The sequence below is a fragment of the Ihubacter massiliensis genome (assembly GCF_024125305.1).
In the GTDB taxonomy this organism is placed as follows: domain Bacteria; phylum Bacillota; class Clostridia; order Peptostreptococcales; family Anaerovoracaceae; genus Hominibacterium; species Hominibacterium faecale.
Genome location: NZ_JAMXVH010000001.1, coordinates 3,914,106 through 3,971,776 on the forward strand (window position 1 = coordinate 3,914,106; position 57,671 = coordinate 3,971,776).

Annotated in this window: 50 protein-coding genes and 1 tRNA gene (2 of these 51 cut by a window edge); 40 read left to right on the forward strand and 11 right to left on the reverse strand. The window is 47.5% G+C overall.

The genetic code is table 11. The features are described 5' to 3' along the window. The 5 genes from sppA to NIA71_RS17885 all read left to right on the forward strand — a co-directional run. Window positions 1-951, forward strand: the 3' portion of a protein-coding gene (gene sppA / locus NIA71_RS17865; protein ID WP_253021122.1) for a signal peptide peptidase SppA. Its footprint begins 303 nt before the window's first position; 951 of the gene's 1,254 nt are visible here — the last part of the coding sequence; its start codon lies off the left edge, out of view; the stop codon is at window positions 949-951. A 136-nt stretch (window positions 952-1,087) separates the two neighbouring features. Beyond that, entirely contained in the window at window positions 1,088-1,762 is a 675-nt protein-coding gene (locus NIA71_RS17870; RefSeq protein ID WP_253021123.1) for a response regulator transcription factor, read from the forward strand. Next, window positions 1,755-2,777, forward strand: a complete 1,023-nt coding sequence (locus NIA71_RS17875) for a sensor histidine kinase (protein WP_253021124.1) — start codon at window positions 1,755-1,757, stop codon at window positions 2,775-2,777. Before NIA71_RS17870 ends, NIA71_RS17875 begins: the two co-directional genes overlap by 8 nt. Window positions 2,778-2,865: 88 nt before the next feature. Beyond that, complete coding sequence (locus tag NIA71_RS17880) at window positions 2,866-3,534, forward strand: ABC transporter ATP-binding protein (protein WP_148395528.1); 669 nt, start codon at window positions 2,866-2,868, stop codon at window positions 3,532-3,534. Between the two features lie 9 nt (window positions 3,535-3,543). Further along, window positions 3,544-5,934: an FtsX-like permease family protein gene (locus tag NIA71_RS17885; protein WP_253021125.1), complete on the forward strand. Its 2,391-nt coding sequence runs from the start codon at window positions 3,544-3,546 to the stop codon at window positions 5,932-5,934. A gap of 152 nt (window positions 5,935-6,086) precedes the next feature. Here NIA71_RS17885 and NIA71_RS17890 read toward each other — a convergent pair whose 3' ends face one another. Beyond that, complete coding sequence (locus NIA71_RS17890) at window positions 6,087-6,575, reverse strand: DUF2284 domain-containing protein (RefSeq protein ID WP_253021126.1); 489 nt, start codon at window positions 6,573-6,575, stop codon at window positions 6,087-6,089. Window positions 6,576-6,728: 153 nt separating this feature from the next. On the opposite strand from NIA71_RS17890, the gene NIA71_RS17895 reads away from it, so the two are divergent. Further along, a tRNA-Arg gene (locus NIA71_RS17895) sits at window positions 6,729-6,804 on the forward strand. A gap of 107 nt (window positions 6,805-6,911) precedes the next feature. On the opposite strand, the gene NIA71_RS17900 is transcribed toward NIA71_RS17895, so the two are convergent. Continuing rightward, window positions 6,912-7,268, reverse strand: a complete 357-nt coding sequence (locus NIA71_RS17900) for a helix-turn-helix domain-containing protein (protein ID WP_227754797.1) — start codon at window positions 7,266-7,268, stop codon at window positions 6,912-6,914. Between the two features lie 219 nt (window positions 7,269-7,487). Here NIA71_RS17900 and NIA71_RS17905 point away from each other — a divergent pair, with 219 nt between their 5' ends. The 13 genes from NIA71_RS17905 to NIA71_RS17965 all read left to right on the forward strand — a co-directional run bounded on the left by NIA71_RS17905 (window position 7,488) and on the right by NIA71_RS17965 (window position 21,657). Next, window positions 7,488-8,336 (forward strand): tyrosine-type recombinase/integrase, encoded by an 849-nt coding sequence (locus NIA71_RS17905; protein WP_148395531.1) that lies wholly within the window; start codon window positions 7,488-7,490, stop codon window positions 8,334-8,336. 534 nt (window positions 8,337-8,870) lie between these two features. Next, window positions 8,871-9,560, forward strand: a complete 690-nt coding sequence (locus tag NIA71_RS17910; RefSeq protein WP_227754796.1) for a signal peptidase I — start codon at window positions 8,871-8,873, stop codon at window positions 9,558-9,560. Between the two features lie 174 nt (window positions 9,561-9,734). Further along, window positions 9,735-10,625 (forward strand): hypothetical protein, encoded by an 891-nt coding sequence (locus NIA71_RS17915; protein ID WP_253021127.1) that lies wholly within the window; start codon window positions 9,735-9,737, stop codon window positions 10,623-10,625. A 158-nt stretch (window positions 10,626-10,783) separates the two neighbouring features. Then, window positions 10,784-11,746 (forward strand): hypothetical protein, encoded by a 963-nt coding sequence (locus NIA71_RS17920; protein WP_253021128.1) that lies wholly within the window; start codon window positions 10,784-10,786, stop codon window positions 11,744-11,746. Between the two features lie 55 nt (window positions 11,747-11,801). Next, a complete protein-coding gene (locus NIA71_RS17925) occupies window positions 11,802-12,299 on the forward strand; it encodes a signal peptidase I (RefSeq protein WP_227754793.1) in 498 nt (165 codons plus the stop codon). A gap of 18 nt (window positions 12,300-12,317) precedes the next feature. Beyond that, complete coding sequence (locus tag NIA71_RS17930) at window positions 12,318-12,887, forward strand: hypothetical protein (protein WP_148395536.1); 570 nt, start codon at window positions 12,318-12,320, stop codon at window positions 12,885-12,887. A 13-nt stretch (window positions 12,888-12,900) separates the two neighbouring features. Beyond that, window positions 12,901-13,656: a hypothetical protein gene (locus NIA71_RS17935; protein ID WP_253021129.1), complete on the forward strand. Its 756-nt coding sequence runs from the start codon at window positions 12,901-12,903 to the stop codon at window positions 13,654-13,656. Between the two features lie 27 nt (window positions 13,657-13,683). Further along, on the forward strand, window positions 13,684-19,020 hold the full coding sequence (locus tag NIA71_RS17940; RefSeq protein ID WP_253021130.1) for a hypothetical protein: 5,337 nt from the start codon (window positions 13,684-13,686) through the stop codon (window positions 19,018-19,020). 69 nt (window positions 19,021-19,089) lie between these two features. After that, window positions 19,090-19,773 (forward strand): tRNA (N6-threonylcarbamoyladenosine(37)-N6)-methyltransferase TrmO, encoded by a 684-nt coding sequence (tsaA, locus tag NIA71_RS17945; protein WP_253021332.1) that lies wholly within the window; start codon window positions 19,090-19,092, stop codon window positions 19,771-19,773. Between the two features lie 389 nt (window positions 19,774-20,162). Further along, window positions 20,163-20,528: a DUF2089 domain-containing protein gene (locus NIA71_RS17950; protein ID WP_148395540.1), complete on the forward strand. Its 366-nt coding sequence runs from the start codon at window positions 20,163-20,165 to the stop codon at window positions 20,526-20,528. Window positions 20,529-20,549: 21 nt separating this feature from the next. Beyond that, window positions 20,550-20,936 carry an SHOCT-like domain-containing protein gene (locus NIA71_RS17955; RefSeq protein WP_253021131.1) on the forward strand — a complete coding sequence of 129 codons (387 nt, stop codon included), beginning with the start codon at window positions 20,550-20,552 and terminating at the stop codon, window positions 20,934-20,936. Window positions 20,937-20,948: 12 nt separating this feature from the next. Beyond that, a complete protein-coding gene (locus tag NIA71_RS17960; RefSeq protein WP_253021132.1) occupies window positions 20,949-21,209 on the forward strand; it encodes a hypothetical protein in 261 nt (86 codons plus the stop codon). Window positions 21,210-21,351: 142 nt separating this feature from the next. Then, window positions 21,352-21,657, forward strand: a complete 306-nt coding sequence (locus NIA71_RS17965) for a hypothetical protein (protein ID WP_148395543.1) — start codon at window positions 21,352-21,354, stop codon at window positions 21,655-21,657. Window positions 21,658-21,719: 62 nt separating this feature from the next. On the opposite strand, the gene NIA71_RS17970 is transcribed toward NIA71_RS17965, so the two are convergent. Further along, a complete protein-coding gene (locus NIA71_RS17970) occupies window positions 21,720-22,592 on the reverse strand; it encodes a YitT family protein (RefSeq protein WP_227754789.1) in 873 nt (290 codons plus the stop codon). 114 nt (window positions 22,593-22,706) lie between these two features. Between NIA71_RS17970 and NIA71_RS17975 the strand changes: the two genes are divergently transcribed. The 3 genes from NIA71_RS17975 to NIA71_RS17985 all read left to right on the forward strand — a co-directional run bounded on the left by NIA71_RS17975 (window position 22,707) and on the right by NIA71_RS17985 (window position 25,613). Beyond that, a complete protein-coding gene (locus NIA71_RS17975) occupies window positions 22,707-23,168 on the forward strand; it encodes a hypothetical protein (RefSeq protein WP_253021133.1) in 462 nt (153 codons plus the stop codon). Window positions 23,169-23,235: 67 nt separating this feature from the next. Next, window positions 23,236-24,714 carry a YfcC family protein gene (locus tag NIA71_RS17980; protein ID WP_148395547.1) on the forward strand — a complete coding sequence of 493 codons (1,479 nt, stop codon included), beginning with the start codon at window positions 23,236-23,238 and terminating at the stop codon, window positions 24,712-24,714. Window positions 24,715-24,725: 11 nt separating this feature from the next. Then, window positions 24,726-25,613 carry a DUF2971 domain-containing protein gene (locus NIA71_RS17985; protein WP_148395548.1) on the forward strand — a complete coding sequence of 296 codons (888 nt, stop codon included), beginning with the start codon at window positions 24,726-24,728 and terminating at the stop codon, window positions 25,611-25,613. 600 nt (window positions 25,614-26,213) lie between these two features. Here NIA71_RS17985 and NIA71_RS17990 read toward each other — a convergent pair. The 4 genes from NIA71_RS17990 to NIA71_RS18005 form a co-directional block, all read right to left on the reverse strand. Next, entirely contained in the window at window positions 26,214-29,375 is a 3,162-nt protein-coding gene (locus tag NIA71_RS17990) for an FtsX-like permease family protein (RefSeq protein WP_253021134.1), read from the reverse strand. A gap of 4 nt (window positions 29,376-29,379) precedes the next feature. Then, a complete protein-coding gene (locus NIA71_RS17995) occupies window positions 29,380-30,081 on the reverse strand; it encodes an ABC transporter ATP-binding protein (RefSeq protein WP_148395550.1) in 702 nt (233 codons plus the stop codon). Then, window positions 30,078-30,509, reverse strand: a complete 432-nt coding sequence (locus tag NIA71_RS18000; protein WP_253021135.1) for a MarR family winged helix-turn-helix transcriptional regulator — start codon at window positions 30,507-30,509, stop codon at window positions 30,078-30,080. The genes NIA71_RS17995 and NIA71_RS18000 overlap by 4 nt, the downstream gene beginning before the upstream one ends. Before the next feature lie 108 nt (window positions 30,510-30,617). Then, window positions 30,618-31,244 carry a superoxide dismutase gene (locus tag NIA71_RS18005; RefSeq protein WP_148395552.1) on the reverse strand — a complete coding sequence of 209 codons (627 nt, stop codon included), beginning with the start codon at window positions 31,242-31,244 and terminating at the stop codon, window positions 30,618-30,620. Between the two features lie 184 nt (window positions 31,245-31,428). Between NIA71_RS18005 and NIA71_RS18010 the strand changes: the two genes are divergently transcribed. The 6 genes from NIA71_RS18010 to NIA71_RS18035 all read left to right on the forward strand — a co-directional run bounded on the left by NIA71_RS18010 (window position 31,429) and on the right by NIA71_RS18035 (window position 37,580). Then, window positions 31,429-31,731, forward strand: a complete 303-nt coding sequence (locus NIA71_RS18010; RefSeq protein WP_148395553.1) for a LysO family transporter — start codon at window positions 31,429-31,431, stop codon at window positions 31,729-31,731. Continuing rightward, window positions 31,724-32,320, forward strand: a complete 597-nt coding sequence (locus tag NIA71_RS18015) for a lysine exporter LysO family protein (RefSeq protein WP_148395554.1) — start codon at window positions 31,724-31,726, stop codon at window positions 32,318-32,320. Before NIA71_RS18010 ends, NIA71_RS18015 begins: the two co-directional genes overlap by 8 nt. Before the next feature lie 27 nt (window positions 32,321-32,347). Then, entirely contained in the window at window positions 32,348-33,190 is an 843-nt protein-coding gene (locus tag NIA71_RS18020; RefSeq protein WP_148395555.1) for an AAA family ATPase, read from the forward strand. 1 nt (window position 33,191) lies between these two features. Then, a complete protein-coding gene (locus NIA71_RS18025) occupies window positions 33,192-34,385 on the forward strand; it encodes a vWA domain-containing protein (protein ID WP_253021136.1) in 1,194 nt (397 codons plus the stop codon). Between the two features lie 176 nt (window positions 34,386-34,561). After that, entirely contained in the window at window positions 34,562-35,929 is a 1,368-nt protein-coding gene (locus NIA71_RS18030; RefSeq protein ID WP_253021137.1) for an APC family permease, read from the forward strand. Window positions 35,930-35,954: 25 nt separating this feature from the next. Further along, complete coding sequence (locus tag NIA71_RS18035) at window positions 35,955-37,580, forward strand: amidohydrolase (RefSeq protein WP_253021138.1); 1,626 nt, start codon at window positions 35,955-35,957, stop codon at window positions 37,578-37,580. A gap of 378 nt (window positions 37,581-37,958) precedes the next feature. On the opposite strand, the gene NIA71_RS18040 is transcribed toward NIA71_RS18035, so the two are convergent. The 4 genes from NIA71_RS18040 to ptcA form a co-directional block, all read right to left on the reverse strand. Beyond that, window positions 37,959-39,311: an aminotransferase class III-fold pyridoxal phosphate-dependent enzyme gene (locus NIA71_RS18040; RefSeq protein ID WP_148395559.1), complete on the reverse strand. Its 1,353-nt coding sequence runs from the start codon at window positions 39,309-39,311 to the stop codon at window positions 37,959-37,961. A 617-nt stretch (window positions 39,312-39,928) separates the two neighbouring features. Beyond that, window positions 39,929-40,876 (reverse strand): carbamate kinase, encoded by a 948-nt coding sequence (arcC, locus tag NIA71_RS18045; RefSeq protein ID WP_253021139.1) that lies wholly within the window; start codon window positions 40,874-40,876, stop codon window positions 39,929-39,931. 12 nt (window positions 40,877-40,888) lie between these two features. Further along, window positions 40,889-41,998 carry an agmatine deiminase gene (gene aguA / locus NIA71_RS18050; protein WP_148395561.1) on the reverse strand — a complete coding sequence of 370 codons (1,110 nt, stop codon included), beginning with the start codon at window positions 41,996-41,998 and terminating at the stop codon, window positions 40,889-40,891. A gap of 31 nt (window positions 41,999-42,029) precedes the next feature. After that, window positions 42,030-43,055 carry a putrescine carbamoyltransferase gene (ptcA, locus tag NIA71_RS18055; RefSeq protein ID WP_148395562.1) on the reverse strand — a complete coding sequence of 342 codons (1,026 nt, stop codon included), beginning with the start codon at window positions 43,053-43,055 and terminating at the stop codon, window positions 42,030-42,032. Between the two features lie 314 nt (window positions 43,056-43,369). Here ptcA and NIA71_RS18060 point away from each other — a divergent pair, with 314 nt between their 5' ends. From NIA71_RS18060 to NIA71_RS18115, 12 genes are all read left to right on the forward strand, one after another. Continuing rightward, entirely contained in the window at window positions 43,370-44,176 is an 807-nt protein-coding gene (locus tag NIA71_RS18060) for a response regulator transcription factor (protein ID WP_148395563.1), read from the forward strand. Between the two features lie 159 nt (window positions 44,177-44,335). Beyond that, a complete protein-coding gene (locus NIA71_RS18065) occupies window positions 44,336-45,142 on the forward strand; it encodes a carbon-nitrogen hydrolase family protein (RefSeq protein WP_253021140.1) in 807 nt (268 codons plus the stop codon). Between the two features lie 20 nt (window positions 45,143-45,162). Beyond that, window positions 45,163-46,572, forward strand: coding sequence for a sigma-54 interaction domain-containing protein (locus tag NIA71_RS18070; RefSeq protein WP_253021141.1), 1,410 nt, complete (start codon window positions 45,163-45,165; stop codon window positions 46,570-46,572). Between the two features lie 278 nt (window positions 46,573-46,850). After that, a complete protein-coding gene (locus NIA71_RS18075) occupies window positions 46,851-47,072 on the forward strand; it encodes a hypothetical protein (RefSeq protein ID WP_148395566.1) in 222 nt (73 codons plus the stop codon). Window positions 47,073-47,096: 24 nt separating this feature from the next. Then, window positions 47,097-48,500 (forward strand): purine-cytosine permease family protein, encoded by a 1,404-nt coding sequence (locus NIA71_RS18080; protein ID WP_148395567.1) that lies wholly within the window; start codon window positions 47,097-47,099, stop codon window positions 48,498-48,500. Between the two features lie 25 nt (window positions 48,501-48,525). Further along, window positions 48,526-49,686: an iron-containing alcohol dehydrogenase gene (locus NIA71_RS18085; RefSeq protein WP_148395568.1), complete on the forward strand. Its 1,161-nt coding sequence runs from the start codon at window positions 48,526-48,528 to the stop codon at window positions 49,684-49,686. A 218-nt stretch (window positions 49,687-49,904) separates the two neighbouring features. Continuing rightward, window positions 49,905-51,293 carry a sigma-54 interaction domain-containing protein gene (locus NIA71_RS18090; RefSeq protein WP_253021142.1) on the forward strand — a complete coding sequence of 463 codons (1,389 nt, stop codon included), beginning with the start codon at window positions 49,905-49,907 and terminating at the stop codon, window positions 51,291-51,293. Window positions 51,294-51,723: 430 nt separating this feature from the next. Beyond that, window positions 51,724-52,227 (forward strand): ECF transporter S component, encoded by a 504-nt coding sequence (locus NIA71_RS18095; protein WP_148395570.1) that lies wholly within the window; start codon window positions 51,724-51,726, stop codon window positions 52,225-52,227. A 13-nt stretch (window positions 52,228-52,240) separates the two neighbouring features. Beyond that, a complete protein-coding gene (locus NIA71_RS18100; RefSeq protein WP_227754777.1) occupies window positions 52,241-53,371 on the forward strand; it encodes a pyridoxal-phosphate-dependent aminotransferase family protein in 1,131 nt (376 codons plus the stop codon). A gap of 319 nt (window positions 53,372-53,690) precedes the next feature. Further along, entirely contained in the window at window positions 53,691-54,263 is a 573-nt protein-coding gene (locus NIA71_RS18105) for a sensor histidine kinase (RefSeq protein ID WP_227754776.1), read from the forward strand. Window positions 54,264-54,341: 78 nt separating this feature from the next. Further along, a complete protein-coding gene (locus NIA71_RS18110) occupies window positions 54,342-55,022 on the forward strand; it encodes an AraC family transcriptional regulator (RefSeq protein WP_253021143.1) in 681 nt (226 codons plus the stop codon). A 289-nt stretch (window positions 55,023-55,311) separates the two neighbouring features. Further along, window positions 55,312-57,671: the 5' portion of a CehA/McbA family metallohydrolase gene (locus tag NIA71_RS18115; protein ID WP_253021144.1), read on the forward strand. 895 nt of this gene lie beyond the right edge of the window; only the first 2,360 of its 3,255 coding nucleotides appear in the window; its start codon is at window positions 55,312-55,314; its stop codon lies off the right edge, out of view.

Sequence of the window (57,671 nt, forward strand, 5' to 3'; positions counted from 1 at the left end):
CCGCTGATCATCTTTGGCTGTATTCTGCTGGCCATGGTCCTTTTGGGCGTGTCCTGCAGCCGGATGGAGCGAAATTCCGACAGCCAGTACGCCAAGATCAGCGATGACCATATCAGCGTGCTGCATATTAACGGAACTATCAGCGGCGAAAGCAGCGATTCACTGTACAGTGAGAACACCTATAATCATCAGTGGGTTCTCAATCGGCTGGACGACGCAATCGGCAATCCCAACAATAAAGGGCTGATTCTTTATGTCAATACGCCGGGCGGTGGAGTTTACGAAACGGATGAGATTTATCTCAAAGTAAAAGAATATCAACAGACAGGAAGGCCAGTTTATTCAGCAATGGGGTCCATGGCGGCTTCCGGAGGCTACTATCTTTCCGCGCCTGCAGACAAGATTATTGCCAACCGCAACTGTTGGACCGGCTCTATCGGTGTGACCATCGGCACACTTTTCGACGTTTCTGAGTTTTTGCAGAAATATGGGATCAAAACGGTAACCATCACATCGGGAAAAAACAAGGCCATGGGAAGTTCGGTCGATCCAATGACAAAGGAACAAAAAGAAATTTTTCAATCTCTGGTTGACGAAGCTTATGAGCAGTTTGTAGGAATTGTTGCCGAGGGAAGGCATATGGACGTAAGTCAGGTGAAAAAACTGGCTGACGGCAGAATTTACACGGCAAAACAGGCGTTGTCCAACGGGCTCATTGATCAGATCGGAACGCTGGATGAAGCTGTTTCCGACATAAAGAACCAGTATGGCCTTGAAGAATGTGAAGTTTACAATATGAAATACGAAAACACAAGTCTGCTGGGCGGGCTTTTGGGACAGATAAAGGAGCTGAACAAAGGCGGAAGCAAGGGCGATGTGGCAGCATTACTGGAGCTGATGAGCGATCAGGGCGAGGTGCCCATCAGCTATATGTCGGAGCTTCGCAAATAAGGTGATTGGTCTGACGGGGGCGCGGCGCAAGCGGCCCCCGTTTTTAGAAGCGTGCCTGGCCGGGAGTCTTGTGCAAATAGCCAGGGGTTCTGGCGGGGTATGGATGAACGTTACCACAACCACGGAGGAAAAAACTATGAACCGAATTTTAATAATCGAGGATGATCCCACTCTCAATGAAGGAATTGCCATGACCCTGGAGGGACCGGACGTTCATCTGCAGCGGGCGGAAACCCTCAAACAAGCCAGAGAAATCATAAAGGCGCAGCTGCCGGATTTGATTCTCCTGGATGTGAACCTGCCCGACGGCAATGGATTTGAATTTTGTAAAGAACTCAGGCGGCAGACGGACCTGCCGATTATTTTTCTCACGGCCAACGATATGGAGCTGGACATCGTCCGCGGACTGGAGCTGGGCGGAGATGATTATATTACCAAGCCTTTCAGCCTGATGATCCTGCGGGCCAGGGTCAACTCCGTGCTGCGGCGCCGAGGAGATAAGCAGACTGCGGAGCAGAGTGCTCTTTTCCGCAGCGGCGGCCTGAATTTGGATTTTTACAATATGAATTTTTCAAGAGACGGACAACCGGTCATCCTCAGCAGGACGGAACAAAAATTGCTCAAGCTGCTGGTGGTCAACCAGGGACAGGTTTTATCCAAAGAACTGCTTTTGGATCGGGTATGGGGGACCGAATATGTGGACGACCATGCGCTGACGGTGACCATAAAGCGGCTGCGGGACAAGCTGGGCACCAGGCAGATCAAAAGCATCTATGGGATCGGATACAGATGGGAGAAAGAAGATGAATGAACAAAGGCAAATCAGTAATAAATGGTTTTATAAGGTTTATGGAATTTATGGCGCTGTTTTCATTTTAATCTGCGCAGGGCTCACAGCAGTTTGTTTCCTGGACATCTACATTCGGTTTATCGTACCCGCCGCTCTGGCGCTCCTGGCCTTGACGGCGGTTTTGTTTGTGCTGCATCTCAAACAAGGTGTGCTGTTGATTTTTGATCAATGCAATGAACTTCTGGATCAGGCGATTGCCGGCAGCCCGCTGCCCATGGTCAATGAAGAAACCGAACTTGCGGCCTTTGCGGTTAAGCTGGCAAGATTTGTGGCTATGCGGGATAAAGCCTTCCAAGATGCTAAAGTACAGAAAAACCAAATTGAAACGCTGCTGGCGGATATTTCCCATCAAACGAAAACACCCATCGCCAACATTCTCCTTTATAGCCAGCTGATTGCGGAAAGATCCCTTGAAAACCGAGAGCTGATTGAAAAGCTGGCCAGTCAGTCAGAAAAACTGCAGTTTTTAATCCGCAGGCTGGTGGAAATGTCCCGATTGGAAAACGGCATTATACGATGTGACGTCAGGGAGGGGCAGCTGCGCGATTTTCTCCTTCAGGTTATCGGCGACTATTATGATAAGGCGCAAGGGAAAAATCAGGAGATTCTGCTGGAATGTCCCCAGGATGCCGCCGCTGTTTTTGACAGCAAGTGGCTCAGGGAAGCGGTGGGAAATATTGTTGATAACGGGATTAAGTATACTCCCATTGGAGGCAACATCAAGCTTTCGGTAACCATCTACGAAATGTTTGCAAGGATTGATATTTCCGATACGGGACGGGGTATCACGGAAGAGGACATTCCTAAGATCTTTGAAAGATTCTACCGGGGCGCGGACGCCGCCGCTGACGAAGGTCTGGGCCTGGGACTCTATCTTGCCCGGGAAATGATAAGCGCCCAGAGGGGATATATAAAAGTGAGCTCTGAGCCGGAAAAAGGCAGCTGCTTCAGCGTTTTTATTCCGGCCTTTGCCTGAAAAATATCAAAACTGTTACTTTTCCGAGAGAGTCTGGTTACTATTATCCATTAGACTATAGCCATAATAAACGAGGAGGGGCATAAAGATGTCTGTATTAAAAACAGTAAACTTAAAAAAATATTATGGCAAGGGAGCAAGCCTTGTAAAAGCGCTGGACGGCGTGAATCTGGAAGTGAAGCAGGGAGAATTTGTAGCCATCGTGGGAACATCCGGAAGCGGCAAGAGTACGCTGCTGCACATGATGGGCGGACTGGATCGGGCCACGGAAGGGAAGGTATACATCAATGATCACGATATTTTTTCCATGAAAGATGATGAACTGACTATTTTCAGAAGAAGGAATATCGGGTTTGTGTTTCAGAACTATAACCTGGTGCCGATTTTAAATGTATATGAAAACATTGTGCTGCCCATGGAACTGGATGGACACAGAGCTGAGCGGGGATATGTGGACCATATCATACACATTCTGGGCCTGACGGAAAAAAAGACCCAGATGCCCAATCAGCTTTCCGGCGGACAGCAGCAGAGAGTGGCGATCGCGCGGGCCCTGGCGACAAAGCCGGCGATCATCCTCGCCGATGAGCCGACGGGAAACCTGGACAGTGCCACAAGCCAGGATGTGATCAGTCTGCTCAAGACCACCAGCCGCGAGTTCGAACAGACCATGGTGATGATTACCCATAATGAAGAAATCGCCCAGACGGCTGACCGCATCGTTCGCATTGAAGACGGAAAGATCGTCAGAAGGTAGGTGGCTGGCATGTATGAGACGCAAAATAAAAAGGTGATCAACCGCCTGGCTAAATCCGACCTGAAATCGAAAAAGATGGGAAATCTCTTCACCATGATTACCATCGTTATCGCCGCCAGCTTGCTGCTGGTAATGGGCTTGTTTCCCGGAACCGTAAAACTGGATCTGCAGCGCCAGCTGGAATACGCCCAGGATGTCATGTACATGGGTGTAACCAAAGATCAGATCAAAAATCTGCAAAAGGACGACCGGTTTTCCTATATGACCTATGATAAGATGGGCGAACGCATGGAAATGGATGACTATATTATTTTCCATGTGTATTTTGACGGCGCTTCAACGAAAATCAAAACAACAGAACTCACAGAAGGAAAACTGCCGGAAAAAAAGAACGAGGTTTTAGTATCGAAAGGCTACATGAAAAAAATTGGAAAGAAGGCCGAAGTGGGGACAAAGATTGAGGTGCCGCTCCTTTCCGGTAAAACAGAAGTGTGTGTTGTTTCAGGCTTTACCAAAGACGTAAAGAATACAAATATTTATCAGATCCGCCATTCCAGGGCTTATGCGGAAAAGGGGAGTACCTTAAAGGATGTAAACTACGACGTGCTGGCAAAGGTGGCAGGCGCCAAGTCCATGACCCAGGATCAATTTTTAAACGTGATTCGGGATGCGGCAAAGAAGGCGGCGATTCCCAGAAGCCAGGTGAATGAAAATAACCATTTTGTTGGTACCCTGCCAGCCGGTAAGTTCGATCCGGAAATGGTGACCATTGCCATTGTGGGAATCATTATCCTGGCAGCCGGAATTATGGTTATCTACAGTATCTTCTATATCTCCGTAACCGGCAAGACAAGGCAGTATGGACAGCTGCGGACACTGGGCATGACCAGAAAGCAAATCCGAAAGCTTGTCAGGCGGGAAGGCTTTATCCTGGCCCTGCGGTCTCTGCCCATCGGATTGGCGCTGGGAGGAATCTTCTCTTATGCCGCCAGACCGGGAGGCTTTTCGCTGACCAATACGGTGGTAATGGCATTGATCGTTATAGCCATTATTCTGATAACCGTTTTGCTATCGATCCTCAAGCCGGCGAAAATGGCGTCCATGATATCACCGATCGAGGCTGCCAACTACTCGGCTTACCAGGGAGAAGGTGGGAAAGCGCAGACGAAAAAACTGCAGAGAAAAATCACCCCCTTTACCCTGGCCAAAATGAATAGCGCCAGAAACCGCAAAAAGACTTTTGTAACCATGCTTTCACTGGGCATTGGAGGCATACTCTTTATCGGCGCCGTTACCTTTGCCGTGTCCATGGATAAAGAAAAATTCGTGCGCCAGGGGCCGTTTGAGGCCGGAGAATTTGTGATCGAGATCTCCGGCAATGCTTCGGAAACCGCCAAGCATGGTGAAATGGAAATCAAGCTGCAAAAGCCCTTCAGCGATCAGCTTTATGATCAGGTGAACGACATTCCGGGCGTTAAGAAGATTCACTCTTTTCCGGGCGCGGAGATTGAATACGATTATCAGGATCAAAGCAAGGCTGCTGATACCGTGTCGTTGTTTACAAGAGACGAAGTACCTGAGATCAAAAAATGCCTTGAGTCCGGCGCTTTGGATTATGATGATATGTTGAAAAATGATAAGATTCTCATTCGCGGCAATGACCAGGCAGAAGAGATTTTCGGCTGGAGATTTGAAATCGGGGATGAGGTAACACTTCACTATTGGGATGGCAAAGAGAAGACCAAGACCTACCAGGTGGCAGGGACGATCGATAATTATAAAGATGGATTTTTAAACGGATGGTTCCTGCTCCCCGATGAAGAGGTGGAAAGGCAGGTTCCTGGGGTGGATCTGACTGATACGTGGATTGTTTCGACAGACCCGGAGTCTACAAACAAGGTAGAGGCTTCTCTGGACCGGCTGATGGAACAGAATCCAAACCTGATCATGACGGCGCTGAGAACCCACAGGGTTGAATATGAGGCCAGCGCCAACCAGATGATCTTGGCTATCCTCGTTATGGTACTCTTTATCGTACTGTTCAGCATGATCAATCTTATCAATACGTTGATTACCAATTTCATGTCCCAGCGAACCGAACTGGCTATGCTTCAGTCCATCGGTATGACAAGAGGGCAGATCAAAACGCTGGTAATAGGAGAAGGCTTGGTGCTGGCTGTGGGCAACGTGATCATTTCCCTGCTCTTCGGATCTCTTTTGGGCTACGGTGTCTGCAGGCTGTTCGGGTACATGGGCGTTGATTATATGGTTTACCAATTTCCTTTGGCATATAGTTTGATTTACATTGGGGTCGTGGTACTGGTTCCATGCCTGATTGCGCTCTTTATGATCCGAAAGTTCAAGGGGCAGAGTCTGGTAGAACGGCTGCGAGAAATATAGCAATGATCGTCACCCTCAGCGTGTCGCTTTTCAACCACCAGCTCGTGGATGGTGAAAAGAGTATACGATGCGAGCCCTGTTGAGCATCTTATACCTTGCAACCTGTGTACTTTCAGGGTTCGCTGAGGGCTGGCGTATTCCATAGGAATTCCCTATTCAAATAGGACCAGACCGAAATACCGTCCGTCCGCGCCCTTTTCGGTTACCACGTCGATTTCATAGCCATTGGCCCGTACAGTTGCGAAAACATCGATGCCGCAGCCTTCCATCGAAGGAATTGTTTTTTTAGGAAAGCGGCATCTGTTCAAGGAACAGGTGCTGCAGAGCATGCAGGGGCCGGAGCCGAACGCAATGGTTTTATAATAACCGTCTAAAAAGAGTTCTCGGGATAAAGCAACGGCAGCCTGCTTGATATCTCCACAGCGCGAGGTAAAGAGAATGCCTTTGTTAAATGCATCCAGCATCTTCTGCGTGCGGTCATAGTCCGGCGTATAAGGCGGACAGCACAGGTTGGTGCCGTAGCAATCACATCCATATTGGCAGCGGTAGCGCGTCCAGGCCGCAGTTTTTACAGTCCTGGCGTCGATGACTTTCGCCTCATCCATCCCCAGACGGCTCAGTAGATCAAAATACTTTTTCAATGGTATCCTCCTTGGGTAATCGGTTGTCTTTGAGGTAAAGTATATAGAACCATAAGAAAATTTGCAAGCTGCACAAAATTTTTAGTGTACATTTGGCTTGTTTTTGTGTATAATAATCTACAGTGCAGATTATTCATATAGTCTGCTGAACAGGCTCCCGTAGCTCAGGGGATAGAGCGTCGGTTTCCGAAGCCGTGCGTCGCACGTTCGATTCGTGTCGGGAGCACCACGTAAAAACCCGCCATAACGCAGTGTTTCAAGCGTTTGGCGGGTTTTTTGCTTTTGATGAATGAGAAAGGGTCCGCCCGGCACGCTTAAACAGTGCCAAGCTAACTTTTATTTCTCCCCTTTACCAGGACCAATTAGAATACGAATCATAGCATGACAGTGGGCAGCGAGCTCTTCTTTTTCATCGTCAGCAAGCGCTGATGCTGCATCACTTAATTGGAATAAAGACAGTAGAAACGCGAGTTCATTTTCTCCGTAGGGATTAGAGAGCAGTGCCAGCGGATCCGTATTAAGTCCGTCAGCGACTACTTCAACTGTATCAATTCTTGAGCTGCTGTTTCCTTTCAGTATGTCCTGCAACGTAGTCCGTGAGATGCCAATTTCATTTGAAAACTCAGCCAGCGTCTTGTTGCTGTTTTTATAAGCGATCTTCACACTGTTGGAAAAATTATCTTGCAATGTCATGTTATCCCTCCCTTCAAGCTTATGGTAAGGGGATTCGACAAAATACGATAGAACAAAGTACCGGTATAACATACCAATATACCGGCCAAAGGACAATCCTGTTGAGAAAACGGTCAAATTGTTGAAATTGCAGACGCCGTAGGGCCGAAAGCGAACAAAAAAACGGTTAAGGAATCTGTTACGAAGCCATAATAATATTAACGAAATGGGGTGATAAAAATGAAGGAAATGATAGGCCATGAGCAGTTGAAAGAGTATGTGGTTTTTTTAGAGGAAGAAGAGCGAAGCTCGTCAACAATCGAAAAATATACCAGAGATATCCGCGCTTTTCTGCTCTTTACTGGTGGGCAGGAAATTACAAAGAATTTGGTTATTTCCTACAAGGAAAAGCTGAAAGCAGCGTATGCACCGGCAAGTATTAATTCAATGTTAGTCGCAATCAATGGATTTTTGCAATACTTAAAGCTGCAGGAATGCTGTGTCAAACAACTGAAAATTCAGAAGCGGATTTTTCAGGACGAGCAAAAAGAACTGACAAAAGCAGAATATATGAGGCTGCTCAAAACAGCGGAAAACAGAAGAAATGAGCGGCTTTTTCTGCTGCTGCAAACCATCTGCGCTACCGGAATCCGGGTTGGAGAACTAAAGTTTGTCACAGCAGAAGCGATTGAACAGGGAAAAGCGGCTGTAGATAATAAAGGAAAGAACCGTATCGTTTTTCTCCCGGGAAAGCTCTGTAAGGCACTGAAAAAATACAGAAAGAAACGGGGAATTACCACAGGGAGTATCTTTGTTACCAGAACGGGAAAACCACTGGATCGAAGCAATATCTGGAAAGAAATGAAAGGATTGTGCGAAGAGGCAGGGGTTTCGGTGAAAAAGGTGTTTCCCCACAATCTGCGCCACCTTTTTGCGCGCTGCTACTACGCCATGCACAGAGACATCGCCAGATTAGCCGATATCCTGGGGCATAGCAGCATAGATACGACCCGCGTCTATATGGTATCTACAGGTAGTGAACACCGTTCACAAATTGAACAATTAAAACTTGCCTGTATGAACCCGTGACCCAACCAAAAAACCACATAATCGAAATTATGTGGCGGTACTCTTAAAGCCCAGACAGAATTAAGTAGTTTTAGTATAAAACCATCCTATACATTTGTCAATGGCTCGCCGTAAAAATCGCTTTAAACGTGTAAAGTTCTTAGTTTCTATCAGGGAAAATCCAATCATATCCATCAATTTCTTATTTATGTAATTATTTATTTTTTCGATTAAAAGTGATGTCGGTACCGGTTACCACATAATTTCGATTATGTGGTAACCCGAAACGGAGCGTATCAAAATCTTGCCTGCGTAAAGGCGGCTGAGAATAGATATCGACCTCATTTTATGCGATAAGACAGCGCAAATTAATCACTACGAGGGAAACAGCGGGGAAGCTAAGCAGAATACCGCTGTTTTCTTGATTTTATCGTATATTTGGTAAGGACAGGAAACCCGTACATCGTATACTTCCAATAAAAAAGAGCGGCGGTTTTCAGGCTTTGGATCGCCTGATTGGGACAATGTGAAAAAGAAGGGACTGATTTTAGCTTTATGTCTACGAACAAACAGCGGCAAGTACCAGCGAAGGGTACAAGGCATCGTGCGCTTACGGTGGTCGGTGTTGTGCTGTGCATTATTCTGATACCTGTGCTTGCGATCAACATTACACTAATTGTCAAAAGCTACATCCATGATGAAGAGGTGCCGAGCGTGGGCGGATATCTGCCCATGATCGTAATGACGGACTCCATGTATCCGCAGATCCACAGCGGCGACCTGATTATCTGCCGCACGACAGATGCGCAGACCGTGAAAAAAGGCGACGTGATCGCCTTCTTCGATCCGGCGGGAAACGGCAGCAGCGTAGTCACGCACCGGGTAGTCAAGGTTGTGAAAAAGGATGGAGCGCTGTCCTTCCGAACCCGGGGCGATGCCAACAATACGGCTGATGCAGAGCTGGTTCCCGCAGAAAACCTGGTGGGCACCTATGTGAAACGGATCCCCGGGGCCGGAAACGCGGCGATGTTTTTACAAACTGTACCGGGACTCATCGTTTGCGTGATTTTGCCTCTGATTCTGCTGATTGGATACGACTTTATCCGCCGCAGGAGATATGAAAAGAAAAAAGCGCAGGATACCGATGCACTGCTGGCGGAGCTGCAGGCGCTGAGAGAAGAAAAAAGCAGTCCGCCTCCTGGGAAATCCGGCCCTGAGAACAGGGCATCCGGCAGGAAGAGCTGACCATTTACTGTCATGTCTGTCCCCATGCCACGATGGAGATTGAATGGAATAAAAGCCGCGTTTTATGGTATAAGAAATTATATGTTTTATCAGCGGCGCATTACCGGGCAGCTGTGCGCAAAAATTGCTGCACAGGGCGCGGATCAAAAAGATGAAGGAAAGGAGTAATATGCAATGAAAAAGAACAAAGCAATGCGGCTGGCATCCTGTCTGCTGGTGCTCACTCTGCTGACGGCCTGCATGATCAGCGGGACGTTTGCCAAATATGTGTCCGGCGACACGACCAGCGATACGGCCAAGGTCGCCAAGTGGGGTGTAACTGCCCAGGCCAGCGGTTCGCTGTTTGGAAAGGCCTATAACAGCAATACAGCAGTAACTGACGGAGATGAGATTGCTGCCACTTCCACAAACGTCTCCGGCACAGACAATGTAGTAGCCCCAGGCACGAAAAACACCAAGGGCCTGATCCTGAGCATTTCCGGCACACCGGAAGTAGCCAATACGGTCGCTGCCGCGGTACCCAAAGACAAGACCAATAGTGACATTTTTCTGAAAGAGGGTACTTATGGGGTGATGGCGGAAGCGAACGGCGTGACAGCGGCTAATGTGACTGACTATTATACGCTTACTGACGGTACCTATAGCCCTGCAACAGCTTATAATGATGGAACCACCTATTATGAGTTAACCGATAAGGCGGAAGTTGCTGCTGAATATAAGCCGATAAAGTGGACTTTGACCAAGAAGGCGGATGGTAGTACCGTGACCCCGGCTGATACAGAGGCGCTTCTTACAGCAGTAGGGACAGTATTCGGCACGCCTGCAAATGATGCAGGCGTAGATCTGGATAAAAGCTGCACCATCACCTGGGAATGGCCGATTGATGATAACAGCAAGAAAGGTCTCAACGATGGCGCCGATACAATCCTCGGCCATCTGATAAAAGAAAATAATAACGTCGTAAAGCTGGAATCAGGTAAGACAACCTATCAGGCAGTGGCTGCTGCTGACTACAGCACAGAGCTGGCCTTCAACGTCGAGCTGTCTGTAACCCAGACCGACTAACGTTTTCAAAGGAAGCTTTTATACATAAGGAACTCCGCCGGCCTGCCGTGGCCGGTCCGGCAGAGTTCTCTTTTGCTTTTTCGAAAATCCGCAAAACCAGGGGTTTTCGAAAAAGTAAAAGTCTGGCCAGAGAATAAAGAAAAGGGAGGTAGCTGTCGATGAAACGACAATCCGGCGCTGAGCTGCGAACTCAGGAAAAGAAAAACAAGCGCAGAGGATTCATGATCGTAATCGCACTGCTGATCATTTCTCTGTTGTCCAGTGCGGCGGCTTTGGCTGACCGTCTGGCTGACCACATCCCGGCGGAGCGGGAGACAATCGCGCTCACAAATTCAGACGGCTCCAAAAACGTGACCGATATGGAGCTTTTGCGCATATCCGGCAAAAACGGTGAAAGGCAAATCGTGGCTGCGGGAGAAAACGGTGAAGAACTCATCGCTCCTGGCATGATAAAAAACCATACCTTTCAAATAAGAAACGTGGAAGACATTTCAATGGACTATACCGTGACCGCAGAGCCAAAGATAGAGCCGGCCTCAACGGACGTTCCCCTGGAAATCCGATTGAGGACGCAAGACGGAGACTACCTGATCGGCGGTCCCGATCAATGGGTTTCCTTAAAGGAGATAAATGAGGCGGAAGGAAAAACCACCCTGGATGTGAACCAGGCGGACGAATACACACTGCAATGGCGGTGGCCCTTTGATTCCGGCGACGACACTTACGATACCCAATTGGGAAATACGGCACTGAAACAAGAGCTTATTCTGTCCGTCAGGCTTAAGACCGTCGCCACGCCCACGCCGGATCCGCTGCCGCCGACAGAACCGACAGAGACGATCCCCCAGCAGCCAACAACACCAGTACCGGATGAAAGCAGCCAGCCGGAGCAGGACAAAAACCCTGCGCAGACAGAGAAAGACCGTCAGAAAATCAGCTCTGGCGGCGGAACGGATGCGACTCAAGAAAAAGGCAAAGGAGGCCCGGCAAAGACCGGCGACCGCAGTTACCTGCCATATATCCTTCTGGCAGCGGCTGCCCTCCTGGTAACTGTGCTGGTGCTGATCAAACGGGACAAAAAGAAGGAGGAGACAAATTCTGAAGGCCAAAAGAAATCATAAACGAATCGGGATCGGGAGGCTCTGCCTGCTGGCAGTCGCCGCCCTGATCATCGGTTTGAACGTATATTATTTTAACGCGCACCGTCTGGCGGGAAACTCCCTGCCGATGCCTTTCGGGTACGGAGCGGCAGTCGTATTGTCAGGAAGCATGGAGCCTGCCCTCTCCACCGATGACCTGATTTTTGTCCGTAAGACCGGCGACCTGAAAGCAGGGAACATCATTGTGTATCAGGATCGGGCCCAGCTGGTGGTTCACAGGATCATCGCTCTGGATGAGAATACCGTACGAACCAAAGGCGATGCCAACCAGGCAGCCGACCCGCCAGTTGACCGGTCGCAGGTCAAAGGTACGGTGATTGGACATATACCCTGGGCAGGACGACTTGTCAGCGCACTGCAGACTCCGGCGGCGATTTTTGGAATTCTCATTGCCGCAATCGCGCTCATCGAATGGTCCTATCGCCGGGAGAAAGCCTGCGCAGATCGGCAGCAGCAGCGCATCCGAAGTGAAATCGAACGTTTAAAGCAGGAAAAGGACAGAGATCAGAAATAAGGAAAGGAGACCGCCGGCATGGAACAGAGGCAGAACAAGCAAAAAAATATGGCATGGAAAACGGCCGCTGTTTTGTTTTGCCTGTGTTTGATTTCCTTGTGGGCGCTTTCCGGGACCCTGGCCAAATATGTCAGCTCCGATACTGCCGGAGAAAAAGCCCGTGCAGCCTCGGTTGTCTTTCATGTGAAAGATCAAGATGGCGTGAAGAGTCTGGATCTGACCAGCGAGTTAGCCCTTGCCGGCCTGCAGCCGGGACAGAAGAAAACGCTGCCATTTTCAGTTGTCAATTACGAAGGCTCTGCAATCAGCGAAACGGCCATGGAATACACGATTTCCATTGAGACAACAGGAAACCTGCCTTTAACGTATTCCTTACAGGCAGATTCTGGCGGACTTGATTCTCCAGCGGCCTCGCCATCCGAAAAAGCCACCTGGAGCGGCGGCAAGCTGCCGGCAGCTGCAAAAGAAACCCATTCCTATACGCTGACGGTTCAATGGCCGTCTGATAAAAACAGTGCTGAGTATAGCGCCGAGATCGACTCGGTATATCTGAACGTAGAGGCCGTGCAGAAAACGCCCGGGGCATGAAAAGAGGTGCAGCGTGAAAAAATGCTTTAAAATACAAGACAAACTGAAACGACCACTTCTCATTTGCCTGGCCGCGATCCTCGTTCTGGCCGGTATTGCGGGAGCCAGATACGTGTTGACCTGGGACAGCGGCTCCCAGCTGGCAGGTGCGGCAGACTTCTATTTCACCAGCGATTTACTGGAAGAGGTAAAGACAGGGGAAAAGGCGCCGATCCGGTATATTGACCCTCAGACGGGAAGCTTTACCATTGAACTGCACAATTTTGCGGATTCAAAGCGGATCACGGAGAAAGACATTACATACGAGGTCACGGTAACCGGTGGAACAGTAAATGATCCACAAACAGGCAAACTGATAGGGAGCCAGAAAACTACGAATTTCATCACCATTACACCTGCTTCGGGAAAGGATCAGGTGGAGGTGACAGCTACCAGTACGGCCCCTTACAAAAAAGAACTGAAAGCAAGCTTCCAATTGACCGGGGGCAATCAATATCAGGTGGATGATACAGCAGGCAGCACGGCTGCGGTATTAACGATGACCTGCACAAAAGAAGGAACGCAGGCAATTACGTTGAAACTTCCCGAAAATGTTGTTCCCGATGCCACCGACAGCCGGGTAACAAAGCCAGGGGACAGCTATCAGTTCACGGTAACAGAAAAAGGTGTTTTTTCACTGGTACTGCTGAAAAAGGAAACGAAGCAAAACTTAAAAAAAGAACTGGTACCCTTTGAGAATGAAATTGATATGACAGCGAAGGCAACCTGATCTTATGGATGAGGCGGAGGGAGAGGCATGAGAATGAAGAAAGATCAAATATCCGTTATGCAAAAGAAGAAAAAGGCAGACATTTTAGTGGCACTGCTGACCGTGTGCCTGCTTCTGTTCACACTGGGAATGGCAGGCAGGCAGGTTTATGCAGAGGATCATACCGTTCTGATTACCATGGATGATACGGTCCGGCTGCAGCTGCCGGTATCAGACGGTGCGGTCCTCCTGCCCGAATGTCCTCCGGAAATCGCGGCGCTTCACAAGCAGGAAGCAGGGGATGGGGATACCTTTGCCGGCTGGCAGGAAAAAGGCGCTGATGATTCTGTGGCTGCCCAAAAGGCAGGTGCAGCTTTTCCAGTAGGTGAAAAAACTACGGTTGCCCTGAAGTCCGTATGGCGGTCTGCTGACAGGGATGAGACAAAGGAGCCCATAGAGCCAAAGAAAGCTGCGGCTGCTGCCAAATCTTCGGTCAAGTCATCCCCTGCGGCTGCTGCCGTTTCACAAAAGACGGTCTATGTAAATCAGAGCACTGGAGTCGATACCAATGATGGAACAAAAGACCAGCCGGTTAACACTCTGGATGCGGCGGCTGGTAAGCTGACCAAAGCGGCCGATGGGGGGACGGTTGAGAATAATAAAATCCTAATCCAGGGAAAGTATAGTCTGGGTACTGGCAGGGAGATAACATTATTTGCAAGGGATAAATCCGTTCCGGTAACCATAGAGGGCGATCCTGAGAAGGATGCTGAGTTAAGTCAGAAATGGACAACGGATCAGACGGAATCCTTTGTTAATCTGGACGATGACCTGTGCCTGCAAAAGATGAAAGCAACCGGGATCGAACATATATACGGGCAGGGGCATAACATAACAATCGGGGAAGGGGTAAATAATTACGGGAACATAGAAGGGATTAACGGAGCAAGATACTTCTATTTGTATGGAGCTGGAAATAATGAGATTCTTAATAAGAAGGTCGGGGAGATTGTAGTCAGGAGCGGAAAAACAACAAGAATTGCCGGTTATGTGAGAAGTAACCCAAGCCTTGATGCACAGAACCTGCCCGCAAAGATCACAATATCCGGAACGGCTGAGGTAGACACCATTATTACAGGCAATGCCAGCGGACAGGTAATAAATGCAGAGGCAGAGATTACGGTAGCTGGAGGGAAGGTAGGGACCCTGGTTGGAGGTAATCAGGGGTTTAATGCTGCGCCGTCCGATTTCTGGGGTAATACAGCCATCCGCATTTCAGGAGGAACGGTCAACAATGTCCTGGGTGCGGGAACGGGTCGGAATCAAAGTATTCCTACCTATACCGGCCATCTGTCCATTGAAGTTTACGGCGGGAACGCAAAAAACATTTATGGCGGCGGATCGGCTGCTTTTGTTACGAAAGACGGTAAGGTAGACATTAAGATTAGCGGCGGTACGGTAGGGGATGTCTTTGCAGCGGGCCAGGGCGGTGATGGAGCGATCGTCGCCCCAGATAGCGGCAAATCATTTACTGAATCTCAAGATCTGTTTGGGAGCATGCTTGGAACAGCGACGATCACCATTGCAGACAATGCTGTAGTTACGGGCAATATCTATGCCAGCGGAAGTGGGTTCGAGCCTGCATCGGATAAAAAATATGATACCACAAAAAATGCCTATTTGGGCGGAAAGGCTGATATCTCGATAGAGGGAGGCACGGTTAAAGGCAGCATTTATGGCGGCGGCAGGGGAATTAACAAGACTGGCTATGAACAGTGCGCCAGAGTGGACACTGGGGCAGAGGCCAAGGTTACGCTTTCCGGCGGGACGGTTGAGGGCAGCATCTATGGCGGCGGTGAGATTGCGAAGGTGGGAAGTAAGACTCAGGTTGTGATTTCAAAGGGCAGGGTTAAAGGCAACGTTTATGGCGGCGGCAAGACTGCAGATGTAACAGGCTCCGCAGAGGTTACGCTTTCCGGTGAGAACAATAACACAGTAATCGAAGGCAATGTTTACGGAGGCGGCGAGAAAGGCGCTGTAAAGGGCGGAACAACGGTCAATATAAAGCAGGGAACCATACAGGGTTCGGTCTACGGCGGAGCTCTGGGAGAAACGAATAAGGTACTGGTTGAAGGACGTTCTACGGTCAATATGACGGGCGGATGGGTCCAAAAAAATCTTTATGGCGGCAGCGAGCTGAGTAACGATGGTGCTGATGTGTCTGCGGGAACAGCGCTGCCGGATTTGGTCTTTGTGAACCTGGTCGGCGGTACGGTAGACCACAATGTATTCGGAGGCGGATATAAGGGGACGGTCAATGGCTCGACCCATTTACATATTGGCGAGGGAGCTCTGGGAGAGTGTAAGTATTATCAGGAACATCCTGAGGATAAACCTGATTTAAACCCATCGGCTTTGTCTGTCAGCGGATCTGTTTATGCCGGCGGCGATTATGGCGGCGGCGCTGCCGGGTACGATGATATCACCGTAAAAGGCACTTCTCATGTATATATTGATGGGACGAACTATGATACGGGGCAAAATAATAATGCGCATCAGATGACAATAGCGGGCGGGGTCTTTGGCAGCGGCGCATCCTGTGATGCAGGCTCAACCCGTCTGGTCACCCTGAAAAATTACGGCGTGCGGACAGAAAATGAAAAAAAGGCCGCAAGCGGAGCGACCCGCAGCTTAAAAGCGATCCAGCGGGCTGACCGGGTATTGCTGCTCAATTCGCATGTACAGCTGACCGGTCAATCGGACGCAGCCAATAAGGATCAGACTGCTCTGTACTCCCTGAACCGGGTTGGTGATCACGGAGAAGATAAGGTAACAGATGGTTTGGGAACCGGACTGGTACTCCAGAGCGGCAGTACGCTGGTACTGGAATCTCCGGTTATCGAACTGGCAAAATTTCAGAGTTTAGATGGGTCGGCGCGGGACGTAAAGGAGGAGGGGATTACAAGCTGCCCCAATACATTGCTGCTCAATACAGGCACAATTTTCCGCGTTGCTTATTCAGATTCAAATTACGGCCCTGTAAAGGGATACGCCTATCTGGCTGCGGGAGAAAAGGCAGATGCTTACGCATATGCGCGGCAAAACCCAAATACCGGAGATTCGGACGGCGGCTTTATTGATTTGGAGGGCAAGACGATTTCATTTACGAACGTGGACACCACTTATCGATACTGGCAGGTGCGCAACGGCACCCAGGTTCAGGCGGTGAGGGAGACCGTACTGACAGCCAGAACCCTGCAGTCTGGTGACAGCGGGTATGGTACGGATGGATTTTCTGTAGCGGCCGGTGAGATTGATCTTCCGCCGGCAGCGAAAGATTCTTCCTACAAGATTCAAAGTATCACTGCCCCAAGCGGTGTTACCTTCACAGAGGCCGCAAAAAACGAAACGTCTGCCTGGACCACATCTGATCAGAATAACAATGCTTCGACGCCAATCGATACAGAGAAGGAACAAAAAAAGATTAAGGATGATCCTCTGTCTTCGTTTGGCTTATATATGAAAAGCGGCAGCGGATTTGGGACTGCAGCTGCTGGGAAAGTCGTTTCGCAGCGTTCAATGAATGCGGGTGATTCGAACAATATCATTAATACGAGCATGGGTTCGATTGAAGAGACCCTTGTAGAGCCTCAGATCCAATTTTATCTGACCTATGATAATGAGGGGATCACAAGCAGTAAAGAAATCGGTACAGTGGAAGTGGTACTGAACCGCTATGATAGTAAGAATGTGCTGCAGGAAACGACCACAATGAAGGTGAAGATCGTTACCAGGGCCACAGCTCTTACCTCACAAACAGTGGATCTTTATGCGACCCAGGGCGGAAGCTATACCGGAAAGCTGCTCATTCCCTCAGGAAGTGATCATACATTTTCTTTAACCAAGGTTACAAAGGGAAGCAGCAGTCTGGTACCTGTTAATGGTACAATTACGGATCATAGCTTTGCGATTCAAATGGAGCCGGAACAGGACCAGGCTTGGAAGTCCATAAAGAATAAAACCTTGGATCTGGGAGCGTTCAGCACTGCGACTGTAATTGGAGAGACAGATGGCCGTTATGAAGCCCCGGTTCTGTTTACATTAAAGAATGTGAAGGATTTCCATGGTAAAGATACAGCAGATGAAATCGTCCTGACCTTGAGCGATAGCAGCGTTAATCCTGCAGAGACGTTTGATGTTACGCTGAGGGTCAACTGGAAGGAATCGGCGGTGTCAAAAATCGATGTCCAGTCCGGGAGGCAGTATAACGGCCTGACTCCGTCTGATTCAGTCAGCATCAATGCAAAGAGTGCCATCACTGCCCAATTTACTCTTCGCCAGCAAACGGCGGTAGCCAGCCTGTGGCTGGAATTGCAAGACAATAGCGGGACCAGGGTTTCGCTGCCAGAAGGAACTCGGATCACACTCATTCAACCTGCAAACTTTTATACCTATGAAGTGACCGGTGCAGAAACAGACAGCAAAATTCAGCTGAAGGACTATACACTTATGTGGTCGGATACGACACAAACGCTCACTGGAAATTTAAGCACAACGCCATTTGCAATGATTGTCGATTTTGAATCAGCAAAAGAATCAATCAAAACTGGTGACCATAGCCTGCGGCTGCGGACGGAAGACGGCGCGGACTCCATAGGAGCAAGCTTTACCATAAATCCAGGATCAGCAGCAATTTCTCTGTCCGGCGGTAATGGATTATCCAGGGGAGAACATACTTTTTCATTGAGTTTTTCAGCTGGGAGCGATACCCGGCTGAGCGGAGATGCAGTAGCAGTTCTTTCTCCAGCAGCGGGCAAATCTTTCCCCAAGGGGACGTTGTTCAAATATAACGGGAAAACCTATTATCCCAATCAGGGGAAGGTGTATCTGTCTCTATCTGATGCCCAGGAGGTGATTATGGATACCACAGCATCGGCTGGCCTTGCGGCGGAGGACCAAGTGATAAACGCGGAATTATTTTCAACCGGGCACAGTACAGGCAAAACAGCGGCCCCGCTTGTCAAAACAAGCACAACCTATACGGTTGAGGCCAACCCTGTTTATGGGATCAAGGTGGCTGCTGATGATGAGAAACGCATAGCAGCCAGTGGTACGAAACTTTCCTTTAAGGCAGATTATTCAGTTGAAAACCAAAAGAGCGGCGAGGGCCTCAAGATTGAGGTGGCTGTTCAGCAGAAAGAAGAGAAAAATTATGTTCCCCTTGCATCCCCGTGGACGGTGACTGGAAATGAAGCGATTACAACGGGTTCCGGGTCACAACAGCTGTCTGTTCAAATTCCGGAAGACCAGGCTCCGGGTACGTATCGGCTGCTGTTCACCCTGGGTGATCAAAAGGTGCCCTATAATGTAATCGTTTCTGACTAGTGTTTTTGATTGACAGAGGGCCCATCTTGCAGTAAGATCAGCTAAACAGACATCAGATGGGAGTGGTCGATTATGCGGCAGGTAAAACCGATCGGGTATATCCGTACCGATTTTTCTACAAAATTTGGAATACCCCGCCAGAGCGGGCTGGTAAAGGAACTGGAAGGAAGGATTATCTTTGAGCCGGAATTTCGCATAATGGAAGCGGTGCGGGGTCTGGAGGAATTCTCCCATATCTGGCTGATCTGGGAATTTTCCCATTCCGCGGGGCAGGGCTGGTCGCCCACCGTACGGCCGCCAAGGCTGGGAGGCAACAAAAGAATGGGTGTATTTGCCACCAGATCCCCTTTCCGGCCCAATCCTATCGGATTGTCCTGCGTGGAACTGAAAGCGATTGAAGCTGATCCACATCTGGGCCCGGTCTTGCACGTGCTTGGTGCTGATCTTATGGATCACACTCCCATTTTAGATATTAAGCCCTATATTCCCCATGCGGACAGCTGTCCGGAGGCTGAGGGCGGGTTCAGCGCTGCTTTCAGGGACTACGGGCTTGAAGTTGTTTTTCCTGAAAAGTGGCTGGGCCTTATTCCGGCGGAAAAACAGGCGGCGCTGATTGGAGCGCTGCGCCAGGATCCCAGGCCTTCTTACCAGAATGATCCGGATCGGATTTACGGATTTGAGTTTGCTGGATTCGAAGTCCGCTTTCGAGTCGCGGATTTGCGGCTGATTGTTTGTGAAGTGGCGCCCGTATGAGTTTGAGAAGATCGTCGGGTTTTGCTGCTTGCCGGTTTGCCAGTTTGCCAGTTTGTCGGAAAAAACCAAAAAAATTCATCGAATTTACGCACGTTTCAACGATTGCGCTTTCTCAAATTCAGAAAAAAGCGGGGCTCCCCCGCTTTTTTCTGTTTGAGGACCTGCCGCCCTACAACTTTGCGTAAATTTTTTTCGTTTTTGCAGAACTTTTCCGGAAAATCCGGAAAGTCTGGAGCGGCCCGGGACAACCGGGTGGGGCAGCTTCTAAAATTCGGAATTTTGCTTAGAAACTTAAATATATTAATCGGTTCATTAAAAATATTAATTAATATATTGACATTTTTAAGTAGCGGGTGTAAAGTAAAGACATCGGAAAGGAGGGCCTGGGAATGAACAAAGTGATCAGTCAGTGTCCGGTCTGCCAGGGGGAGTTAAGAGCAGCGCGGCTCAAATGCGGAGACTGCGGAACTGTGATTGAAAACGACTTTTCACTGAGCAAATTTGATTATCTGTCCGGCGAAGAACTTTACTTTACCGAAACATTTATCCGCTGCCGGGGGAATATCAAAGAAGTGGAAAAGGAATTGAAGATTTCCTATCCAACCGTACGAGCCAAACTGGATGGTATTATTAAAAAATTGGGGTACGAGAACAGCGCGGATAAAGAAGAGGAACGAAGCCGGCGCCAAGAAGTTCTGAATTCGTTGGAACGAGGTGAAATATCCGCAGCAGAAGCGATTGAAAAATTAAAGTAATGAGGAAGAGAGGGGAAGACAATGGACGAAAAACTAAGAATTTTAAAAATGGTAGAAGAAGGTACGATTACCGCCGATGAAGCAGCTGAACTGATGAAGGCCGTCGGTGCAGACGATCAGCAGGAGATTGCGGTAACAATGCACAGCAATTACGATAAAAAGATGTTCCGCATTATTGTAGATAGTGAAAAAGGAGATAAGGTTAACATTCAATTCCCGGTCGGGGCGGTAAAGAAAATATTAAAGGCCACCGGAAAGCTTCCAATTCCGGATAAGAACTTGGAAGGCATGGATCTTTCGGCCATGATAGATGCAGTTTGCGAATGCCTGGACGATGAAGTGGAAGGCGATTTTGTGAACGTGACAGCGGCGGACGGAACAATTGTACGCATTTACGTAGATAAATAGAGGGGAAGTGTCATGTGGATTCGAATCCGTACAGAGGACGTGAACTTTTCCATGCCGGCGCCGTTATCCATGGTCGGCTTGGTATTGCGAGCTGTGCCCGAAGCGGCTTTTGCCAAAATGCGCGAAAAGGTAGAGCCGCCCTATGATCAGTTGCTCACAAAGCAGACGATTGCGTTCTTATGGCAGGAATGCTGGGGCAGCCTAAAACCCTATAAAGGCTTGGAGCTTGTCCATGTTGAAGCAGACGGCACTTACGTGTCGATCCGCTTGTAAGCGAAACCGGTAAAATCACTTCCTACTGTAAAATTACCGAATATTACCACTATTTCTTGATCCATTCGATCTCTATAATAGAAGTAGAAAGGATAACTTTAACTATTGATGAAGCATGGTTGAAGGAAATAGTACATTGGGTATGAACGATATTGCGAAAGTTATGATGAACCGCAGCAGGGCGGACCGTCAAAAGGCGCTGGCAAAACGTTATCTGATGACGTGGAATACAGATGTGACCGATGACGAAGCAGAGCGGATGTTGAAGCATGATGATTTTATGAAAGACTTACTCAAAGAATACATGCGAAAAGAGCTGGAATCTGTGCTGCTGCAAATTGACCGTATCGACCAGGAACGAAGACGAAAAGAAAAAATGCTGGAAATGGAATTGTTGTTGAGCGATTTGAAATTGCGTCTGCCGGACTTGATCGATTTATTGAGCTGACAGGATTAAAAGTTCCGGAATTTTCGGGAATTTTTTGTATGATGGACTCTGCGCTGAGTAGACTACTCTTTTGGATGATCATCCAAAAGGTTCGCTTGCCGCTCAAGAGTAAAGCCGCGTCCCCGTACTTCGGTGACGGAAGAGATGACCATAAAGGCATTGCCGTCAATTTCCTGAATCAGCTTCTTGGCTTCATTGAGCTTGCGGCCGGTGAGAATGCTCATAATGGCTAATTGCTTTTCGCCGGTAAATCCAGTTTCGATGTTTACCAGGGTAGCGCCGCAGTCCAGCTTTTGAAGGAGTCCTTGTCTGATGGCCTGATAATCTTTGCTGATGACCATTAGCTGTACCTTGCTGCTGCCCATAACCATCACTTTATTGACGGTTGCTGAACAGAGAAAGACGACAATGATTCCATAGAGGACTTTTTCCGGAGAAGAAAAGGTTACTTGTGCCAGAATGATCAGGGTATCGATGGCATAGAGGCTGGCGCTGACGGGAATTCCGAATTTTTTATGAAAGATCAACGGCGGAATATCGAAGCCTCCGGTGGATGCACCGACCTTTAATACCAGTCCGACGCCCAGACCCATAAGTGTTCCTGCAAAAACGGCCGCCAACAACAGGTTGTCCGTCAAATGCTGCAGAACATCCAGCTTCTGCAGCAAGTCCAAAAGCAGTGGGTATAGAAACGTACTGATCAGCGTAGTCACCGCAAACCTGCGTCCCAGGCAGACCAGTCCCACGGCAAACAAGGTCACATTGGCCGCGGCCACAGAAACAGCTATAGGAATGCCGAAGTAATGCTCCAAACAGAGCGCGAGCCCGGTGGTGCCTCCTGCCATCAGATTACTAGGAATGACAAAGGCTGCCACACTGAGGGCCAGAATTAAGTTGCCTGCTAAAATACCAATCACGCTGATCCACTTTTTCATAATCTACCTCCAGAAATTCGTTTGATGTCTTGATGAAGTTTCTATAAAACCACTATCATAATATGAGAAATGTGTTAGAATGTAAAGTAACGATTTGGAAAAAGAGGTTAAACAATGAACAACTGGAGAGCGAAGTTATATCAATTTATGCAGGGGCGATATGGGTTTGACGCTTTTGGACAATTCTTGATCATTGCGTCTATGGTCGTTATATTATTGTCCAATCTCATTCGATTCCGCTTTGTCTATTTGGCAGGAATCGCGCTGCTAATCTATGCATATTTTCGCATCATATCGAGAAATATATACAAAAGACAGCGGGAAAATCAGAAGTATCTTGCCCTTCGCGCCAAATTCAGCCGTAAGAAGAAGGGCGGCACAGTGAATAATTGGAAAGGCGGAAACACAAATACCGGTTATGGTCCAGGTGCGGCCGGCGGCAATGAAAACGAAAACGCCCAATTTAGTTTTTACCGCTGCCGCAATTGCGGGCAGACTGTTCGTGTGCCCAAAGGAAAAGGGACGATCAAAATCACTTGTCCCAGCTGCGGAAATTCCTTTATTGACCGAACATAGTGTACTAGAATAAAAATCCTCACACCTGTGCAAGCTAACAAAAAACAGGAATTGTGAGGATTTTATTATGAAAAAATTCAGAATGCCAAGCGCATTTACCATACTGTTCTTGATCATCATTGTGATCGCTGTCCTGACCTGGATCGTACCGGCGGGGACTTACCAGTATGTAGATGAAAACGCTACGCCTTTGGAACCGGTTCCCGGCACTTATGAGGCAATCGCACAGAATCCCCAGGGATTTTGGGAAGTGCTGCGGGCGCCCATCGAAGGATTTTTTAACGCAACCGATATTATCGTATTTATTCTGGTTATCGGCGGATTTTTAGGCCTGGTGACAGATACCGGCGCCATTGACTCGGGAATTGGATCCATCGTAACCAGACTCTCTGGAAGAGAAACAATCATGATCCCCATCCTTATGTGCATCTTTGCACTGGGAGGGACCATTTTTGGTATGTCAGAGGAAACGATTGCCTTTTATGTATTGGTAATCCCTGTCTTTATCGCGGCCGGCTTTGATTCCATCACCGGGTTTGCAGTAATTTTTCTGGGTGCAGGCATCGGTTGTCTGGGTTCTACGGTCAACCCCTTCGCCACCGGAATTGCCTCCGGGTTTGCCGGCATCTCCATTGGCGAGGGGATCGTACTGAGGATAATCCTGTTAGTAGTGACACTGATCATCGGGATTCTCTTTGTCATGTCCTACGGGAAAAAAGTGAAAGCCGATCCATCCAGATCGCTGGTCTACCACATGAAAGAAAGCAATGAACAGCACTTCCTCTCACAGAAAACGGAAGGCAGCCAGGCCATGACCGGAAAACAGAAAGCAATTCTGTGGGTGTTTGCCATCAGCTTTTTTATCATGGTATTGGGGGTCATTCCCTGGGCGGACAAGTTCGGTATCACCATTTTTGAAGACTTTAACAAATGGGTACTAGGCATTCCGGTCTTGGGAACAGTGCTGGGACATATCACGCCTCTGGGTTCCTGGTGGTTCGGCGATATTACGATCCTCTTCCTGCTGTCGTCCTTTATCTGCGGACTGATCTGGAGATGGAAAGAGCTGAGATTCATTGAATTATTTCTCAATGGGGCAAAGGATTTGTTGGGGGTAGCTTTAATCATCGGCATTACCCGAGGAATCGCTGTGGTGATGAATGACGGGGGCATGACGGCCACTATCCTCCACTGGGGAGAGGAGTCCCTCAAATCCATGGGTTCGGTGGCATTTGTCGATTTGTCCTATTTATTCTTTCTGCTCCTTTCCTTCCTGGTTCCATCTTCATCCGGATTGGCAGCCCTTGCCATGCCCATCATGGCCCCGGTGGCGGATTTCGCATCTGTCGGCAGGGATGTCATTATCACTGCCTATGCTTCAGCCAGCGGACTGGTCAACTTGATCACGCCCACCAGCGGAGTTTTGATGGGGGCCCTGGCAATCGCAAGAGTTTCCTACGGCGTTTACCTCAAGTGGGTCTGGAAATTCCTGCTGATTTTGTTCTTGCTGGTGCTGGTGATCCTCAGTTTAGCCGTTATTTTGTAGAAGGTGCAGGCATGGACGATTATAATCGGATCTATCATTACACTTCCGCAGATGGTCTTTGCGGGATTCTTTCGACGGGGACTTTATACTTTACTGATAGTCTTTTCCTCAACGACAGGAGCGAACGAAAGAATTTTTATTTGATCCTAAAGGAATATCTGCAGAAGGCTCCGCTGGAAAAGAATTGGATCAAAGAAGTGGAAAGACGCTATTTCGGGGAAAACAATTCCATCTTTTATAAGCTGATCAATACCAATCCGTCCGACAAGCGGGCAATGCGCTACTTTGTGCTGTCCTGTTCAAAAGACCGGGACAGCCTGCCTATGTGGAATTATTATACACGCAGTATCCATGCGGCCGGATATAATCTGCATTTTCATACCCGGGAACTGATCCGGCAGATGAGGGAACATCCTATCGTTGAAAAGCTCACCGCCGGGCGGGGCAGCGTCATGTGCAGAGGCGTTGTCTATGATGAACGGAGAAAGTTGACTGCCCTGGATCAAATCATGCGGCAAGCGCAGGCAAAATGGAGCAAACTGCCGTCTCAGATTGAACGGGAGGTGCTGCTTTCCAAGCTGGATCGGGCATTTGAAACCATGAGTTTATTCTACAAAGACAGCGCCTTTGCACATGAGCGGGAGGTTCGATTGGTCATCTGCGCGGAAAATGAGCGGGTCCATGCTTTACCGGAGTGCTGTTACCAATTCCGAAAGGTTCGAGGTATTCAAGTTCCCTGCCTGGTGATCGACGTTCTTGAAAAGGGGCGGGCGATCGCAGGCGTAACAGCCGGCCCTGCGCTGGATAAAGAAATGGCGGTCAATGGAGTTGAATACATGCTTCATTACTACGGATTTCCTCAGACCTGCAAGGTTTCTTCCGTACCGCTGCGGTATTGATGGAAGTGGAATGCGTTGCTGTTCCTGCGCTTTACATTGAAGTCATATATAATGTAAAAAAGAGATGAAAAGCTGGTTGACAATTATATGAATGATAACGATCCGGAAAAGCATGATACTATAACGCTTGAAGAGTTGGCAAAGCGGGAAGGCATAGAGCTATGAAATATACGATCGTAATTGAGAAACCAGCGGCGACATTTATTATGAAACTCCCAAGGCCGGATAAAGATAAGTATTAGAGCATACTAGTTTTCATTTTTTTCCGAAACCTATTCAGCTGTTGCTGAAATCCGGTAAATTTTAAAAAATATGAAACGTTTTTACACAAAGTTGTGGGTTTGCGAGGCCGGATATTGAAAAAAAGAGGGCTTAATGTGCTCAGCTGCTGTGGGCCGATTTGGAGAGGTCGCAACCGTTGAAAATTGCGTAAAAAGTGAAATTTGTTTTTAGTTTTTTCGCAAAACCTCATTTCCCCTAAAAACCCCATATCATATTATTCTATTTTCCATTAAAAAGGCGATTACACCATGACTGGTTTCAGTCACCGTGCAATCGCCTTTTTGTTTTGTCGCGCGTTTATATGAAGAAAAAATGAGATTAATCAACAGCCTTCATCGATTCCACCATCTCAATGCGCCGCAGCTTAAAGATCATCAGAACGTCCACCAGCGCTGAGAAGGCCAGGGTGATCAGGGCGGCCAGTACATAGCTGAGGGGCGAGATTTCGCGTCCCATCATAAAATCAGGCGATTCGGCAGTGATCACCACATAGCGGTGAAGGGCAAACCCAGCGGCCAGCCCTGCCAGTGTTCCCAGAATGGACAAGAGTCCGATCTCGCGGAAAATATAGCGAGCCACCTCATTGTGATAATAGCCGAGAACCCGTAGGGTCGCCAGTTCCCTGCTGCGCTCATTGATGTTTATATTGGTCAGGTTGTAGAGAACCACTACAGCCAGGGCGCCGGCGCACAGTATGAGCACATAGACGATCAGATTGATGCTGGACAGCATCCCCTCATAGCTTTGCTTCAATTGAGAATTAAATTCAGAGGACGCCACATATTCCGAATCCTGAAGCCCCTGAGCAGTCTGATCCTGAGCTGCCAGGCCCTTTATTCCAGACTGCACCAGATAACCGTTATAATCAAAGCCGCCGAAAGCCGACCGATATACAGATTGATCCATATAAAGGTAGCAGCCCACATAATTTTCTGTAATGTCGGTGAGGGTGAATTCGGCAGTCTGATCATCGATGTTTTTCAGCGTAAAGCGATCTCCCGGAGAAAGTTCCAGTACATCGGCCATTTTCTCAGTCATGATCACCCCATCCTGATCAAAGGAGATGGCGGTATTACTTCTGGGATGACGCAAAAGAATAAATTGACAAAAAGCCTGATCGTTCTCCGGTATATAAAGGGTGGTGCTGATCTTCTCGCTGCCACCGGCAGAAGAAGCCTCTGCAGCCTGACTGCTTACTTTGGTGTGCGCTTTTCCGTCCAGAAAATCCTGGAGGGTGGAGTCGGTTTTATCTTCTACCAGTTCAATCTTCATATCATACTTGAAGATTTGGTCATATTGCGTATGAACGATTTCCGACATGGAATCCTGCAGCCCAAAACCAGTGACCATCAGCGCCGTGCAGCCGGCAATGCCGATGATGGTCATGAAAAGATGCTTTTTATAGCGGAAGATATTTCGTGCAGTGGCTTTGTAGCTGAAAGAAAGCCGCTTCCAGAGAGCCGTTGCCCGCTCCAGCAAAATGCGTTTTCCTGCCTTGGGCGCTCTGGGCACCATCAAAGCGGCAGGCTTCTCGCTAAGCGTGCGGCTGCAAGCAAACCAGGTCGCTCCCAGGGTACAGAGAATTTCCAGTCCACAGGATATGAGTGCAAATTTTCCGTTGAACTGAAGGATCAGCTCCGGCAGTTCGTATTGGGAGGCATAGGCCTTGTAGAGAACGGTGGGCAGCAGTTGAAAGCCGCTGGCCAGTCCTACGGCGCAGCCCAGAACCGTGGCCGCACCGCAGTAAATCAGGTATTTGGCCATAATGGTGCGCCGATTGTAGCCCAGCGCCTTTAGAGTACCGATTTGAATCCGCTCCTCTTCTACCATTCGGGTCATGGTAGTGAGGGATACCAAAGCGGCCACCAGGAAAAAGAAAATAGGAAAGACTGCGGCCACATCGGCTACTTTCTCCACATCTACCTGATAGCGGGCGTAGCTGACATTGGAATTTCGGTCCAGGATGTACCATTCAGGTTTGTCCAGATCGTCAATATCCGCTTGTGCTTTGTCAATTTTCTTCTCTGCCTTGGCAATCTCGGCTGCGGCTGTTTCTTTTCCATCCTTATACGCAAGGCGTGCGCTATCCAGCTTCTTTTTTGCATCGGCCAATTTTTTTTCATTGGAAAAAATAGTCTTCCTGGCATCGGCTAACTTTTTTTCGTTTGCTGTGATTTCCTTTTGGGATTGGGTTATCTTTTTTTCATTGGCTTTAATCTGGTTTTCTGCGCCAGCCAGTTTCTTTTCTTGCTCCGTCACTTGGGCAAGCCCTTGTTCATATTGGGCGAGCCCCTGATCGTAGGCAGCAATTTGGGCCAGCATTTCATCGGACAAGGGATATCCAGCAGCCAAAGCTTCTTTTGCCTGCTGGACTTGATCCTTTACTGCGTCCAATTGCTTTTTACTTTCATTCAGCTGCTTTCGGGCCTGCTCCACTTGGGTCTTACCAGTACTCAGCGCCTCCTTCGCTTTTTTCAGCTGGGCTTTTCCCGATTTAAGTTCTTTTTTGCCATCCGCCAGCTTTGCCTCGCCGGTCTTTAACTGCGCCTTGGCTTTGCCCAGCTGGGCGGTTCCACTGTCAATCTCCTGCTGGCCCTGATCGATCTGCTTTTTTGCGTCAGCCAGCTCTTTTTCCGATTTTTTCTTTTCCTTATCTAGTTTTTCTTTGGCATCCTTGAGCTTATCCTCTGCTTTTGCAACGATCTCGTCATAGCGGACTGCGATCCGCACCGCAGAAAGGTCGTCGATCTCATCGGATACTGTCTGAATATGATCCTTGTAATCGTCCGAAAAAGAGGCTCCCGCATTTTTAAGGGTAAGGAAAAGATCGGTATAGGCATCCAGCTTGTAGGCGGAGCTGTCTGTATAGACAATGACACCCGCCCGTCCATTGCCCGCGGAGGCTGGTTCTTTGGAATTGCAGAAATAATAAGGGCTGTTGACAATTCCAACGATGGTGAAATTTTGCTGCCGATAGGTGTCGGAAAGATCCTCCGTATCCGGGGAGATGGCAAGGGTATCACCAATAGACAGCTGGGACATATAGTCGTTGGGTTTTTCAATTACGCACTCACCAGTTTTTTTCGGCATACGCCCTTTAACCAAGGTCAAATCGTTGATGAAGGCAGCACTGTTGTTTTTGGAAAGCTCCAGGCCATAGATTCGTCCGGCCAGAACCTCGTCCTCGCCGGTGGACATGAGCACATCCGTCACATAAGCAGGCATCACCTGGTCCACCTGGGGAAGGGAAGCAAGTGCCGCAGCATCTTCGCCGGTCAGACCCATGGTCGATTTAATATTAAAATCCGACATAGAACTGTCCTGGTAGTATTGATCTACGGAGGCCTTCATATCAGGAGTTGAGGAAAGGATCCCCACTAGAAAGCCCACTCCCAGAGCGACGATGGCTATAATGGCCACAAAACGGCCGAAACTCTGTTTGATCTCTCTTGTGATTGTGCGGGTGTAATTGCGTTTCATCAGATCACCACTCGATTTGTTCTACAGGAATAGGATGGTTGTTTTCTTCGGTTCGGGACACTTTGCCGCTATGAATGTGGATCACCCGATCAGCCATGGGCGTCAGCGCCTGGTTATGGGTTACTACGATTACCGTCTTATTCATGTTGCGGCAGCAATCCTGGAGCAGCTTGAGAATTGTTTTTCCCGTGCTGTAGTCCAGAGCTCCGGTAGGCTCATCACATAAAAGAATTTTGGGGTTCTTGGCCAATGCCCGGGCGATGGCCACCCGCTGCTGTTCGCCGCCTGAAAGCTGCGCCGGAAAATTGTCCATGCGCTCACCCAAGCCTACGGAGTGCAGCACCTCTTCCGGAGGCAGAGGTGCGCTGCATATTTCAGAGGCCAGCTCCACATTTTCCAGTGCAGTCAGATTTTGAACCAGATTATAAAACTGGAATACAAAACCCACGTCATGGCGGCGGTAAGCAGTGAGCGCTTTTTCGTTCATGTTGCTTACGATACGATCATCTAAAAGGACTGTACCTTCATCGCAGGAATCCATGCCTCCCAAAATGTTGAGCACTGTTGTCTTACCGGCTCCGCTGGGGCCGACGATGATGCAGAATTCTCCCTGTCCGATGGAAAAGGTGATATGATCGGCGGCGGCAATGGTCTGGCTGCCCATGTGGTAATATTTACAAACATCCTGAAATGTAACATAGCTCATTTGGAAATCCCCTCCATCTTTTCTGCTGTCAACTGAACCAGCCGCTGAAATTCCAACATATTTTTTTCGCCGATGGCATCCAGCAGCATATCAAAATATTGTTCAACGAACCTGCGTTTTTCTGTCACATAGCGGCCGCCAGCCAAGCTGAGGCGAACCTGCATCCGCCGCCGGTCCTCCTGGGCCGTCTCCATGATGACGTATCCTTTTTTGCGGAGAGCGGAGAGGATGGTAGTAATTCTTTGGCGGGTAACAAATAGGGAATCGCTCAGCGTTGAGGGATAGACGGTTTCTTTTTTATGGACGTCCAGATAAAGAAGGACCCGCATCTCTCCCTGACAGAATTCCATCAATGGGGCAACCAGTTCCATATCATACATTTTTTGCAGCGATCCTAAAAAGGAATCCCGCAGCTGCCGTTTATCCATAGGTTGGTCCTTTCAAAAAGTAAATAGTATAGTATAATCAATATGGTTGACTATACTATACTATATTCGGCTTGCCAGTACAATATACAGTTTCAATTTTCTGAAATTTTATTTCTTCTGATTGAACCTAGCCTCTGCTTTGCCCCAATCAACAACCTCAAACCAGTTTCTCGCAAAACGATCCACCTGTACAGGATACTTGAGATAGTAGGCATGCTCCCATACATCCAGCGCCATCACCGGCATCAGCTTGTCAATGGCAGGACTGCTGCAATTACCGGTCGTTGCAATATGGAGCTTGCCGCCGCCTTCTGAATTGAGCCATACCCATCCGCTGCCCATGACACTTTTGGCCGCGTCCACAAACAAGTTCTTAAAATTTTCGTAGTTTCCGTAGTTGGCATTTATCGCTTTTAAAAGATTCCCATGGGGCAGAGTAGCGCGGCTGGGATCAAGCCCCTCAAAGAACAGGCCATGATTGTAGACAGAACCTGCATAAAATTTCATCTTTTGGGCGGTCACAGCAGGAACCTGGCGAATGTCCTTTAAAATCAAGTCCTGCAGCGTCCAGCTGCCATACTGGGGATTGGCTGCGATGAGCTGGTTGAGTGTTTCGACGGCATTTTTATAAATAACATCATAATGAAAATACATGGTGTTGGGATCCAGATATGGAACAAAGCTGGAGTAGGGGTGACGCATTGTGATTGGTGTAAAAGGGTATTTGTCTAACATAAAAGTCCTCCTTCATATTTAAAACTGCTTTTTATATACTATGAAACGCGGCAGGCTTTGTTGATAGGCATGATCCAAGAGGCATGGCAGCCTGCCAATCTGGAAAAAGACTTAACAAGGGATAGGGATCGATGGTATAATATGCATGTTTGATTTGTTTTGGGAAAACTTAAGGAGAGAATGAATGAATTTATTGGTATTATATCTGGCGATCACCTTTTTCGGCTATTTCGTCGGAAGCAAATTGAGAAAATCGGAAAAGGACTTTAAGTGGACGGGAAAGGTACAGCTGATTGCGATTATCGTCCTGGTTTTTACGATGGGAAGCCGCATCGGAGCTGATAAAAGTGTTATCGCATCCCTTTCGTCGATTGGGCTTACGGCGTTCATTTTAACCCTTTTGATCCTTGCGGGCAGCGTGGGCGCAGTTTTTGCCGCCAGAAAGCTGCTGGGCTTCAGTAAGGAGGGCATGAAAACCGATGACTAGAGCAATTTTAATTTCCGTAATCGCCGGAATTCTGGCCGGGTACTTTTTTCTCCCTGATTGGTTCATTGACCTTTCCGGTAATGTTTTGATTGCGGGCCTTTGCGTGTTGCTGTTCTTTGTGGGAATGGATATCGGAAGAGAAGGGACCGTAGTAGAAAATTTCAAGAAAGCCGGATGGCGTATTCTGATCTTTCCATTTGTGATCATTTTTGGTACCTTGATCGGCTCTCTCGCAGGGGCGTTGATTTTGCCGTCCCTGGGCATCCGTGACGCCTTGGCCATTGGTTCAGGCTTCGGCTGGTATACGCTGGCGCCAGTGATGCTTTCCAAGTATTCGACCTACGTGAGCGCACTTTCTTTCATGCACAATGTAATGCGGGAGCTGTTTGGAATTTTGCTGATTCCGATTGTTGCAAAAAAAATCGGGTATATAGAAACGGTGGCGCTGCCGGGAGCTGCGGCCATGGATGTGTGCCTGCCCATCGTTGAAAAAGCTACAAGAGGGGACATTGCGGTCTATTCCTTTCTATCGGGAGTGGTTCTCAGTATCGCAGTACCTGTTTTAGTGGGATTTATAGCCGGAGTATAGGCTGAAATATAAAAGGAGAAGAAATCGATGAAAAAATTAGATGTTTTTAAAGGAAGCGACAAATACGTTGTTACGCCGGAGCTGATGAACGCGGTCAATGTTTCCATTGCGCTGGAAAAGCCGCTGCTGATCAAGGGCGAGCCGGGAACGGGAAAAACCATGCTGGCCGAAGCCATCGCCGATGCCCTGGGCATGAATCTGATCATATGGGGGATCAAATCCACCACCAAGGCCCAGGAAGGGCTCTATGTTTACGATACGGTCCAAAGACTGTACGACAGCCAGTTCGGAGAGGGAGATGTTTCCGATATCAAACAGTACATCAAGCTGGGAAAACTGGGCGAAGCGTTCACTTCCGACCAGCAGGTGGTGTTGCTGATCGATGAGATCGACAAGGCGGACCTGGAGTTCCCCAACGACCTTTTATGGGAGCTGGATAAAATGGAATTCTATATCAATGAGACAAAGGAGACCATCCGCACCAAGACCCGTCCTATTGTAATCATCACGTCCAATGCGGAAAAAGAACTGCCGGATGCTTTCCTGCGCCGCTGTATTTTCCATTACATCGAATTCCCGGATACAGGCAAGATGGAAGAAATCATCCGCGTTCACTACGGGGATATCGACCGCAAGCTCTGCCAAAAGGCGCTGGAAGCCTTTTACGAGATCCGGGGCATGAAGGAGCTGCAGAAAAAACCCAGCACTTCTGAGCTGCTGGACTGGCTGCAGGCGCTGATGATCAGCGGCGTCAATGTGAACAAGCTCAAGGATGAAATTCCTTTTGTGGGCGTGCTTTTGAAAAAGAACCAGGACATCGATATTATGCACGAAATCAAAGAAAAAGGCTACTCGCTGAAGAGGTGGTAATGTGTTTTTAGAATTCTTTTATCTTCTCAGGGCTAAGGGCCTTGAAGTCTCCATAAATGAATGGATGGCGCTGATCGAAGCTCTGGATAAGGGACTTTGCGGATCCTCGCTGACCGGCTTTTACCACCTGTGCCGAAGCGTTCTTGTAAAGAGCGAATCCGACTACGATAAGTTCGACGCAGTCTTTGCCGAGTATTTCAAAAACGTCCAGACTCCCGAGGATCTGCCGGAGGAGTTCTGGAAATGGCTCAGTGAAAACCAGCGGGAGCGGGATATCAACGATAAGGGCGATGCAGAAGACATTCAGCGGGAACTGGATGAATTGCTGCAAATGTTTTATGAACGGATCCAGGAGCAAAAAGAAAAGCATGACGGTGGAAACTACTGGATTGGAACCGGCGGAACATCCACCATGGGCCACGGCGGCTACAACAGCCAGGGAATCCGGGTGGGCGGCAAAGGCCGGCATAAATCGGCAGTTCAGGTGGCCGGGGAACGGAATTTCAGAGATTTCCGCCAGGATAATATTCTCGATATCCGCCAGTTCCAGATGGCTTTCCGCAAGCTGCGCCAGTATTCATCCAGAGTGGACGGCGCCAAGACAGAGCTGGATATTGACCAGACCATCGATAAGACCTGCGATAACGCCGGGCTTTTGAGTCTGGTTTACGATAAACCGAGGAAAAATACGGTCAAGCTGCTGCTGCTCATCGATTCCGACGGGTCCATGCTCCCTTACAGCCGCCTCTGCAACCGACTCTTTCAGGCGGTGAGCAAGTCCAGTCATTTCAAGGATTTGAAGGTGTATTACTTCCATAACTGCATCTATGATAATCTGTACAACACACCCCTGTGCAAACGGGGCGACTGGATTGATACCAGCTGGGTGCTTTCCAATCTGGACAGTGAATACAAAGTGATCTTTGTCGGCGATGCCGCCATGGCGCCTTCCGAGCTCTACCGCAAGGGCGGAAACTCGGTTATTGGGCTTTGGAACAAAGAACTGGGCATCGATTGGCTTAAAAAGTTCGATCGCAGATATAAAAAGAAAATCTGGCTAAACCCCATTAAAGAGGTCGAGTGGGAATGGGCTTACGGCGCGCAGACCATTCAGGCGGTGGGGGAAGTGTTCCCCATGTTTGAGCTGTCCCTGGACGGGCTGGAGAAGGGGATCAAGAAGCTGCTGGTCAAATAGAAAATCAAGCCTGACAGGCTTTTGTGAAAAGGCAGTTGCGGGGTTGGACTTGCGTCTGTCTTTTGTTTCGCAGGTATTTTTCAGAGTATTCAAAAATGAATAATGTGTGAATCCTGGACATAGGATGAAAACGGTGAGTTTAATCGTTATCATTTAATGAGAAAGGAGTCATACATATGAACAACGAACATCCTAAGGGATCAGAGAATTCCTTAGAACAATTCGGGTATAAGCAAGAGCTGAATCGCGTTCTCGGCTTGCCGGCAGTGTGTCTATTCGGGTTCGCGTATTTAGCGCCCTGTACGATTTTTTCGTATTTTGGCCTGATTAACGGGAGCACCCACGGGATGATGTCATTTGCCTACTTGATTGCGACAGTGGCGATGCTTTTTACAGCGCTTAGCTACAGACAGATGGTAAAGGCCTATCCCATCGCAGGATCGGTTTATAACTATACCTCCAAATCGATCAATCCCAGTGTGGGTTTTTTATCTGGGTGGGTAATTATATTGGATTATATTCTTCTCCCAATGATCAATTACATTATCGCATCCGGGTTTATTCCTCTGATTCTTCCGAGGATACCGGTGTGGCTGGATATGGTGATCCTGATTGTAATCGTAACCTTGATCAACCTTGTTGGCGTAAAAGTAATGTCAACCTTTGATAATATCTTTATCATTATTCAGTTTGCCTTTGTACTGACGGCGATCATTTTTGCCGTTAAGGTCATTGGACAGCACGATTATTCCGTATTTGATATCAATGGATTTATCAATCTTTCCGAATGGTCCGACGTGGGATTGAGCGGCGTTGTTTCGGGCGCAGCCGTTCTCTGCCTGTGTTTCCTGGGCTTTGATTCCGTCACCACCCTGGCCGAAGAGGCCAAGGATCCGGCAAAGACCATTGGCAAAGCGCTGATTATCATAACCATTTGTGCAGGTGCTTTATTTGTGATCGCGACCTTTTTATTCCAGGTTGCATGGCCGGAAGGCTGGAGAGAGTTGGATCCGGACAACGGTTCCTATCAGCTGATCGGATACCTGGCAGGCCAATTCATGGCAACCATGCTCTGCTGGGTTATGATTATCGCTTGTCTGGCTTCCGCCATTTCGTCTCAAGCAGCATGCGCCAGAATTTTATACGGCATGGGGCGTGACCGCCAGATTCCGAAAAAATTCTTCGGACATGTGAGCGAAAAGCATAAGGTCCCCGATTACAACATCATTCTCATCGGAATTGTTTCCCTGCTATCGATTTGGATCAGCCTTGACATCGGCTCTACAATGATCAACTTTGGGGCACTCCTGGGATTTGCCATGGTAAATGTATCGGTCTTTGCTCATTACTGGGTAAAAGAAGGGAATCGGGGACCGGCGGCTGTCTTTAAATATATCGTGCTGCCTGCCTGCGGTACCATCATATGTATGGCCCTTTGGGTGAATCTGGGCATGTGGGCGATGATCATCGGCTTTATCTGGATGGCCATCGGCGTGGCGGCTCTGCTCATCAACAAGAAACGGGGCGTCAGCATCGAATTATAAGCATGGATATGAAAGGAGGGTGAACGTGGAGTTTGCTGATAAAATATTAAAAAGCAGCGCTGTATTTACCGGGTATGAGGCAAAGCCTTTTGCCGGCGGAGTGGCGATAAAAGGAAACAAAATTCTGGATGTTTTAAAGGGGGATGAAATCGATCGATATCGGTCCCAAGAAACGAAGGTGTATGCTTATGGAGATAAGCTGATTATGCCGGGATTTGTGGACGCCCATGATCACTTGTGGTGGGGAGCGGTCGCCGACAGCGACCATATGGTGGATTTGACTTCTTCTGTTTCGGAGGAGGACGCCATTGAAAAAATCAAGCAATACGCCAGGAAGCACCCCCACGAAAAACGGATCCGCGGCTTCGGCTGGTATCCGGCCAATTGGAATGATGCGCCGCTGCCTACGAAGATAAGTTTGGATGAGGCGGTTCCTGACCGGCCGGCATATATGAACTGCGCCGACGCCCATACAGGGTGGTTTAACAGCCTCGCTCTTGCGGAATCCGGCTACTCTGCTGACATGGATCTGGGCGCGGGCTATCTGGGAACTTTTGAAAACGGGGAGCTGAACGGGCTGGTTTATGAGCCTGACGCCCTTGCGATCGGCTGGGAAAAGATGTATGCATTTCCGCCGGATCAAATCAAATCCATTGTCAGCAATTTTATGAAAGGCCTGGCAAAGCAGGGGGTTACTTCCCTCAGCGAAATGAGCGCCGATGATTATAAAGACCTATTCCATGACCGCTACCAGGTCTTTAAGGAAATGGATGAAAGGGGCGAATTGACCAGCCGAGTCCACGTATACACCAAATTCATGGGATATACCGACTTTCAAACCGCCGGGGCCTGGAAGCAGGAATTTTGTTCGGATAAATTCAGAATCAGCGGACTTAAAGGGTTTTTGGACGGTGTTACCTCGACTTACACCGGGCTTCTGCTCCAGCCCTATGCTGACCGGCCTGATACCTGCGGAGACGGCGTTCCCCTTGCTTCACAGGAGGAATTGAATGCAAGCGTTGCCGCAGGCAATGGGGCGGGCCTTCCGGTTCGCATTCATGCCCTTGGGGATGGGGCGGTGCGTATGGCTCTGGATGCATTCGAAGAATCCATCCGGGTTAACGGCAATCATGGCCTGGTCAATACCATTGAACATATTGAAACGATTGATGCAGCGGACCTGTCCCGATTCAAGGAACTGGGCGTGGTTGCTTCCATGCAGGGAGAACATTTATCTCTGGAGCACAACGAAAAAATTACCCGGCTGGGAAAAGATCGGTGCAGGCTGGAATGGCCCTTCAGATCCCTGCTGGACGCAGGTGCGGACCTGGCCTTTGGCACGGATTTCCCTGTGGTTTACTACAATCAGCTCCCGGGAATTTGGGCGGCGGTAACAAGAAAGAACTACGATGGAACTCTGGCAGGAGTTGAAAACGGCGAAACTATCACCCTGGCGGAAGCCCTGACAGCAAACACGCTAGGTGCTGCAAAAGTATATAATCGAGATCATGAATTAGGGACGCTGGAGCCCGGTAAGCTGGCCGATGTTATTGTTTTGGATAGAAACTTATTCGAAGTACCGGAAGATGAAATTCGGGAAGCTAAGGTGATTTTAACCATGATGGATGGGAAGATCACCCACGAGGCTTAACCCCGGGCTATGGGGCGTTTGGTAGTGAAACGTTTTTACAGAAGTTTACCGGAATGCGGGGCGGCTGCGGCTTGCAGATAGGATGTGGGGATATTTGGGAAAAAACTAAAACAAAATTTTACTTTTTACGCAGGTTTCAACGGCCAGACGCTGTCAAATTCGCAATGAGGCCGTGCGGGCCCCATAGTTTGCGGAACCAGGCCCAGTAAACCAACAACTTTGCGTAAATAGTTCGCTTTCTTCCAGAAATTTTCCGCAGAGTCCGCTTCTAGTAAGGTGAACGCTTTCCCCGGCCTCCATCCCAACTGCCCCCCGTATAAATGGGCAAAACAAAAGGGAGAACAGTTTCTGTTCTCCCTTTTGCGATGTTGGAAAATACTATTTCATGAGAGCCTGGATGGACTCTTCGATAACTTCACATACCTTATCAATGGATTCATAGGAAATGGATGCGCAAGGCTCAATACGAGCAACGGTTACGTCATTCATCGTAGCAGAAGTCATAACCTTTCTCGAGAACATTTCCTTGCAGAAATCGTGCATGATATCCATGTCAGGCAGAACCAGACCGATCATGAGACCAGTACCGCGGACTTCCTTGAGCATTTCCGGATATTTTTTCTGGATTTCGTTCAGTTTCTTGAGGAAATATTCGCCCTTTTCCTTAACTAGCTGAGGAATGTCGTTTTCCAGGATGTAACGGATGGAAGCGATACCTGCTGACATAGCCAGAGGATTTCCGCCGAATGTAGGCATGGAAACCAGTGTTGGGTTTTCAACCAGAGCTTCTGTTACCATCCAAGGTCTTGCGATGATACCGGTCAGAGGCATGCAACCGCCGCCGATGGCTTTACCGAACAGCAGAATATCAGGAACGATGCCTTCTGCTTCTGTTCTCCACAGAGCGCCGGTTCTGCCCAGACCAGTCTGGATTTCGTCGCAGATCATAGCTACGCCGTACTTATCGCAGATCTCTCTTACCTTCTTCAGATATCCGGCCGGAGGAATGATGATTCCGCCTTCGCCCTGGATCGGTTCGAGGATAACTGCGGCAACCTTTTCGCCTACGGACTGCAGGTTCACGATTGCGTTTTCCATCTGCTCCGCATCACCGTATTTTACGTGCTGAACCTGCTGAATATTTGGAGTAAACGGTGATCTATAATCAGCGTTACCGATCAGGGACAGAGCGCCTGTCGATAATCCGTGATAAGCATTAACAGTAGAAATAAACCATTTTCCGCCTGTAGCCAGCTTGGAAAGCTTGATTGCAGCTTCTGTTGCTTCTGTACCGCCGTTTGTCGGCCATACTGCCTGCAGATCTCCCGGTGTGATCAGTCCCATCAAGTGGCTGAAATATCCCTGGAGCGGGTTAACCAGATCCTGTGAGTGCTGCGGGTAACGATCCAGCTGAGCATGAACGGTCTTCATGATTTCTGTATTTTTATGGCCTGCCAGGAAAATTCCGAATCCTCCCAGACAGTCGATGAATTCAGTGCCTTTAACATCGGAGAAGAATTCGCCTTCTCTCTGTGACCATTCTGAAAACATAGGGTCAGTTGACATGATTTCTCTGTATGGGAGCCAGCCAGGGTTTACATTTTCATTATAGTTTGCTTCTGATTCCTTGAGAATCGTATCTACATCTTCCTGTGAAAGCTGATCTTTCTGAATATAACCTTCTACGCGTTTTGCAATCTCTAAACCTAATTCTTTGTTTGTTACTGTCATGTGATGTCCTCCTTTGTTCACATACCGAAATACAAATTTTAAAAGCCATACCTAAAGCGGTCAAACCCAAGTTGGGTGAGTGGTATCATTAAATTTGTCATACCATTAAGAAGGCAAGAGCCGTCCGGTATGGCTTTTATAAATTACCACTTGGTTATCGTGTGTAATTTACTATTATATAAAAGCAAATTGCATGCCAACATTCAGCATGAAAAATAAAAAATATTTGTTGAAATTTCAACGTTTTTAAAAATCCATAATAAGAAAATAATATGGATATTCAATGGAGAATAAAAAGAAGGGGAGAATAAGGAGAAAGCCTGGAATTTCAACAAATTAAAATCTTAAATCATTATTTAAAAATGAATTGACGGCAAACCAATTATTCGCCTGTGGAATCTTCTGAAAGAAAGAACAGAAAAGGGGTTGTCGCAGGAATCGTAATCATCGTGATCCCTGGATCCTTGAGTGTCACGTTAACGGAATGTCGGGGCCGGGCCCGAAGGGCCCGCTCCTTTCCAGCAGGTTTGCAAAATGGAGCGAAAAAAAAGGCCCCGACAGAAATTCTGCCAGGACCTTTTCGTGAGAATAATAAAGATGAAATTACAAGGAGTGTCTTACGCGAACTTGATGATCGTACCGGTCTTTCCCTCGAGAGCCTCTGTCGCTTTGTCCAGAGATGTAATGATTGCACGTTTCTGAGGGAAAGCCCGTACGAACTTCATGGCAGCTTCTACCTTAGGCAGCATGCTGCCGGCTGCAAAGTGGCCTTCTTCTTTATAGCAGGCCAGCTCTGCGAGAGTTACTTCATCCAAGTTCTTTTGGTTTGGTTTGTTAAAGTTAATTGCTACTTTTTCTACTTCGGTAAGGATCATGAGAATGTCCGCGTCAACCTGCTCAGCCAGAAGCTCAGCCGCGAAGTCCTTATCGATAACCGCTGCGGTTCCTTCCAGGGAGCCGTCGGCGTTTTCAATAACCGGGATACCGCCGCCGCCGCATGTAATTACGATTGCGTGGTCCCACAGCTCTTTAACAGCGTCGATTTCGACGATTTTTCTCGGAAGAGGGGAGGCCACTACTCTTCTAAAGCCGCGGCCGGCGTCTTCCTTCATAACATATCCTTTTTCGGATTCCAAAACCTTGGCTTCCTCTTCCGAATAGAAGGGGCCGATGGGTTTGGTGGGATTTTTAAATGCAGGATCGTTTTTTTCAACGACCATCTGTGTAGCAACGGTCACTACTGGTATATTTCGATTTGTCTGGTTTAATGCGTATTTCAAGCATTGCTGGATGTGATAGCCGATGTAACCCTGGGACATTGCTCCGCATACATCAAAGGGCATCGCCGGGGTAACATCTTTCGCAGCTTCGGAGGCCATTACGATTCTGCCCACCTGAGGGCCGTTTCCATGCACAACCGCCAGCTCATATCCCTGCTTGCTGATCTGCGCGATATGCTCGCAGGTGTTTTTTACAACCTCAAGCTGTGCCTCGGCAGTAGCAGGGCCTTTGCCTGACTGAAGGGCATTGCCTCCTAAAGCGATTACGATTTTTTCCTTAGTCATTCCATATCTCCTTTATTTGGTTTCTTGCTGACATTTTGGCTGCTGCTGTGTAATGCAGTGCACGTTGCCGCCGCCGTAAACAATTTCTCTTGTAGGTACGCCGACTACTTTACGTTCCGGGAACATCTCCTGGAGCTGCTCTAAAGCCAAGCTGTCATATTCATCATCATACTGAGGAGCGATGACACCGCCGTTGACGATTAAAAAGTTCATGTAAGAAGCAATGCAGATATCATCGTCTTCCCGGGGAATCGTGCCTTCAACCTGGTCGATATCGAACTCGCCGCTGAGTTTAACGGGCACTTTCGGTAAGGTCAGCTTGTGTACCTTCAGCTTGCGCCCCTTGGCGTCGGTCGAGTTGATCAGGATATCATATGCCTGGCGGCAAGTATCGTAAAACGGATCTTCTTTATTTTCAGTCCAGATACAAGCCGCTTCACCGGGCCGAACAAAGCAGGCCACGTCGTCCACATGTCCGTCAGTTTCGTCTGGATCAATTCCATCTTTCAGCCAAATAACTTTTTCTGCGTTCAAATATTCTTTCAGCATGTCTTCGATTTCTTCCTTGGACATGTGAGGATTACGTCCCTCGCTCAAAAGGCACATCTCTGTGGTGAGAACCGTACCTTCACCGTCGACATGAAAGCTTCCGCCTTCGAGGACAAAACCTTCCGTATGATAGGAATCGATTCTCTCCAGTTCGCAAAGTTTGCGCGCCACCAGGTTATCCTGATCCCAAGGGAAGTAGAGTCCGTCGTAAAGGCCGCCCCATGCATTGAATTCCCAATCCACACCGCGGATGCGGCCCTGATCGTCAATGACGAAGGTAGGGCCGCAGTCCCGGATCCAAGAATCGTTGGTGTTGACCTCCACGACACGAATGTCATCGGAAAGTCTGGCTCTTGCGTTGGAAAACTGAGCAGGGGATACGAGCATAGTAACAGGCTCAAATTGGCTGATTGCTTCTGCTACGGCCTTGAATGCGTTCTGGGCGGGCTTAGCGCCGTTGCGCCAGTTATCCGGTCTTTCCGGCCAGATCATGAATACTTGTTCATGAGGCTCGAACTCGCCGGGCATTCTAAAGCCGTCTTTTTTTGGAGTTGAGTTTATTCTCTTTGCCATCTATTTTAGCCTTCTTTCTTGTATCGTTTCTTTATTCTCCGAATACTTCCGCCATGAATTCGTCTAATTCTTCCTTAACGGCAGCCTTAGCCAGTTCGGAACCTTCCTTCTGGTAACGAGTGAAGTATACGAGCAGACCTCTCATTGCAGTCAGTCTGTTTTCAGCTTCGTCCCAAGCGATGGAAATTTCGGAGTCCAGAACTTCGTCTGTAACTTCTTCGTTTCTTGTTGCCGGCAGGCAGTGGAGGAATTTTGCTCCCAGGTTTGCCTTGTTCATCAGTTCTTTGCTGACCTGATATTTGGGCATGAAGATCTTCTGTCTTTCTTCAGGTGACAGCTCGTTTTCATAGAGGCCATACCATACGTCTGTGTAGATAAAGTCAGCATCTTTCATGGCTTCATCCACATCGTCGGTTACCATCCAGCTTCCGCCTGATTCTTTGCAGTTTGCTTCGTAGATATCGGTGTGTTCCGGTCTCAGCTGGAAGCCTTTCGGTCCGAAGTGGCAGTAGTTGGCGCCGATCTTGGTTACGATGAATCCTAAGGAAGCGCATACCTGAGTGGCATCTCCTACGAATACGATCTTGCAGTCTTCAATGCTCTTTCCTTCCGGCAGGTGCTCGATCATGGTGATCATGTCGCCGATTTCCTGTGTCGGGTGGTTGTAATCGGACATTCCGTTTAATACAGGAACAGAAGATGAGTTGGCCAGTTTAACAACGGTTTCATGTTCGATAACTCTTGACATAATGATGTCTACATAACGGGAGATAACTCTTCCGGTATCTTCAATTGTTTCGTGTCCGCCCAGCTGGATCATTCCAGGTCCCAGGTACTGTGCGTGTCCGCCCAGCTGTTCCATGGCTGTTTCGAAGGATACTCTTGTTCTGGTGGAGGACTGCTGGAAGATCATAGCCAGTGTCTTATCCTTCATCAGCGGCGGATTGTATCCTGCTTTGATGCATTTTTTAATTTTCAGGGACAGATTGATGATGTCCATCAGTTCCTGCTTGGTAAAATCGCACGTGTCGATAAAATGTCTTAATTCTTTAGTCATACTTGATTCTCCTTTTAATTCTCTTTTTTCCGTTTATACAATGTTCAATATCCGTCCGGTAACGCGCTGTTTTGATTCCTGCCGCGTTACACCACTCACCCAGAGGACGTGCTTACATGATAGCTTCGGAATTTTCAGATTACAATTACCTTCCGTAGTGAAATCAGGCGATTGCAACTAAAGTGTAATTGCTCTCAGGTAAAAGGTAGTAGGAGGAGTAGCACTTGGTGTATGGGAGCATACTATAAAAGTAGTACTAAAAATATCATCCGGGTGGAATGAAATTTGCATGTTATTAATTGTAGGAGGTGCGAATGATAATGATGAATTTGACACATGAACAATGGGAAAAAATAAACCGGCTGATTCTGGAGGCTCATTCGGAAGGTGATATATACCGATTGAGGAAAAGCGTTTTGCAGAAATTGGATGAGCTGATTCCCCACGACAAATCGTTTTTTGACCTGGGATATAAAAAGGATACCAAGGTGGTCTTCTTTGATCCGGTGTCTGATAACATGGATCGGGGGTATCTGACATCTTATTTCAATAAATATGAGTCCATCGATATTATGTTCTGGTTCTTTTCCCAGACGCAGAGGAACATATACAGGGAAAGTGATTATGTGACCGATGTGATGGAAGAAACATCCGTATTCTACAGAGAGTGGATGAAGCCGCAGGACATCCGCTACAGCATGGGCTCAAGGGTTGCCTTTGAGGAAGTGCTCTACGGGTCTATTAATCTCTGGCGAAGCAAGGAGCATGGGGACTTTACCGATGAAGAGGTGTATATCCTGGGTGTAATCAATAAACATCTGGCGTGCCACTTCCACAATAAGTTTCCCAACGGCATCAAACGAAATAATGAAAATGATTATACGGATACAATGGTCCATCTGTATGGACTGACCCCGAGAGAGTCAGAGGTCGTGGAGCTCATATACGAAGGGCTGCCGATCCGGGCAATCGGAGAAAAGCTTTTCATATCAGAAAATACAGTAAAAAAACATACACACAACATTTTTAAAAAAATGAACATTTCCAACAGAGCCCAGCTAATGAAAATTGTACACGGATATATGACCACCAGTGTGGATGATTTAGTAGAAAAACGGTAAACATGTCAAAAGCTTTCAGCCAGTTAAATATTGACATGTTTTTTTTACAGAAAAGCAAACTTGGGATGCCAGCGTTTGTCAGTGAGGATGTGGCCAAACAGGGTTAAACCGTCTGCAGTGCGGAATTAAAATAAAAAAGAATAAATAGGAGGTCGTTGTATGAAAATAAGGGTAGCATGCTCCCAGATAGACTGCGTACTGGGGGACAAAGAAGCAAACTTTAAAAAGATGGAAGAAAGCGTCAAAACAATCAAATCTGATGATCCGACTGTAGAGCTGATCGTTTTTCCCGAACTGGCCCTCAATGGATATGAATGCCCTGAGCTGTTTGAAGACATGGCAGAAGTGTGTCCGGGCGGGGCCTACATAAGGAAGATAGGCAGGATTGCGCAAATCTGGGATGTGCACATTGCTTTTGGCTTTATTGAGCGGGAAGATCGTGAATACAGTATGCAGCTGTACAATACGGCTCTGCTCCTGGACAACAAAGGCGCAATCATTGGAACGTATCGCAAGTCTCACTTGGTTGAAGGCTTTGAGGCAGATAACTTTACAAAAGGCGGCCAATACCCGGTCTTTGATACCAGGTGGGGAAAAGTAGGTATGGCGATCTGCTGGGACGCGGCTTTTCCTGAAACCGTAAAGCTTTTGGCACTAAAGGGTGCAGAACTGATCCTGGTTTTGGCAGCCTGGGAAAAGCCCCATGCCTTTGACTGGGATCTGACCTTGGCAGCCAGAGCATTTGATAACGTAGCTTGCATCGCAGCCTGCAATCGCGCAGGAACAGATCGGACTTTGTCCTATCTGGGAAAAAGCAAACTGGTGGCGCCGGGCGGACGGGTACTGAAAGAATGCGGTGATGAAGAATGTACGATAATCGGAACTCTGAATTTAGATGAAGTGAAAAAGATGCGCCGGGGATATTACGATTTGATCAGGAACGCCTCGTTTTATGAAGTTATATAGTTTACCAGGGGGTGATGAGCGTGAATACGATTAAAGACGGCTTTGCCGCAGATATGCTGGCGAAGAACATGGACAATATTTTTGAATCAATCTATGACGAAATCCTGATCACAGATAATCGTGGCGTGGTCCTGAAAGTGAGTACGGATTTTGAAAAGGAGTATGGGCTGGATCCGGGCAGCGCCATAGGAAGGACGGTAAAGGACCTGGAGGAAGAGGGCTATTTTAAACCATCCATTGCCGCGATTGTACTGGAAAACCAAGAAAAGGTCACAATGCACCAGAGAAATAACAAGGGGAGAGAGATTATCGTCACGGGCATCCCCGTTAAAGATGAAAACGGCAATATCAAATTAGTAGTCACCTTTTCCAGAGATGTTACGGATTTTATTAATTTAAAAAATGAGTACAAATCTTTGGAAGATAAGATGGCGCTGTACAAAGAGGAGTTGGAGAAGCTGAGAAATGAAAACATAGAAGTCGATGGAATTATTGCAGAGAGCATTCAAATGAAACGAGTGCTGCAGGAGGTAAACCGAATCGCGGCTTACGATGCTTCGGTCCTTTTGACAGGAAAATCCGGAGTCGGAAAAAGTATGCTGGCAAAGATCATTCACAGCAAAAGCGAACGGAGGAACTATCCCTTTATTGAGATCAATTGCGGGGCGATCCCAGAAAACCTGCTGGAATCAGAATTCTTCGGCTATGAAAAAGGCTCGTTCACAGGTGCCAATGAAAAGGGCAAAGTGGGGTTAATTGAGGTAGCCCAAAACGGAACGCTGTTTTTGGATGAAATATCCGAAATGCCTCTAAACTTACAAGTCAAACTTCTGAAAACCATTCAAGATAAAACGATTACACGAGTAGGAGGCACTAAGGAAATCCAGGTGGATTTCAGGCTGATTACTGCCTCCAATAAAAACCTTGAATCTCTGGTGAAAAAAAATTTATTTCGAGAAGACCTGTTTTACCGTCTCAATGTCATACCAATCGATATACCGCCGCTCAAAGAACGAAAAGACGACATTATTCCGCTGATTCTTTATTTTACTGACAAATTCAATCGCAAATATAATATGGAAAAATCTTTTTCCGTAGAAGTCATGCACGTTCTGGAACATCAGGAATGGCCGGGAAATATCAGAGAGCTGGAAAACCTGGTGGAACGGGTTCTTTTGACTTCCGATCAGAAGATGATCGATGTGGATGTTCTGGATGTTGCCATGAAGGGAGCTTTGGAGGTGAAGCACTTTGAGAACCATGAACACCTGACGCTTGAAGAAGCTGTCGAAGCTCTGGAACGGGAGATGATAACAGATAGTTATGCCAAGTGCAAAACCACGGTTGGCGTAGCTAAAATGCTTGGAATCAGCCAGCCTACGGCATTTCGTAAAATCAAAAAATATGTCAAAGATGAAACAAAAGAATAGATTTATTCTAATTAGAATAGGTATTCGTTTTGGTATAAATGCGAAATGGCAGTCGATAAAAAATGAAATTTACACAAGAGGGTAGAATTTTGCCGAATACAGCTGTATTCGAACGTGAATAAAACGAAAAAACGGTAAGTCGTGTAAATGAGAGATTTACAGAATTCTGAAAAAAATATATTTTGGCATAATTCTTGCGTCTTATTGTTGATACATTAAATTTGTTCTACCATTTTATTTTTATCGTCTGTATTGTTTGTAAGACAGGAGGTCTTAAAATGGCAAGTCATGAAGAGGTATACAAAGAACTAAAAGGCCGAACTGGCCTGAACCCTGATATAGAAGAAGAACTATGCCGCAGAATTTCCGTTATCGAAGAGTCCGGCGGGGAAATTGTACCCCATTTGACCAAAGGCGATTGGATCGCTACCTGGCTTTTAATCGCTGTAACCGGAATTATTCCAATTATTATTGAAGCATTCCGTTATGGATTTCAGTAATCGCTTATTAGGAGGAAATTTAAAATGGCAAAATTTGATGCGAACCAAGAATCACAATTTGGTGTGCTGCCCGTCCTGAAAGAGGACAGGGTATATAATTTATTTGATAATTCATGTATAAATGTAGGTCTGGCAATTGCCACCTGGTGCTTTATGATCGGCGGATCGGTAGCGCTGTTCGTAGACTTTTGGCCGGCCGTAATCGCCACATTGGTCGGCAATATGATTTCGGTACTGGTTATGGCGATCATGCCTTGTTCGGCTTCTGCCACCACAGGCGCTGATAATTACACGCTGGCAGCAAGCTATATGGGAAGAAACGGACGTTACATATTGATGGCATTCATTACAGTCTTCCAGATTGCATGGCTGATCGTTCTCTCCATTATGTTCGCCAGATCGGTGAGCAATGTAACCGCTGCTTTTATGGGCGTCGAATCCATGGGATCCGGCTTTACCATGGTGATTTCGCTGATTGCGGTTGCAATTGTATTTTTAGTAGTATGGAAAGGTCCTTTAGTAATCAAACGGTTCAACAATGTGGTTGCGCCAATGATGGTTGTCGTAATTATCGGGCTGCTGGTAATTCTGTCCAAAAACATCGGATGGGATGTCATCACCAGCGCGGATCCAATTGCGCCCAATGACAATCAGTGGGTAAACTTTTTGCTGGCAGTTGAGCTGAGCTTTGGCGCAGGCCTCTCCTGGTGGCCGAACATGGGCGGTATGTCCAGACTGTGTAAAACCACGAAAGCCGCTTATTGGGCAAATTTAGCTGGTCTGATCCTGGCTGCAACCGTAGGTACGGCTCTTGGAGTAGCTGCTGCCATTACCATTGGATCCGACGATCCGACGGAGTGGATGCTTCCTCTGGGCGGCCTGGTATTCGGTGTCATTGCACTGGTGTTCGTTGCCATTGCCAACGTTACGTCCAATGCAACTGTAGCATATAACATTTGTCTTGGTCTGAAAGATATCAAAATCTTTAGAGATAAAAAATGGGCGCTGGTTGTACTGATCTTCCTGATTCCGGTAGCAATCGGCCTGATCCTGTTCCCCAATCAGATTTATGACCACTTCTACATTCTGCTTGGCGTGACCTGCACCTTCTATGTGCCGGTTGTAACCATCAGTACCATCGACTATTTTGTACTGAGAAAGAAGAAGCTGGACATCAGAGGTCTCTATGACAGAACATCCACATCCGCATACTCGTTCTGGGGCGGATTTAACTGGGTAGCCATTATCGTATTTGCTCTGGCAATGCCGTTCTATTTGGTATTCCTCAACCCGGCTACCTTGGTATATCAGACACCGTTCATGTATTGTACGGCGTCAGGAGGCGTATTCGTCGTTGTGGCGATCGTTTACTACATCTTAGCAAAAGTATTCCTGGTGAACAAAGGCATCGGGGGGTATCGAAAATAGATTGACTTTAGAAAGAAGGTAAAATATGGACATGAGAGAATTTTTTCACGCGACAAAAGTCGTATCAGGAGCAGGGTCGGTTAAGAACGTAGGACAGGAAACTCTGGCTCTGGGCGGAAAAAAAGTATTGATTATAACCGATGGATTCTTGGCTGCAAGCCCAATTATGGAAAAGGTAACGGCAAGCCTTAAGGAATCCTCGATTGAATACATCGTTTACGATCAAGTAAGACCAAATCCAAGAACGACCGACTGTGATACTACCGCAGAGATGGCCAAAGCTGAGGGTGTCGATGTAATCATCGGCCTGGGCGGCGGCAGTTCTATGGACCAGGCCAAGGCAACAGCCGCTCTGGTAACCAATGGCGGAAAATGTGTTGATTGGGATTACGTGGAATTGAAGGAATATATGCTGCCGGTTATCTGTATTCCAACTACATCGGGAACAGGCAGCGAAGTAACCTTCGTAGCGGTGATTACCGATGAAGAAAGAAAATATAAGATGAGCGTCTTCGATCCTATTAAATTAAGACCAAGCGTGGCCATCGCTGACCCGGAACTGCTGACCAGCCTTCCGCCGTCACTGACCGCTTCCACAGGAATCGACGCGCTGACACATGCCATCGAAGCATATACCTGCAAGGTGTCCCAGCCGATCACAGATGCGCTGGCTCTGTATGCCATTGATGTGATTTCCAAGAATATTGTACAGGCGGTAGAGGATGGCAGCAATTTGGAGGTTCGGTACAACATGCTGATGGGAAGCTTGATTGCCGGTATGGCATTCATCAATTCCAATGTAGGTGCTGTACATGCGATTTCAGAAACCGTCGGCGGATGGTATGATACACCTCATGGAGTAGGAAATTCAATTTTCTTGCCCTATATTATGGAATACAATATCCCGGCTAACCCGGAAAAATTCGCCACTGTAGCCAGATATCTGGGCGTTGATCCCGAGGGAAAAACCACAGAAGAACTGGCTCTGGCCGGTGTAGAAAAGGTAAAAGAGCTGAATGCTAAGGTTAAGATTCCAAAGCTGATCGAGTTGGATTACATTAAAGAAGAAAACTTCAGAGCTATTGCAGAACGGTCGGCAGAAAACGCGTTGTCGCAGGATAACGCCAGAGACATCGATGCCGATGGCTATATGTCCGTTATTCTCAAAGCGTACAGAGGGAATTAATCCGTGCGCGATACGAAGAAACAGGCATAAGCAACCTATAATATCGCTCTTCTGACATTTTTTATATAAAACCCACGGTTCGCCTCTGTGCTGCCGTGGGTTTTATTTTCGTATAAATTTTCATGGTTGTGTAGCCTTATGAAAAACATAGAAAATTAAGAAGCCCGCTTAACTCAGCTCGTATGTTAACAACAAGAATTGAAAAAATGAGGTGTGATATGGAATTGGGAAAAGATTATAAACTGTTTTTAGACCACATCTGCGGTCTAATGGTGATCGATCAGCAGGGAAAGGTGGTCTACATTAATGATCAATGTGCGGATTACATCAAAGTGGACGCTCAAAGATCAATCGGAAAGCCGATTAAAAAGGTTTTCGCGCCTTCTACCATGGAAAAGCTGCTGCAGGGAGACACAGCATACCATACGAACTTTTATTTTGATGAGGGCAGAATGAGTGTCAGCACGCAGGTGCAGCTTAAAAAGGAGGGAACCGTTGTCGGCGTTCTGGAATACGATATGCTCCAAGACTTGGAGTCCCTGGACGATCTTTTGGAGAAATACGCCAAATCATTGCGGGAAGAGATGAAATATTACCGGGAACAGGTGCGCGATTTTAAGAGTACAAAGTACTCCATCAACAATATTATCGGTTCATCGAAAAAAGTCCGCGATCTCAAGCGTCAGATTGAACTTTCAGCCATGTCCAACTCGACCGTATTGATCACCGGTGAGACCGGAACCGGAAAAGAACTGGTGGCCCATTCTATCCATAACCTGAGCGTGCGGGCCTTCAGCGAATTTGTCAAAGTCAATTCAGTTGGAATGCCCGAATCGCTCATTGAATCTGAGCTGTTCGGTTATGTGGAAGGGGCGTTTACCGGCGCGAAAAAAGGAGGCAAAAAAGGCAAATTCCAACTGGCAGATAAAGGTGCACTCTTTATTGACGAAATTAATCAGATGCCTCTGAGTCTGCAGCCTAAACTTTTGCGGGTACTGCAGGAAGGTGAGATTGATCCGGTAGGCAGTGAAAAGAGTCTCAGCGTGGATGCCAGGATCATTGCTGCCACCAATCAGGATCTAAGTAAGCTGGTCAAAGAAGGAGATTTCAGGGAAGATCTTTTTTATCGATTGAATGTGTTTCCTATTATCGTACCGCCTCTGCGGGAGCGGATCGAGGATCTGCCTGCGCTGGTGGAGAATAAAATTCGTTCTTTAAATATTGAGATGGGAAAGCATATTACCAAGGTGGATGAAAACGTTTATGAGCGCCTATGTGATTACGATTGGCCTGGAAATATCCGGGAATTATATAATGTTATTGAACGGGCGATGAACTTTGTCAGCGGAGAAATTTTGACAGAAGAGGTGCTGGATGTAATTCTCTTCCGTAACAACAATGGCAAACATCCTTTCTACCATATGGAAAACGGAAAACATCTGATCGAACAGGTTCGCAATAATGCGGAAAGAGAATTGATCATCAATGTTTTGAAACGTTTCAACAACAATCGTACCAAAGCAGCCCAATATTTAGGGATTGCCAGACCCTTGCTCTATCAAAAGATGAAACGTTTGAATATTACCAATCGAGATATATCTTTTTAAACTGACAGTGTAAGTTTAAAAAGACAGGATAAAAATGAGCTGAAAATTCTTGAAATATAAGATTTTTCAAGAATGGTTGTGTAAGCAAAAACTTACAGCAGGGCTGTCTCTTTTTTTGATAATATGCCAACAAGCTGGTGATGCGGGGGGTTAACCTAATTCTTTCAGCCCCGTAAAACTCGGGCAACTAACTGTATTGAAAAAAACTGCACCTTTATCGATAACAACTCATCAATTATTGGTGTATTGTTATTATAAAATTAATTAAAATTGCATATTTTAATATGGATAGTTTTTGAATATAATAGAAGAGCGATCGCAAGGAAGAACGTTAAGAGTATAAGGAGTCCCCGCGCAGCAGCTGGCGCCAGGGGCTGTTTTTTGAAGAAAAGAGGAATCTGAATTGCGTAGTGTAGAAACTGTTCAAACAATGAGTACAACAAAAACCCTGGTGATCAACGGTCTGTTTATCGCATTAACGCTGGTAGCAACAGCCTTCATCAATATCCGTCTTCCCCTGATCGGTAACGGTGGTCTGATCCATTTAGGCAATGTCCCTTTGTTTTTAGCCGCCTTTCTTTTTGGAAGAAAGACCGGGGCCATTGCGGGAGCATTCGGTATGGGACTTTTCGACTTGATCTCAGGCTGGACGGCCTGGGCGCCCTTTACCTTCGTTATTGTCGGCTTGATGGGTTTCACGGCTGGTACTATTTCTGAAAAAGGAAAGAATAAGCCCGTTTTATTCAATGGACTGGCTGTTGTGGCTGCTCTGGTGATCAAAGTGGTCGGGTACTATTTTGCAGAGGTGATTTTGTTTCAAAACTGGATCGTTCCTCTGGGGTCCATACCGGGTAACCTTGTCCAGGTGATCGTAGCCGGAATCATCGTCGTTCCCATTGCCGGCAGATTGAGAACGCTAGTTGCAAAGATTTAAAAGGAGAACGTAAATGTATAAAATAATGACAGCGGGTCCGACGCAGGTTCGGGAAAATGTTCGTATGGCCAGGAGCCTGGAAACCACCAATCCGGATCTGGATTTGGAATTCTATGATTTCTATAAACAGACCTGTGATGACCTGAAAGGGCTGCTTCATTCCAGCGGCAGCGCATATATCCTTGGGGGAGAGGGCATTCTCGGCTTGGAAGCAGCGTGTGCATCCCTGACCGAGCCGGGCGACCGAGTGCTGGTGATTGATAACGGAATTTTCGGCAAAGGCTTTGCCGATTTTGTAACCTTGTATGGCGGCCAGCCTGTTTTATATACTTGTGATTACAAGCGGCCGGTGGATTGCGGCAAACTCCGCGAATTCCTGGAAGAGGATTCGGATTTTAAATATGCGACTTTGGTTCACTGTGATACACCCAGCGGCGTGCTCAACGATGTAAAGGCGCTGGGATGTCTTTTGGATGAGTTCCATATTTTGTCGGTGGTCGATTCGGTGGCCGGGATGTTCGGCGAATATCTCAATGTGGATGAAAGCCGGATTGATATTCTCTGCGGCGGATCCCAAAAGGCATTGTCCGCTCCGCCGGGACTAACGCTCCTATGGGTCAGCGACCGGGCTATAGAGGCCATGGAAAATCGCAGCACACCCATTGCATCCTTTTACGCCAACATCTTAACCTTCAAGAATTACTATAAAGATAAATGGTTCCCATATACCATGCCCATCAGCGACATCCAGGGACTGGCGGCTGCTGTGGACAATGTGAAAGCCGATCAGGAGATTTTCCGGCGCCACGAGAAGATCGCTGCGGCAACGAGACAGGCAGTCACGGAGGCAGGACTTTCGTTGTACCTTAAAAGCGGATATTCCAATACGGTGACCGTTGTTCAGGTGCCGGAGGGCGTGACGGATGAGGCGATTTTATCCATCATGCGGGACAAGTATCAGGTGATGATTTCCGGATGCTTTGACATCCTGGCGGGCAAAGTGATTCGTATCGGGCATATGGGCGAAAATGCCAACATACCAGATATGGCGCAGACCCTTGATGCAATGGATAAAACGCTGCAAGAACTGGGAGTTCCATTGAAATGCCGGATGAAAGATCGCTTTTTAGAGCTTTTGTCATGACGGGCAAAGTATAATATCGTATACAGTCGGCTTTATCCTGCATGCAGGGTAAAGCCGTTTTGCTGTACCTATGTTTGTGCAGGCTGAGAAGAAAAGCTTCCAAAGATTGCCCTATAATGGAATGTTGTACCCAAAATAGAGCTGTGATTTGAGAATAGAATACAGCTTAATAACAGATTCAACGGAATAAACGGTTGGATTCTTTAACACGTTAATGGATAAAGGTTCGTGTTGACATTCCCCTATAGGGAAAATGGTATAATATTATCAGAATATTTTAATGGTTATAGCAAAATCTAATTGGTGCGGAGGGACTTGTATGAATATGATGAAAAGATCCCATTTTCTGCTCAATACGTTGAACTGCATTGCCAGGACAGCCTACGTGGAAGGTGCCCCCATTACCGAGGAAGCCGTCTATAATCTCTCCGAGCTGATCCGGTGCGCCCTTGCAGAAAAGGATCAAATCCAAACCATTAGGGGTGAGCTTGCCGCAGTAAGGAATTATTTGAAGCTCCAGAAGATACGCCTGAAGGATCATTTTGACTTTCAGATTGTGGTCCCGGATTCAGCCGAGGATTGCCGAATCCCGAACATGACATTGCTGCCGATCGTTGAAAGCGTTGTCATGCAGGGGCTGACCAATGACAGGAAGTGTCTGTGTATTCTGATCTGTGCAAAAGAGATGGGAAAGAATCTGGAAATCTTTATTGAAGATAATGTTTCTTATAGTAAGGAAAACCAGGGATATGGGGAAGATGACCGCTATATTATTGATAAAAAACTGAAGCTCTATTTCGGAAACGAATATGGAGTCCGGACAGAAAGGAAGGAGCTGGGCAAGGGTAGTATTACGGTTGTCTCTGTTCCGTGGCGTGATCAGGATGGCTGAGGAAGCATATACGGTTTTAATCGTAGAAGATGAACCCATCGAGCAGGAATTTATTAAAACCATCATATCGCAAAATTTATGCGGGGGGGGGGGGGCGATATTCTTACCAGCAGGGATGGATACGAAGCTGTTGCGCTGGCAAAGGAGCACCGGCCTGATCTGGTGCTGATGGATTTGTGGATCGCAGGCCTCGACGGGATCTCCGCCATCGGCAGGATTCGTGAAATCCTGCCAAATAGCTGTATCAGTATTCTTACCGGACATATGGATTTTACCTGTGCCCAAAAGGCCATACGGTTTAACGTATTTGAATATCTGGTCAAACCTGTACGGCCTTCGGACTTAACCCAACTGGTCCTTCGAATGAAAGATGCAGTCAAGGCGAGGGGAACAGCAGAAGGGTATGAGCGGATGGAAGATGCCAGAAGTCCCATGATCGCCGATGCGGTTTTGTATATTCAAGACCATTATTGCGAGAAATTGACGTTAGAAGAAGTGGCGGCAAAAGAATTCATGAGTCCGGCTTATTTTAGCCGTGTGTTTCGAAAAGAAATGGGAGTAACCTTTTCCAGATATGTTGTAGATTTGAAAATCAGATATGCCTGCCGTCTATTGAAAGAAACCCGATATCCGGCATATCGAATTGCAGCAGAATGCGGATTTTCAGATCCATCCTACTTTAATCGTGTCTTTGCGGAGCGGATGAACATGACTCCCCAGGGTTACCGCAAAGAGCTAAAAGACAATCCAAAGGATTAGGGATCGATTTCAAAGATCAAGGTGTGAACAAAGAGGCGCTAGTCGCATTGTTCACATTTTTTTGTGTGAATTCCAAGGATTTAAAGTCAGCAGCTAATACCCCTGCTGCCCAGAAGTGAAAAATTGGACATGAAAATGCCAGATTATCATAAAAATGTGCAAATAGTCAGATAAAATTCACAAAATCTACAAGAAAGAGAGCGGAAACATTTTAGATGGGAAAATCGGTTTTCTATATACTTAGAGCAGAAACAAACTGCGGCGGAAGACTGCAGAGAAAGGAAGCGCTATGAGTACAAAGAGAACAAGTACGCAAAAATGCCTTGCCGTTCTCATCGCACTGGCTATGGTGTTCACCTCCGTGTGGATGACCACATCAACAGTCAGCGCAGCGAGCAAGGCTCCGAAAAAAATCGTTTTAAAGGCAACGACGAAGAAAGTAGACATCAAGGGAAAAGCCAAAATTACCGTTAAATCGGTTTCGCCCAAAAGCGCCAGCAAAGCGGTAACGTGGAAAAGCAGCAATCGGAGGGTTGCCACCGTATCCAAAAAAGGGGTGGTAACTGGTAAAAAGTCAGGCAAAGTAAAAATCACTGCTGTTTCAAAGAAAAACAGAAAGGTGAAAAAGAGAATTACCATTACAGTGAGAAACATTAAGCCCAAGCTGACTATTTCCCAGAAGACCTTAACTTTAGATTCCGGTAAAACGAAGACTTTAAAAGTGAAAGTCGGGCCGGAAGGCGTCTATAATAAGGGTGTAAAATGGAAATCCAGCAATAAGGGAGTTGCCAAAGTTTCCTCAAAGGGCGTTGTGACCGCTGTTAACCCAGGAACCGCTACGATAACGGTTTACTCAAAAGAAAGCAGCAAATATAAAGCAACCTGTAAGGTGACGGTCCCCAAAAAAGAACAGCAGCCAGCACCAGTGCCGGGCGAAGATAAAGTCCAGACGATTACATCCGATCCTGGCAGCGCTAATCAATATAAAATCACAGCCGATCTTTTGAACTATAAGCAGACGGATGATTTGTACATCGCAACCGTAGGCGACTGGAGAAAGGTAAACAAGGTCAGCGACAAATCCAAGACCTACTTCCAGAACGGCGAAGCTCTGAGCGACCATGATATTATCGTCAGCAACGGTAAAATGGGATTTGTACTGGCAGTAGGAACGCGAAATCCATGGGGATATCCGGCAGGATCGGTACTGGATGCAGGCTACATGAAAAATGGAACGCCGGCCAGAGATACCATATGGTCGCTGGAATTCCTCATGAACGGCTGGGACTCCTGGGCGCCGGAAAACTGCGGTACTGTAACCTTTGATCTGGCTAATTACGACTTTACGGCCTGCAAAGAAAGCAAGGACGGCCTTCCAGCAGTAAAGGTATCCCGTATCTATAATCAGCTGGCGGATGAAAGCGGCAAGATGTGCAGCTTGGACGTCGTAACCTACTATAGCTTGGCCCCGGGAGCCGATCACGCATATATGTTTGATACGGTGACCAATAACGGAGCGGCGGCGGTCGATACGGCGAAGAGCAACAGGACCCGTTTTGCCATGACCAATAAGGGCGATGACGGCGGAGCCATGAAAACCCTTCAGCCGGTGAATACGATCATGAGCTACGGCAACAAAGACGGTCAAGAATACGCCACCTGCCATACGGTACCGAAAGTACAAGCAGATCAAAAAGTGAAGATCGATAAATTCGGAGGTTCACTGGGATACAAAGAGCTGCGGGCAAGCGCTGCTTACGCCCCTGGAGAAACCACCGTTTATCAGGAATACTTTATGGCCTCACAGAAGGCGGATACCAAGACGCTGACCAATTTCCTCAACAAAGCAAATGCGGAAGAGACAATGACCGTTGCCGGTCAAATAAAAGATAATGGCGGATCCGGTGCTGTATCCGATGCGGTCGTGATTGTAAAAGATAAAGATAAGAAAGTCTATGGCTTCTACCGCGGGGACAATAACGGCAATTACTCGATCGATCTGCCAAAGGGAAGTTATCAGCTTTACGCCGAATGCAAGGGCTACGGCAAAGGAGAACTCGTCGATGTACAAGCAGCAGGATCGGTCGATCTGAAGACTGGCCCTCAAAAACAGAAACTGGAAATTCAATTGAAGGATCAGAATGACAATCCGCTTTGGGGAAAAGCAGAGATTCTCAATGAGTATCCGGAAGTTCGATATACAGGCAACTCCGTATATCAGGCTAAAGAAAAAGGCAAGATCGTGGCAGAAGTCTCTGATCTAAACAGCTACAAAGCGACGGTTTACCCACAGGGATACTATTTTTACACGGATACAGTATCTCTGCAAGGTGACGGAAATGCCAAGGCGACCGTGACGGCGGATAAAAAATATTCTCTGCAGGATGGATGGCTCAGCGCCGATCTGCACCATCATGCCAACAAGAACGACGGTTTCGCCGATCCGGAAGATGCAATACCATCCTTCCTGGCATCCGGCCTTGACGTTGCCTTTATCACCGATCACGACTTTACGGTAAACAATAAAAAAGGGTATGATCTGGTGACACAGACTTATAAAAACCAAATGAAAGGCTTTGTTCCATCGGAAGAGATTTCCTGCTCATGGGCCCACTTCAATGTCCTTCCCCAGGATCATAGCTCCTATAA

Excerpts from the sequence above, each read along its gene's own strand:
- NIA71_RS17870 (WP_253021123.1), top strand. The coding sequence starts at position 1,088 with ATGAACCGAATTTTAATAATCGAGGATGATCCCACTCTCAATGAAGGA.
- NIA71_RS17875 (WP_253021124.1), top strand. The coding sequence starts at position 1,755 with ATGAATGAACAAAGGCAAATCAGTAATAAATGGTTTTATAAGGTTTAT.
- NIA71_RS17880 (WP_148395528.1), top strand. The coding sequence starts at position 2,866 with ATGTCTGTATTAAAAACAGTAAACTTAAAAAAATATTATGGCAAGGGA.
- NIA71_RS17885 (WP_253021125.1), top strand. The coding sequence starts at position 3,544 with ATGTATGAGACGCAAAATAAAAAGGTGATCAACCGCCTGGCTAAATCC.
- NIA71_RS17900 (WP_227754797.1), bottom strand. The coding sequence starts at position 7,268 with ATGACATTGCAAGATAATTTTTCCAACAGTGTGAAGATCGCTTATAAA.
- NIA71_RS17905 (WP_148395531.1), top strand. The coding sequence starts at position 7,488 with ATGAAGGAAATGATAGGCCATGAGCAGTTGAAAGAGTATGTGGTTTTT.
- NIA71_RS17910 (WP_227754796.1), top strand. The coding sequence starts at position 8,871 with ATGTCTACGAACAAACAGCGGCAAGTACCAGCGAAGGGTACAAGGCAT.
- NIA71_RS17915 (WP_253021127.1), top strand. The coding sequence starts at position 9,735 with ATGAAAAAGAACAAAGCAATGCGGCTGGCATCCTGTCTGCTGGTGCTC.
- NIA71_RS17920 (WP_253021128.1), top strand. The coding sequence starts at position 10,784 with ATGAAACGACAATCCGGCGCTGAGCTGCGAACTCAGGAAAAGAAAAAC.
- NIA71_RS17930 (WP_148395536.1), top strand. The coding sequence starts at position 12,318 with ATGGAACAGAGGCAGAACAAGCAAAAAAATATGGCATGGAAAACGGCC.
- NIA71_RS17940 (WP_253021130.1), top strand. The coding sequence starts at position 13,684 with ATGAGAATGAAGAAAGATCAAATATCCGTTATGCAAAAGAAGAAAAAG.
- NIA71_RS17950 (WP_148395540.1), top strand. The coding sequence starts at position 20,163 with ATGAACAAAGTGATCAGTCAGTGTCCGGTCTGCCAGGGGGAGTTAAGA.
- NIA71_RS17955 (WP_253021131.1), top strand. The coding sequence starts at position 20,550 with ATGGACGAAAAACTAAGAATTTTAAAAATGGTAGAAGAAGGTACGATT.
- NIA71_RS17960 (WP_253021132.1), top strand. The coding sequence starts at position 20,949 with ATGTGGATTCGAATCCGTACAGAGGACGTGAACTTTTCCATGCCGGCG.
- NIA71_RS17965 (WP_148395543.1), top strand. The coding sequence starts at position 21,352 with ATGAACGATATTGCGAAAGTTATGATGAACCGCAGCAGGGCGGACCGT.
- NIA71_RS17970 (WP_227754789.1), bottom strand. The coding sequence starts at position 22,592 with ATGAAAAAGTGGATCAGCGTGATTGGTATTTTAGCAGGCAACTTAATT.
- NIA71_RS17975 (WP_253021133.1), top strand. The coding sequence starts at position 22,707 with ATGAACAACTGGAGAGCGAAGTTATATCAATTTATGCAGGGGCGATAT.
- NIA71_RS17980 (WP_148395547.1), top strand. The coding sequence starts at position 23,236 with ATGAAAAAATTCAGAATGCCAAGCGCATTTACCATACTGTTCTTGATC.
- NIA71_RS17985 (WP_148395548.1), top strand. The coding sequence starts at position 24,726 with ATGGACGATTATAATCGGATCTATCATTACACTTCCGCAGATGGTCTT.
- NIA71_RS17990 (WP_253021134.1), bottom strand. The coding sequence starts at position 29,375 with ATGAAACGCAATTACACCCGCACAATCACAAGAGAGATCAAACAGAGT.
- NIA71_RS17995 (WP_148395550.1), bottom strand. The coding sequence starts at position 30,081 with ATGAGCTATGTTACATTTCAGGATGTTTGTAAATATTACCACATGGGC.
- NIA71_RS18000 (WP_253021135.1), bottom strand. The coding sequence starts at position 30,509 with ATGGATAAACGGCAGCTGCGGGATTCCTTTTTAGGATCGCTGCAAAAA.
- NIA71_RS18005 (WP_148395552.1), bottom strand. The coding sequence starts at position 31,244 with ATGTTAGACAAATACCCTTTTACACCAATCACAATGCGTCACCCCTAC.
- NIA71_RS18010 (WP_148395553.1), top strand. The coding sequence starts at position 31,429 with ATGAATTTATTGGTATTATATCTGGCGATCACCTTTTTCGGCTATTTC.
- NIA71_RS18015 (WP_148395554.1), top strand. The coding sequence starts at position 31,724 with ATGACTAGAGCAATTTTAATTTCCGTAATCGCCGGAATTCTGGCCGGG.
- NIA71_RS18020 (WP_148395555.1), top strand. The coding sequence starts at position 32,348 with ATGAAAAAATTAGATGTTTTTAAAGGAAGCGACAAATACGTTGTTACG.
- NIA71_RS18030 (WP_253021137.1), top strand. The coding sequence starts at position 34,562 with ATGAACAACGAACATCCTAAGGGATCAGAGAATTCCTTAGAACAATTC.
- NIA71_RS18040 (WP_148395559.1), bottom strand. The coding sequence starts at position 39,311 with ATGACAGTAACAAACAAAGAATTAGGTTTAGAGATTGCAAAACGCGTA.
- arcC (WP_253021139.1), bottom strand. The coding sequence starts at position 40,876 with ATGACTAAGGAAAAAATCGTAATCGCTTTAGGAGGCAATGCCCTTCAG.
- aguA (WP_148395561.1), bottom strand. The coding sequence starts at position 41,998 with ATGGCAAAGAGAATAAACTCAACTCCAAAAAAAGACGGCTTTAGAATG.
- ptcA (WP_148395562.1), bottom strand. The coding sequence starts at position 43,055 with ATGACTAAAGAATTAAGACATTTTATCGACACGTGCGATTTTACCAAG.
- NIA71_RS18060 (WP_148395563.1), top strand. The coding sequence starts at position 43,370 with ATGATAATGATGAATTTGACACATGAACAATGGGAAAAAATAAACCGG.
- NIA71_RS18065 (WP_253021140.1), top strand. The coding sequence starts at position 44,336 with ATGAAAATAAGGGTAGCATGCTCCCAGATAGACTGCGTACTGGGGGAC.
- NIA71_RS18075 (WP_148395566.1), top strand. The coding sequence starts at position 46,851 with ATGGCAAGTCATGAAGAGGTATACAAAGAACTAAAAGGCCGAACTGGC.
- NIA71_RS18080 (WP_148395567.1), top strand. The coding sequence starts at position 47,097 with ATGGCAAAATTTGATGCGAACCAAGAATCACAATTTGGTGTGCTGCCC.
- NIA71_RS18085 (WP_148395568.1), top strand. The coding sequence starts at position 48,526 with ATGGACATGAGAGAATTTTTTCACGCGACAAAAGTCGTATCAGGAGCA.
- NIA71_RS18090 (WP_253021142.1), top strand. The coding sequence starts at position 49,905 with ATGGAATTGGGAAAAGATTATAAACTGTTTTTAGACCACATCTGCGGT.
- NIA71_RS18095 (WP_148395570.1), top strand. The coding sequence starts at position 51,724 with ATGAGTACAACAAAAACCCTGGTGATCAACGGTCTGTTTATCGCATTA.
- NIA71_RS18100 (WP_227754777.1), top strand. The coding sequence starts at position 52,241 with ATGTATAAAATAATGACAGCGGGTCCGACGCAGGTTCGGGAAAATGTT.
- NIA71_RS18105 (WP_227754776.1), top strand. The coding sequence starts at position 53,691 with ATGAATATGATGAAAAGATCCCATTTTCTGCTCAATACGTTGAACTGC.
- NIA71_RS18110 (WP_253021143.1), top strand. The coding sequence starts at position 54,342 with ATGCGGGGGGGGGGGGGCGATATTCTTACCAGCAGGGATGGATACGAA.